Consider the following 56,004-nt stretch of genomic DNA (forward strand, 5'->3'; position numbering starts at 1 on the left):
TCGCAGCCGTAAGCGTCGTCTTGCCGTGGTCAACATGCCCAATCGTGCCGATGTTGCAATGCGGTTTTGTTCGTTCAAACTTTTCCTTAGCCATAGTTCAGAGGCCTCGTGTTCTGGGGCCACTCGCGACCCGAATTGACATCGCGCGCTCGTTACGAAAACTGGACGGAAAAATCAAGCATCAGTTGGTCGTTTTGGCCTCTTCAGCAACACTTTCCTGCGTTTCTTCAGGTAGACGCACCGCCGCGCCATCGGGCGCGGTCTCCGGCGCACCTTCCAGCGCATTGTTTGCGACAAGATCCGAAACATCATCTGTTTCCGGATCGACCGTGTTTGACGCAACATCTTCTGAAGCCACATCATCCGTATTAAGCCATTCAGGATGCGTAAGAAGCCAGCGTTGGATTGATGCAGCAGCGTTTCGCGACAAGTTGCGCATCTGGATTTCTTTACGCTGTGTCAGCCCTGAGCCAACGACTGTGCGCCCAGACAAGCTTTCAAGAACGGTAATCTGATGTGGCTGATCGGTCAGTTTGGTTTGTGTGGCGTCGTCCCAGACATTTACCCCTAAAATAAGCACCGATTTTGGGGAGAAGAGGATCGGCACACCGGGAACAGCCAGAACATAGGCGTCAACGCTGGCACCGATATGGATCATCCGCTCACCTTCATACCGGCCAAACCGGTCAGAAATTGCGCTGGTCAACGCAGCTTTCCATTCGTCCGGGTCTGCTTCGCGTGACAGCGGCCCAAGCTGTGCGTTGTCTGCGACGACAATATTGTGGCCAAGCCGGAATTGTCCCATCGGTTCAAGTGGGCCGTCAATTGGGCCGCCTCCGCTACATGCCGGCAAACCAAAAAAACCAATTAAAACAAGAACGCGACGCGACAGTAACAGCTTACGCATCAGAAACTCCCAAACTCATTATTATATTGCAATAACCTATGACCCATCCCCGTGCAATTGCACCACGTTGCACGGGGCTTCGCTGCTCCTATATGATTTAAAGACAGGAGCGCGTGATGGATCAGACCGCCCTAAAGAATATCCCGGCCCACGTCCCACTGGTTAAAGAACCATGGGGTATCTTGCGCACGCTTCAGGCGGCACGGCGTAACGTGCTTGAAATTTTGCCGGAGATCGCAACTCGTCAGCCAATTGTTTCAGGCAAAACCGGCAAGCGGTGGCATATGGTTATGGACCCTGACACGCTTCGCCATATCCTGAAAGACCGACTTGAAGACTATCCCAAGTCCGATGTGACCAAGAATATCCTGCGCCCAGCAATTGGCGAAAGCCTGTTCGTCGCCGAAGGGACACATTGGCGCTGGCAGCGGCGCACCGCTGCCCCGGTTTTCTCGCATCGAAACATTCAGAATCTGGCACCGATGATGACCACCGCAGCAGAACGTTGCGCTGAACGCACTGAGAAAAGCATCGGGCGAGGCGTAGATTTTTACGAAGAGATGGTAAGGGCCACCTTTGAAGTCATTTCCGATGTAACTTTTTCAGGGGATGAGGGTTTTGACCGCAGTGCAATGCACAACGCAATAAACTCTTACATCGATCAGACAGCAAAGATCTCGTTGCTGGATATTCTGGGCGCACCCAACTGGGTGCCGCGGCCTTCGCGTATCCTTTCATCTGGTTCAATGAAACAGATGAAGAGCGTTGCAGATGAAGTGATTGATAGACGGCGCGAAGCAGCGACCAAAGAAACGCCTGATTTGCTGGATCTTCTACTTGAAGGTGAAGACCCCGAAACTGAACGCAAGATGACAACGGCCGAACTGCGGGATAATCTGCTTACCTTTATCGTTGCTGGCCATGAGACGACTGCGCTTACACTTGCCTGGGCGCTATATCTTTGTGCGTTTGACCCGGAAGTGCAAAACCGTGCGCGGACAGAGGCGCAAGCTGTGCTTGGCAACCGTGCCGCAACAGCGGAAGACTGTGCAAACCTGCCATACATACGCCAGATCGTAGATGAAACACTGCGCCTTTATCCGCCTGCAGCGATGTTGTCTCGCACCGCGCAGAAGCCGGATACTTTGTGTGGCCGTGAAGTCAGGGCGAAAGACACAGTCATTCTTCCGATCTACGCGTTACATCGCAACCATCTGCTGTGGGACAAACCTAATACGTTTAACCCAGACCGCTTTGCTGACCCGAGGGCAATAAACCGCTATGCATATCTGCCTTTCGGTGACGGTCCCCGCGTTTGTATCGGGGCGAGCTTTGCGTTGCAGGAGGCGGTGATTATTCTGGCGACACTGCTCGCAAAGTTCAGGTTCAGCACGATACCCGGAAAAACGCCCAAACCCGTGATGATCCTAACCCTGCGCCCCGAAGGGGGTGTCTGGCTGAAGGTTGAAAAAGCTTAGGGTATCCGTTTTCGACGCAGTTAAAATTAGGGCAATCTAAGCTAACATGGGCCCCAACCCACCTCTTTCCTGCAAAACTATCGGTGTTGGTCAATTAAGATGGGATACCCGTCTGGATCAATCACTGTGAAACTGGCCGGGCCGTCTTTTTCACCTGTTTCCTGTGTTACTTCCAGCCCCGCAGCCTTCAGGCGATCTTTGATTTCGTGAACGTCCGTAAAAGCATCAATGTTTTGAGCCGATTGATCCCACCCGGGATTAAATGTCAGCATCGGACCTTCAAACATACCTTGAAACAACCCGATCAGCGTTTCTCCATTTTTCATAATCAGAAAGTTGTGCTCTTCATCACCAGCGAATTGCGCAAAGCCAAGTTTTTCGTAAAATTCCTTCGAATTTTTAAGATTCTTGATGCCTAAACTTATAGAAAATGCCCCAAGGTTCATGAGCTTACTCCATCAGTGTTAAATCTCTTAGGTCAACCAATAACCCCTGAAACCCAGATCAGGTGAACTTATTGTTCCTTGGGAACCCACGCGGCGCCATACGGCCTGTGCCTGCGCGTTTGCCCGTCCACTCTACCAACGCGGTTTCTGTTCGCGTTCGCCCCGCAGGGTCAAGCCAGCTTAGCCCGTCGGCCAGGGTGAATGTCGTTGCATCCGAAAGCCCGCCATCTTTGTATTTCTGCAGCCGCACACCTTTGCCACGGGTCATTTCCGGCAACTCATCAAGCGGGAAGATCAGCACTTTGCGGTTCTCGCCAACGCAGGCGACACTGTCACCATCTATCGGGCGACAAACTTGTGCGCGAACCTCGTTCCGCACGTTCAACACCTGCTTACCGGTGCGGGTTTGCGCCATGACGTCATCTTCGGGCACGACAAAGCCATCACCCGCACTTGAAGCGACCAAAAGCTTGCGACCGGGTACGTGTATAAACAAATCCACCAGATCGGCGTCGTTTGGCAAATCCACCATCAGGCGCAGTGGTTCACCCATCCCACGGCCTCCGGGCAGGTTGGAGGCTGGAACCGTGTAAAACCGCCCGTTCGTTCCCAGCACAAGCAACCTGTCGGTGGTTTCCGCATGGAAGGCAAACCGTCCTTCGTCACCATCTTTGAACTTCAGTTCGGTCGTTTCCAGCGCGATATGCCCTTTCATCGCACGCACCCAGCCCATTTTTGAGCAGACCACCGTAATCGGCTCCCGCTCAATCATTGCTTCAATAGGAACGTCCTCGACCACGGCGGCTTCAGCAAACTGGGTTCGCCGCGCGCCACCTTCGTAGTCTTTGCCAAACTTCTTTTTCGTCTCGCGTAACTGTTCGCTGATCCGGTTCCATTGCAGGCCCTCGTCTGCCAGCAACTCGGCCAGACCTTCGCGCTCTAGCAGCAATACATCAAGCTCGCGCTTCAGCTCCAGTTCTTCGAGCTTGCGCAAGGACCGCAGCCGCATGTTCAGAATAGCCTCGGCCTGAACATCAGACAGGTCGAACTCAGCAATCATCACCGCTTTTGGTTCATCTTCGTAGCGGATAATTTCGATCACGCGATCCAGATTCAGGAAGGCAACAATGTACCCTTCCAGCACTTCGAGACGGTGGTCGATTTTTTCAAGCCTGTGTTGGCTGCGCCGCTGCAAAACCTCGCGACGATGGTCAAGAAACGCGCGCAACACTTCTTTCAGGCTACAGACCTTTGGGGTTCGCCCGTCGATCAACACGTTCATGTTCAGGCTGAACCGCAGCTCAAGGTCTGACTGACGGAACAGCGTATTCATCAAGACCTCTGGTACGACGTTCTTTGATTTCGGCTCCAGCACCAGCCGAATGTCTTCAGCTGATTCATCACGTACATCGGCCAAAATCGGAATGCGTTTTGACTGGATCAGCTCTGCCAGTTTTTCGATCAGCTTGGATTTTTGCACCTGGTACGGGATTTCAGTAACAATAATCTGCCACTGCCCCCTGCCCAGTTCTTCAATTTCCCACTTTGACCGCAAACGAAACGCGCCGCGACCCGTGCGGTACGTTTCAAGCATGCTTTCACGCGGCTCAACAATCACGCCACCGGTTGGAAAATCTGGCCCCGGAACGTAGTTGATCAGCGTGTCATCCCGTGCGTCTGGCACTTTGATCAGATGCAGGCAGGCGTCACAAAGCTCGGCAATGTTGTGGGGCGGAATGTTTGTTGCCATGCCCACGGCGATACCGCTTGACCCGTTCGCCAGAAGGTTTGGAAAGGACGCTGGCAAAACGATGGGCTCGGTCAGAGTACCATCATAGTTTTCGCGGAAATCAACGGCATTCTCGGACAAACCTTCCAGCAAGGCCTCTGCGGCAGCGGTCATCCGCGCCTCAGTGTATCGACTTGCCGCAGGGTTATCACCGTCGATGTTGCCAAAGTTGCCCTGCCCATCGACGAGCGGATAGCGAACCGCAAAATCCTGCGCCAGCCGGGCCATGGCATCGTAAATCGCGGCATCACCATGCGGATGGTAGTTCCCCATCACATCGCCTGAAATTTTAGCGGATTTTCGGAAGCCGCCATTGCTGGCCAGCTTGAGTTCGCGCATCGCATACAAAATGCGCCTGTGAACCGGCTTCAACCCATCGCGTGCATCAGGCAATGCGCGATGCATGATCGTTGAAAGCGCATAGGTCAGGTAGCGCTCACCGATTGCGCGGCGCAGTGGTTCTGTAACTTCGCCAGGCCCGCTACTTGGGCTGATGTTGGGGTCGTCAGTAATATCTGTCATAGATGATGTGATAAACGTGGCGCTCGCGCAGGTAAAGCGCTGTTGCACCGACAAAGACAACCAACAGCCAAAACACGAAAGTTATTTGTCCTGCTAGGGCAGATGACATATGGCGGTGAAAACACAAACGACAGGCAGAACCATGGCAGAAAAATCGATCCTGATCACCGGCTGTTCCTCTGGCATAGGTTATGATGCTGCCCACACCCTGAAAAAACGCGGCTGGAGGGTTTTTGCAACCTGCAGAGCAAAAGTTGATTGTGACCGCCTGATTTCAGAAGGGCTTGAAAGCTTCGTTCTCGATTACGAGGATGAAGCCACGATTGAGGCTGCGGTTGCGGAAACTTTGGCCCGTACGGGTGGAACGCTTGACGCGTTATTTAACAACGGCGCTTACGCGATACCGGGTGCAGTAGAAGATCTTCCGCGCGCCGCGCTACAAACTATTTTTGAGACAAATCTGTTTGGCTACCACGATCTGACGTGCCGTGTGATACCTGTTATGCGCAAACAGGGGCATGGGCGGATTGTAAACTGTTCTTCGGTATTGGGGTTTGTGGCAATGCAATATCGCGGTGCATACAACGCAACGAAATTCGCGCTTGAAGGTTTGACAGATACCTTGCGCATCGAAATGCGTGATCACCCTATTGACATCATTCTGATCGAACCAGGCCCTATCGCGACCGATTTTCGTAAAAATGCCAGAATTCAGTTTGAAAAGTGGATTGATTGGAAAACCTCCGCTGTTCGTAACGCTTACGAAAAGGAACTCTGCAAGCGACTGAGCAATGAAGCCGGAAAACCTGACCTTTTCGAATTACCGTCATCCGCTGTGACAAAGAAATTGATCCACGCAATGGAATCTCGCCGTCCCCGACCACGATACTACGTAACCGTACCAACCTACATGATGGACATGCTACGACGCGCATTGCCAACCCGTGTGTTGGACTGGTTTCTCGCAAAGGTCTGACCAGCGTGTCGATGAAGGTTCTTAAATCCCCGCAAGAAGGCTTTTGAGACTTTTTCGGTCGCAATTTGTGAGAGGTCGGATTACATGCACTCCAGACCGAAAGGATAAACCATGTTTCAGGATCCATTGTTCATCATAGTTGCGATTGCAATCTTGGTTGTGCTTGTCATTCTGATGATTGGCCTTGGAAGTTTCACCAAAGGTGGCGAATTCAATCGCAAACACGCAAATCGCCTTATGCGATATCGCGTCGCGGCTCAGGCGGTCGCCGTTTTACTAATTCTCGTTTTTATCTATCTGCGTGGAGGGAACTAGCCCGTGGTTGTTCTGAACAAAATTTATACCCGCACGGGGGATACTGGTGAAACAGCGCTCGGAAATGGCAGCCGCGTTGCGAAACATTCTGCCAGAGTTTCGGCCTACGGAACGGTTGATGAAACCAACGCAACTGTTGGTCTGGCGCGCCTTCACGCAACTGGCGAAATGGATCACAAACTGGCTGCGATCCAGAATGATCTTTTTGATCTTGGCGCGGACTTTTGCCGCCCTGAAATGGAAAAAGATTCAGACGCAGAATATGCACCCTTGAGGATCACTGACACACAAGTTGAACGTCTCGAATCAGAGATCGACTCGATGAACAATTTGCTTACACCGCTTCGCAGTTTCATTTTGCCCGGGGGATCGCCTCTTTCAGCTTATCTGCATCTTTGCAGAACAGTTTCACGCCGGGCAGAGAGACTCGCCACCGAACTCGCTTCTGTTGAGTCGCTAAACCCAGCGGCGGTGAAGTACCTAAACCGTCTATCTGATTGGTTTTTTGTCGCAGCCCGCATCGCCAACAATAACGGCGTTGATGATGTTCTCTGGGTGCCAGGCGCGAACCGCTAAGCAATAAAATTACCAAAACCCGACGTCATATTATGCCACTGCGTCGATTTTGGCCTGTTTTCCCAGTGAATGAAACGCTAACAACAGCGCGAGAGCTTGAACGGGTCCGTTTCAGGATCCATTTTTGAGGAGAATAACGCTCATGAAGGTACTCGTGCCTGTCAAGCGCGTGATCGACTATAATGTCAAAGTCCGTGTGAAAGCGGATGGCAGCGGTGTTGATCTCGCGAATGTCAAAATGTCGATGAACCCGTTCGACGAAATAGCAGTTGAAGAAGCTATCCGCCTGCGCGAAGCTGGTAAGGCTGACGAAGTTGTTGCCGTTTCGATTGGTGTTAAACAAGCACAGGAAACGCTGCGAACCGCCCTCGCGATGGGCGCTGATCGCGCAATTCTTGTCGTTGCCGCTGATGACGTGCATACCGACATTGAACCACTCGCAGTTGCTAAAATCCTGAAAGCAATTGTTGAGGAAGAAGCCCCCGGCATTGTTCTCTGCGGCAAGCAGGCGATCGACAATGACATGAACGCAACGGGCCAGATGCTTTCGGCTCTTCTTGGCTGGTCGCAGGCTGCTTTTGCCTCTGATCTAGACATCGACGGTGATCATGCCGTCGTGACTCGCGAAGTTGACGGTGGTTTGCAAACAATCAAAGTTACCCTGCCAACGATTGTGACTGTTGACCTGCGCCTGAACGAGCCACGCTATGCAAGCTTGCCGAACATCATGAAGGCTAAAAAGAAGCCTATGGATGAAAAAACGCCTGCTGATTACGGCGTCGATGTCACGCCACGCCTGGAAATCATTAGCACAGCAGAACCGGAAGCACGCGCTGCTGGCGTTATCGTTGGCTCGGTTGACGAGCTGGTAGAGAAACTCAAAGAAGTGGGGGCTGTATAATGGCTGTTCTTCTTCTCGCAGAAGTCACCGACGGTGAACTGGCGTTCGACGCAACTGCAAAAGCTGTAAACGCTGCAACGAAGCTGGGTGAAGTAACCACGCTTTGTGCAGGCGCCTCGGCTGCCGCAGCTGGTGAAGCCGCGTCCAAAATTGAAGGTGTTTCGAAAGTACTCGTTGCTGAAGATGCATCACTTGGACACCGTCTTGCAGAATCAACTGCCGCGCTGATCGCGTCTTTGGCAGGCGACTACGAGCATATCGTGGCCCCCGCCACGACCGATGCGAAAAACGTACTGCCGCGCGTTGCTGCTTTGCTCGACGTGATGGTGATCTCGGATGTTTCCGGCATAATTGACGGCAACACGTTTGAACGGCCAATCTACGCTGGGAACGCAATTCAGACGGTAAAATCCTCGGATGCGACTAAAGTGGTTTCTATCCGCACATCGACCTTTGATGCTGCGGGTGACGGTGGTTCTGCCCCTGTGGAAACGATCAGTGCTGCGGAAGCGCCTGGTCTTAGCGAATGGGTTGAAGACAAAGTTGCAGCCAGCGACCGCCCAGAACTTACTAGTGCTGGTGTGGTTGTGTCAGGTGGCCGTGGTGTCGGATCTAAAGATGACTTCGCACTGATTGAGGCGTTAGCCGACAAGCTTGGTGCTGCAGTCGGCGCATCGCGCGCTGCTGTTGACTCTGGTTACGCACCGAACGACTGGCAGGTTGGTCAAACCGGTAAGGTTGTTGCTCCGGACCTCTACGTCGCTGTAGGGATTTCAGGTGCCATTCAACACCTTGCCGGCATGAAAGACTCCAAAGTGATCGTCGCGATCAACAAGGACGAAGAAGCGCCCATTTTCCAGGTCGCTGACTTCGGGCTTGTCGCAGACCTGTTTACTGCGCTGCCAGAACTGACCAGTAAACTGGACTAGCCAAACTCTGGCTCACGTAGTTCGAATTTCTTTAAGGGCCCGCTTCCAAGCGGGCCTTTTTTTACCTGAGCCTCTCGAGCGCAGTTGACACTTTACGGGCTGCTTCATGATGCGTGAAAACGCCGAGCATTTGTTCTGCAGCAAGTTGCTCCATCGGTGAAAAAATCATGCCAGCAGTACCGCGTGCTCGCGCGACGGAACTCGGCGTAACAAAAACCACTTCAGATGTCAGAAGCCGAATTTCCTCAATCATGTTTTCGTCAACGAACAGGGGGTCGCGCAAATGGGTTTCTTTGCCCATTTTCGATAGTGGCATGTCGTTTGCGAACCAAAGCACAATTGTCTTTCCACCGATCTTGTTTAAAAGAAGTTTCATTCGGTCCAACCAAGTTGCTTTAAGCTGTGCTTCCACATCTCTGAACCGGTTGGCAGACAGTCTGCGCAGAGTCATCAAAAGGTGCCTTGTGAAGTTGAACTCTGTGAAGTCCACTTCTGGATATGTTGTTTGCAGATGCTGTGAAGCGCGCAAAAACCGATCATTCCGCCTTGGATGAACCGAGTAATATTTGTTCGTCATGTTATGAGCGCCTAACACCTGGATAACAGTTGCGCGGGCGTTTCGACAGGCGTCTATGATAAATGGATCATTTGCATAAACGTCCAGGCCGGCATTCACACACCCGAAATTTACCGCCCGATCACCACCATGTTCTTCCTCGATCAAGGCCGGGTACGGGGACTTTATGAATTTCCCATAGGTCTCTGTACCGCCCAAATACGCCACAAACTCTCCGGTCAGTTTTCGCCGCGGACCGCGAAAAAGAAGCCTCGATCCTTGGTACTGACACGGAAAATAGTTTAACAGGCCTTCGCCCAGATTTTCATAGGCCATATCCACCCACCTCGTTAATTCGACTCACCCGGGTTCAAAATGAGTGGTTGTCATTGCCAAAATCCTAAACGGCGCATTTGTCCCAATCTTTAAAGACAAGACCCCCTTGCGCCTCCTCTGCACTGCGGCATAAGCTTTGGTCGAAAACGAAAGGGGCAATTATGGAAATCAAGTCAGTTGGAATTGTTGGCGCGGGTCAGATGGGCAATGGTATTGCCCATGTATTTTCCCTTGCCGGTTTTGACGTTATCTTGAATGACATTTCTCAAGAAAGCCTCGACAACTCACTTGCGCTGATCGACGTGAATCTAACGCGGCAGGTCAGCCGCGAAAAGATCTCTGCCGAAGAGCGAAGCGGCGCTCTGGCACGAATCAAAACAACATTAAATTTGCCCGACATAGCGCAGACTGATTTGGTGATCGAGGCAGCGACAGAGCGTGAAAGCGTTAAAACCGCCATTTTTGAAGACTTGCTGCCGCATCTGAAGCCTACTACTATTCTGACCTCCAACACCTCGTCGATTTCGATTACACGGCTTGCATCACGCACAGACCGGCCAGAAAAATTTATGGGTTTCCATTTCATGAACCCAGTGCCGATCATGCAATTGGTGGAGTTGATACGCGGCATCGCGACCGATGAAGAAACCTTCAAAACATGTCTTGGCGTTGTGGAGAAGCTTGGTAAAACCTCTGCATCTGCCGAGGATTTCCCAGGTTTCATAGTGAACCGCATTCTTATGCCAATGATCAACGAAGCCGTTTACACGCTTTACGAAGGTGTAGGCTCTGTTGCGTCGATTGACAGTTCGATGAAGCTTGGCGCGAACCACCCGATGGGGCCACTGGAACTCGCGGATTTCATCGGGCTCGACACGTGCCTTGCGATCATGAACGTGCTTCATGACGGGCTGGCTGACACCAAATATCGCCCTTGCCCGTTGCTCACAAAATATGTCGAAGCAGGATGGCTTGGCCGAAAAACAGAACGCGGGTTCTATGACTATCGCGGCGAAACTCCGGTTCCGACGCGCTAAATTCGTGCCCGTGGCTGCAAAGAGCGATCAGAACTGCTTACTGGTTTTTTAGAGAAAGCGTTTTTTCACGCATCCACGCCATGAAACCCCGTGGATTATCCGACCATTTATCAATTTCTTCTCGCTCAATCAACTCTCCGACAACCGGAGACTGCGGCTTGTTCAGCGAGAATACGACCTCGTGTAAAAGCATACCCTGGCGCAATGTATCAGACAGTTTGTTCGCAATCTGAAACCACCGCGAGTTCTGACCGGGAAAATAAATTGGCAGAACTTTTGCATCCGACCTTAAAACCATTTTGGCCGTAAACGGATTCCAGTCTGATTCTTCAGCCGGGCCAAAGAATGTCTTTGACGTCGCAACAGAACCTGATGGAAACAAAATGACCACACCACCCGCCTTCAAATGAGTCATGGCGATATTGCGCATTTCGATGTTCTTACGAATTGCGTCGGGCTCATGCGGAAATGCCACCGGGACCATGTGTTGTTCAATCTCTTCAACACCAGTTAGCAGGTTCCGTGTCAGAATTTTATAGTCCTGACGCACCTTGCCGACGAGGCCAGCAAGAACCATGCCATCCACAAGCCCATGCGGATGGTTGGCTGCAACAACGAGCGGCCCGGTTTTTGGGATACGCGCGATCTGCTCTTCTGGAGTGAGCAAATCAATGCCCATTAATCCAAGGGTATCATCCCAGAATGCTTGTCCCTTCGGAACACCCTTTCTCTCAAACTTTCGCACAAGACGTAGCAAACGAATTTTGCCTGTGGACCATTCCATTGTCTTGATCAGCAGGACTTTCCACGGATTCGTAAAAGTTGTTGAGTAAGACAGGTTTCGTCCATCATAGGGCTGATTAACAGACTCTACGTCGTCTGAAGTTTGCGAATGATCAACCAATGGGCTATTCCGGTTTTGCGTTTGGCACTATTGCGCTTCTTAGAAATCTTCGCCGAAACGGTCGGCCACTAGCGCCTGCAGAGCTTCGGCTAGTTTGTCCGCCTCTGGTCCACTAGTAGCAACCTCAATAGAGGTTCCTTTCGAGGCTGCCAACATCAAAAGGCCCATAATCGAGTCGCCAGAGGCATCCAAACCGTCTTTTGAGACAACTGCCGTCGCGTCACACCCCTCTACGACTTCAACCAGTTTGGCGGCCGCACGAGCGTGCAAACCCTTTTCGTTAATGATGCTAAGCTCTCTGCTTGCCATCTTGCTCAACCCTTTACACGTTCTAACCGTCGCAAAAGTCAATGTACTTACGCCCTGCGGCAAGCGCCAAGGCAACCGCTTCTGCGATCGGTTTGTGGCGACTCTTCGCCAGCTTTACCAACAACGGCAAGTTTGCGCCGTATATGACCTTGCGATCTTCTGGTGCGCAGGCGCGCAGGGACAAATTCGATGGAGAGCCACCAAACATATCTGTCACCACTACAACACCAGATCCCTGGTCCACCTCGTCCGCTGCAACGCAAATCTCGTCCTGTTTTTCTGCGCGGTTGTGATTGTCTTCAATAGCAATCGCACGAACACCGGTTTGTTTGCCGACAACATGTTCGACAGCGGCCAAATACTCCCTGGCCAAACCACCATGCGCGACGATCACTATTCCGATCACGCTTTATCACCCCGGTTCGTTTCGGGCATTTGCAATGCCCGTCTTTCCAATTCCCGGTGTCTTACAGACACCTGCCAGCCAGCTTCACCCAAAGCATACGCCAGTCTTTCAGTTACCATCACCGACCGATGTTGCCCACCGGTGCAGCCAAACCCTATCGAAAGATGTGCTTTGCCTTCGTCTATGTAGGCCGGGAGCAGCATTTGCGCCAAATCGGCGACTTTGTCAAAGAAGGACTGAAAACGAGCGTCTTCTGCAACATAGTGCGCCACTTTTGCATCTTTTCCATTCAACCCGCGCAAGTCTGGTTCCCAATAGGGGTTTCGTAAAAACCGGCAGTCGAAAATCATGTCCACACCGCGCGGTAAGCCGCGCTTGTAGGAAAACGAATGGACAGAAATTGCAAGCCGCTGCCCGGTATCTGGCGCGAACCATTTTTCGACTTCCGCCCGAAGTTCGTGGGGTGTCATCTCTGACGTATCCACCAGGATGTCGGCGCGCGCATGTATCGGTTTTAGTAAATCAATTTCGCGTTTGATGCCTTCCTCGGGCGATTCAGCGGGGGCCAAAGGATGCCGGCGACGCGTTTCTGAATATCGACGCTCCAAAACATCAGGTCGACAGTCGAGATAAAAAACTTCAACCTCTATTCCCGCAGTGTCCGTAAGCCGATCAATCACCTCTATTAACGCGGCGGTACTAAAGTCACGGTTGCGCACATCGATCCCAAGCGCAAGAGGGTGTGAGATTGGCGGACCATCCAGAAGCCGCGGAAGCAAGCTGAGAGGCAGGTTATCGATTGTTTCGTAACCAATATCCTCCAGCACATTAACTGCGGTGGAGCGTCCGGCACCTGATGGGCCGGTGACCAGAACGAGCCGTTGTCCGATTAATACAGGCGCTGTTTGTGTGTCTATCATTGTCAGGCGCTCCGCCCCGCTTTCAGATATTGCAGGATTGCTGCAGGGAAATATGGCGCCTCAGTTTTGTAAATCAACGGCAACCGGACACCCAGAATGCTGCAATCGCGCAATGGCGGCAACCGGTCCTTTTCGACAGGTTCCATATCAACTACGGCCACCAGAACGCTCTGAGTTGCATATTCGATAGAAAGTATCCCGAGGCCACGTGCCTCAATTTGCCCTGCAATAGCGGGCGGGGGGCTCGCAACCAATACCCCTTCCCGTTCTTGAATGAAGGTCTGATCATCGGAGACAAGCATTGCGCCATAAGCCACAAGCTGTAAGGCAAGTTCGGATTTGCCGCTTCCGGATTTGCCGGCAATCAGCAGGCCGCGTCCGCCCAACGTGACAGTTGTTGCATGAAGCGTCGTGTGTGAAGGGCGCAATTCGCCCGGCTTTGGTGACGGCCCGATTATGTGATCGGCCAAACCTCGGGCCCAACTAAATTGAAAGGCCCACCACGAACCGCGCACCCAGCGGCTCCGAGGTGATATCAGCATCTGTGGGACGAATATTTTCGGCCCAAATTACGCCACCATGCGCATCAACGATTTGTTTTGAAATCGCAAGTCCGAGACCGGAATTGTTGCCGAACTGCCCTGGGGGACGCTCGGAATAGAATCTGTTGAAAATCTTGTGCAACGCCTGATCCGGGATGCCAGGGCCAGTGTCTTCAACAACAACCAGGACACGGTTCTCACGACGGCGCGCCCAAACCCTAATTGCGTCGCCTTCTTCGCAAAAAGACATCGCATTCGTGATCAGGTTCACAAAAACCTGTGCCAATCGGGCCTCTAACCCTTGTATGACAATTGGCCCCGAAGGCAGATCCGAAATGAATTCGATCCCCTTGGACGACGCCTCCTGCCCCAGATACTCGGTCAGGTTCTTCAGCATTTTTAGCAAGTTGAAAGATTCTTCTTCTTCTTTCACTAGCTCACTGTCCAATCTGGACGCGTTTGAAATGTCACTTACAAGCCGGTCAAGCCGACGCACATCATGCTCAATAACATCCAGCAGTTTTACGCGATGGTCCTCTTTCTTCGCGACCCTTAACGTACCAACCGCCGAGCGAAGACTGGCCAAAGGGTTTTTGATTTCATGTGCGACGTCTGCTGCGAATTGCTCGTTCGCGTCGATACGATCATAGAGTGCAGCCACCATGCCGCGCAGCGCCCCGGACAGGCGGCCAATCTCGTCTGGTCGGGCCGTCAGATCAGGAATACGGACCCGACCAGGACTCATCTTACGCGCGTCTTTGTCACGTCCGAGTTCCGCAGCGGCAGCCAAGTCGGACAGCGGGTTCGCTATAGTGGACGCCAGCACAAGGCTAAGGCCTATTGAAACGAATATTGCGATTACAAACATCTGCAAGACTTGTTCGCGTTCACGCTTGACCAATTCGTCGATCTCACCTGCTGCGCTTGTAATTGAGACCACACCGACAACGTTGGTTCCCTGCACAATTGGTGTTGCCACAGAAAAAATAGTGCCGCCGTCTTTTTGACGGCCCGTCTTGATCTGAGCACCAATACTCACGGTATCCGCAACAAGTGCACGCGCCTGTCCTTCAATGTTGGGTTCTGGTCGAGCTGTATCTGCAGGCGTCAATACCGATGACACACCACGCCACGTCATATCAAGAAAATCGGTGATTAACGTACTGCTATCGTCCACTTGCAAATTGTCCAATGCAGGTGTTTCATTTCGCGGCTCACCCACTGTTGTCGCCACAAGAACCCCGGAAGGATTAAACACAAAAATTTCGACACCAGACGCCAGATCTATCCCGCGAAGCGTTTCTGCCGGATCCAGCAAATCATCCGAGACCAGATCAACGGGCGCATCTTCTGACAATTGCGCCTCAAATACATCTGCAATCAGTTCTGCTTCAGCAACTAAGCCGTTTTCCCGCTGCAGTACCAAACTGTCACGAAACGGGTTCAAAAACATTACGCCGGCGACCAGTAAAATGAGGGCCAGCAAATTGAACGTGATGATTTTGCGCGCCAAAGGAGACCGGTTCAGAGAAAGGAAACCGCGCCGCTCCCTGCTGGCGCGCATCTCGCTATCAACCGAACTGTCCATGCCAACCCAGTCCTCGCCCAGAACGACATCGCCTTTCTGTCCGGATTTTGGGTTGGATAAATCTATCTTAGAGGCCAGTGTCATTCTTCGTTGTATCTATAGCCAATGCCATAAAGGGTTTCGATTGCTGAAAACTCATCATCAACGGTTCGCATCTTTTTACGCAGTCGTTTGATGTGGCTGTCGATAGTCCGGTCATCAACATAAACCTGATCGTCATAGGCAACATCCATCAACTGATCACGGCTTTTGACGAAACCGGGGCGCTGCGCAAGGGATTGAAGAAGTAAAAACTCCGTCACAGTGAGCGAAACCTCACCACCCTTCCAACTGACCGAATGGCGCAATGGATCCATTGTTAGATCGCCGCGCTGAATAATCTTCTGATCTTCTTCAACAGCAACTTCATCATTGGCGATTGCTTCTTGTCGACGCAATAAGGCGCGAATACGCTCTACCAGCAAACGCTGTGAAAACGGCTTTTTCACATAATCGTCTGCGCCCATTCTGAGGCCAAGAACTTCATCAATCTCATCGTCTTTGGAGGTTAGAAAGATTACGGGCATAGCTGACTTTTGCCGCAATCTCTGAAGCAAATCCATGCCGTCCATACGCGGCATTTTTATATCTAACACGGCCATATCCGGCAGACGCTTATTAAATGCGTCTAACGCAGTTTGCCCATCGTTATATGTTTCTACTTCGAAACCTTCAGCCTCAAGTGTCATTGAGACGGAGGTCAGGATGTTTCTATCATCATCCACCAGCGCGATTTTCGACATGGGTGGTATCCTTATACTGCTCTGTTTGTCTATTTTTTGACATATTCTCCTGCTTCTGGCCTTTAGAATCAACAACTAACTGCGAATCACTTGTTTTGACCCCACCTATTTCACCTGAAAAAAGGTAACCAATGGCTAATATGTCTCACTAGGCACTATGATGGTTGCGCTAACCGATGTATGGTTGCGCTAATCTTCTGTTGGTTGCGCTAACTGTTCGAATGCGTCCTGTTCATTCCAAGAAACGTCATGTTAAGAGACGCTTATCAGACTAAGAGCGTCTGATCGGTGCAAAAGTGGCCCTTTGCGCCGGATTTGAACAGCAGTGATGCGCCGTCTGTGAGGCGGCCACGGGAGTGTTTAGATGACAGGACGGGTAAACCCCGCACACCGACTGGATGATCAGGGTATCAAAGGTCTGGGCAATGTCTACTACAACCTAATGGAGCCTGCCCTAGTCGAGGCAGCGCTGAAGCGCGGTGAAGGCACGCTTGGCAACGGTGGCACATTTCTTGTGACCACTGGCAAGCATACCGGGCGCTCACCCAAAGACAAATTTGTGGTTCGCACTGAAAGTGTCGAAGACACAATCTGGTGGGAAAACAATGCACCAATGGCACCCGATGCCTTTGATGTGCTTCAAAAAGACATTCTCGCCCATATGAAGGGTGGCGATTACTTCGTCCAAGACCTTTATGGCGGCGCTGATCCTGCGCATCGTTTAGACGTGCGGATGGTAACCGAGTTGGCCTGGCATGGTTTGTTTATTCGTCACTTGCTGCGCCGTCCGGACCGTGAAGAACTCGATACTTTTGTGCCAGAGTTCACCATCATCAATTGCCCTAGCTTCAAAGCTGATCCAAAACGTCATGGTTGTCGTTCGGAAACCGTGGTTGCGCTGAACTTCGACAAAAAGCTTATTCTGATCGGCGGAACCGAATACGCAGGCGAGAATAAAAAATCAGTTTTCAGCCTGTTAAACTACATCTTACCGGGCAAAGGCATTATGGCGATGCATTGCTCGGCAAACCATGCACCGGGCAATCCTGTTGATACCGCTATTTTCTTTGGGCTTTCAGGCACGGGCAAAACGACCCTTTCGGCAGATCCTTCGCGTGTATTGATCGGCGATGACGAACATGGCTGGTCAAACCGTGGCACCTTCAATTTTGAGGGCGGTTGCTATGCCAAGACGATCAACCTGTCGGCTGAAGCCGAGCCTGAAATCTACGCAACGACGCAAAAATTCGCCACGGTCATCGAAAATATGATCTATGACGAAGAAACCAAAGAACTTGATTTTTCAGACGATAGCCTGACCGCGAATATGCGCTGTGCATACCCTCTGAACTACATTTCGAACGCTTCGAAAAGCTCGCTCGGTGGACATCCAAAAAATATCATCATGCTGACTTGTGATGCTTTTGGTGTTCTGCCTCCGATCGCGCGTCTTACACCTGCACAGGCGATGTATCATTTCCTTTCAGGCTTTACGTCCAAGGTTGCTGGGACCGAACGTGGTGTTACGGAGCCTGAGCCGACATTCTCAACCTGCTTTGGTGCGCCATTCATGCCGCGCCGGCCGGAGGTTTATGGCAATTTGCTGCGTGAGAAAATCGCGAAGCATGGCGCGACGTGCTGGCTGGTTAATACTGGCTGGACAGGTGGTGCATATGGCACAGGCAGCCGGATGCCAATCAAAGCAACGCGTGCGCTGCTGACGGCGGCTCTTGACGGCACACTCGCAGAAGCCAAGTTCCGCAAAGATTCAAACTTTGGTTTTGAGGTTCCTGTTTCTATGCCTGGTGTTGCTGACATTCTGCTTGACCCGCGTCGCACATGGGACAACCCGGAATCTTATGACCGGCAGGCCAAGAAACTGGTCAATATGTTTGCTGAAAACTTTTCCCAGTACGAAGATTACATCGATGATGACGTGAAAGCCGTCGCTATCGGGTAGATTTCCCAAACTAAACGTATCAGAAACGGCCGCCCGTTACCGGGCGGCCGTTTTCGTTTCCCCTGGTGCTTCGAATACGCTTCGCAGCTAGCTCATAATTCCGCGCCGGATCAGGTTTAGCCCAGCAATAACAAGCACAAACAAAGTAGCACGTCGAAATTTCTCCTGATCAAGCCGATCCTGAACCTGAAAACCAAACCACAAACCTATGAACGCCGGAATCAGCATCGTCGTGGATAGTGGAACCGTTTCAACCGAAACAATCCCCGTACGTATATGCGCCAACATTAATGCTATTGCCCCAAGTCCGTAAATCACCCCCTGCACACGCACCTGTTCGCGCTTCGGCGCGTCTATCGCTGTCAGATAGGCAACTGTGGGTGGCCCCCAAACACCTGACAAGCCTCCGACAAAGCCAGCAACCGCGCCTACAATGGGTTCTGCCCTATCCCGCTGATCTGGCCGCAAATGTAGCCGCCAACCGATAAGTTGGGAAAACGCAAAAAGACTGATTGGAATTCCGATCAGCAGAAACAAAACCTGAGATGACAAAAACAAAACAAGCTGTGCGCTCAGCACGAGAAAGACAAACCCGACCAGCAAGAACTTTCGATACAGAATGATCGACTCCCAAGCCGCGCGCCATCCCTCGCGCAGCGCTTGCGCAGCATTGGTTAAAACCGTCGGGACAATCAAAATCGCAAGAGCTGCTTCAACCGAAAGAAACGATCCAATGCCGGAAATCATTATCGTCGGCATCCCAAAGCCGACAGCCCCTTTTACAAAGGCAGCTGCAAAGGTTACGCCGGCTGCCATTCCGATCGTCAACCAACTGAGCTCCGCAAATAGCTGACCCAAGAAATACTCCCGCCTTTTCTATGCTATACAATGGTTCACGCGGCGCCGCACCGTTTTTGGAAAGTCATTTTTATTCAAAATACATGGCAATCACGCATTTAAGTTGCGCTGCAGGTGCAAAAAGATTATTCCCGGCTTACCGCGATAAAGGAGCCCGGATATGCCCCATGATGGACAGGATATGAGCGACCCAGAGACAAATGGACCGGTTCTCTCCGACCTCCTGAAACTGACAAAACAGGCTATTTCCCCAGCAAATGAACTGTTTGAGACCTCCAAGACGGCTTTGCGCAACCTTGTTAGCGAAGATGGCCGTATCTCCGGCAAATTGATCGAAGAGCACCAGCATGCTGCACATGCATTGTCATGGATCGCAACATACGTCGAATCACTGACACAGATGCAAGCCTGGGCAGAACGGCTAAACACAGATGGTAAGTTCGGCGAGATGGAGCAGTTGATCCTGCAAATCGCTTTTGGCGAATACCTTTCGCAGCTTAAGGGCGGCATTCCGATGAGTCAGGGCGAAATTGCGCGCCTGCAGGATATCGGCCTGACAGGTGGAATTTTACAGGCGCCTGCTATCGCCACTCTCGCTCAATCGGGCAATTCGGCAGCGGCGCGCAGCCGGCTTGTTACGCTGATGCAAGACAATCATGGTCACGCGACCTTCGGCGCCTCTGGCCTGGATGACGAACTTGAAATGATACGCGAACAGTTTCGCCGCTTTGCCGATGAACGCGTCAGCCCAAATGCACATGACTGGCATCTGAACGACGAGCTGATCCCGATGGAGATCATTGAGGAACTGGCTGAAATGGGCGTCTTTGGCCTGACGATTCCGGAAAACCTTGGTGGTTTCGGTCTTTCCAAAGCGTCTATGGTTGTCGTCTCGGAAGAACTTTCCCGTGGCTACATTGGCGTTGGTTCGCTCGGCACCCGGAGCGAAATTGCAGCTGAACTGATCCTTTGTGGTGGAACAGACGAGCAGAAATCACACTGGCTGCCAAAAATTGCCAGTGCCGAAATTCTGCCAACTGCCGTCTTCACTGAACCGAACACAGGTTCCGATCTTGGCAGCCTGCGCACACGCGCCGTTCGGGAAGGTGACGAATACACCGTAACCGGCAACAAGACATGGATCACCCATGCAGCACGGACCCATGTGATGACCTTGCTTGCCCGCACAGACTCAAACACGACAGACTACAAAGGTCTGTCGATGTTCCTTGCAGAAAAAACGCCGGGAACCGATGCAGAGCCATTTCCAACCCCCGGCATGACCGGCGGTGAGATTGACGTGCTCGGCTACCGTGGCATGAAAGAGTATGAGCTTGGGTTCGACGGCTTCAAGGTAAAGGCAGAAAACCTGCTTGGGGGTGTTGAAGGCCAAGGCTTCAAACAGCTTATGCAAACATTCGAATCCGCTCGTATTCAGACAGCAGCGCGTGCCATAGGCGTTGCACAAAACGCGCTTGAAGTCGGGATGCAATACGCGATCGACCGCAACCAATTTGGCAAATCACTGATCAACTTCCCACGTGTTGCTGGCAAGCTTGCGATGATGGCTGTTGAAATCATGGTTGCGCGGCAATTGACCTATCATTCCGCCTGGCAGAAAGACCATGACAAACGTTGTGACCTTGAAGCCGGGATGGCCAAGCTACTCGGCGCACGTGTTGCGTGGGCGGCGGCGGACAATGCATTGCAAATTCACGGTGGAAACGGTTTCGCGCTGGAGTACCAGATCAGCCGTATTTTGTGTGACGCGCGCATCCTCAACATCTTCGAAGGGGCGGCAGAAATTCAGGCGCAGGTGATTGCGCGGCGCCTGCTCGGGTAAACTTAGCAGCACGGCCTTCCGCACGAATGCCGCACCCAGTTTTCAGACGAATTGGTCTATGCACAATTTGCGCTTAGGTTTACTGTGAAAATGTTTCTGACATAAACAGGCAGACACCTTATGCGTGCTTTTATCCTGATGATCCCTCTGTTGCTATTTGACGCTTGCCAAGAGGATGAATCCATTTCTGGCTACGTTAGCTCCGAATCCACGTGGGTACTTTCCGAACTTGATGGCGCACCCTTTTCCTCAAGTGCCACAATATCCTTTCCCGAACCAGGGCGGGTAGAAGGGCAAGCACCCTGCAATCGGTACTTCGGAAATCAGCAGGCACCTTACCCGTGGATCGCCCTTTCCGAGATTGGCGCCACCAAAATGGCCTGTTCCGATTTACCTGCAGAAGCCGAATTTCTAAAAGCGCTTGAGGAAATGACATTGGTCGAGGTTTCTGGCGAAACGCTGATTATGTCAAATGACGCAGGACGCGAAATGGTTTTTAGGCTGGCTCAACCCTGACGCGCCAGAAGATCAACAAGGCGCTGTCGTGCAGCTGGCAGTGGCTTGTTCCCAAGCGAGGGCGCAACCCAGTTTCCAAGGAAAAAACCCGTCGTGCGAAGCCCTTGGGTTATATCCGCATCTGTCACTGGCCCCTGGCCCAGCAAACACATAGGCAATGGCAACAGCTTGCTGGCCCATTCGCCCGCACCGTCACGGCTGACTGCACGCCCGGTTTTTGGCGAAACATATGCCAGATCTTCACGCGTTCCTGTCACGGCGCACCGGGTTAAGTCGAGACCAAACCCCAATTCTTCAAGAAGGTTTGTTTCCCAACGCAGGTAGGCTAGCGGCCAGGCATCCGTCCGCTCGAGCAAATCCAACAGGGTTACCGACCTTTGGTAGAGTCCTATATGTGCCTCGCGTTCCGGCAGTACAAAACCGAGAAGCGCACAGATTGCATTCAGACCTGCCAGCGCAAGGCGGTCCGCCATAACACCTGCACGGCTTCGCAAAGGTTCAACCGTATAGCTGCCCAGATGATCTTCCAAACGGGCACGCCACGTCACATCAAGCTGTGCTCCAGGTTGCAGAACAGGCGCGATTTTGCGGCTGGTGCCACCTCGCACCACGCCTGCATGCCGGCCATGTTCTGCCGTAAATACTTCAATGATTGCAGAGGTTTCCCCGTGTCGTCGGACACTAAGCAATACCCCCTCGTCGCGCCAATCCATATTAGGGAGAGTACCTTTGTCTCACACCTATGCAAGCCGTTTCAGGCGTGCCTCAAGCCTTGAGCCCCGGTTCATCCAAGAGGTGACGCCCCTGGCGGTCTTCGACTTCCACGACCCAGAGATCAGGGTCAAAGGAACGTTGCTTGGTTATCGCGAGGTCAACCTCTTGCTCAACGCCTTGGGAAAGAACCATCCATGCGCGTTCACCTGTCATCAAGTCAAATGAGCGTTGATAGACAACCGCACAACCGTCCAGCGTGTTCAGTTTGATCAGCACCGCCCCGGCCGTCACATCACCCTTGGATGTTACAAATGCCGGTATATCCGTCAATGCAAGCCTGCGCAGATAGGCGTGCACCCAAAACTCTGCGGTCAGGCGCGTCATGAATTCCCGTCTTTGAAATCGAGGCCCATTTCCGAGTAACGTTCGGATTCTTCAAGCCAATTTGGGCGTACTTTCACTTGAAGGAACAGATGCACCCTACGCCCCAGAAACTCTTCCAGTTCTTCACGTGCAGCTTTACCAACCGCTTTGATCGTTTCGCCCTTGTTACCAAGTACAATGCCTTTATGTCCGTCACGTGCCACGTAGATCAACTGGTCAATCCGGGCAGAGCCATCTTCGCGTTCTTCCCAGTTTTCGGTTTCAACGGTCAGTTGGTAAGGCAGTTCCTGATGAAGGCGCAGTGTCAGTTTCTCGCGTGTCATTTCCGCCGCGATCATGCGCATTGGTAAATCAGCAATCTGATCTTCTGGGTAAAGCCATGGACCTTCTGGCAAACGCTCGGCAAGCCAGTCCCGCAAATCATCGACTCCATGACCCTTTTCAGCAGAGATCATAAAGGTGTCTTCAAACGGATAGGCGTCATTCATCTTTTCAGTCAGTGCCAACAAGGCCTCAGATTTCACCCGATCAATCTTGTTGATAGCAAGCGCTACTCTCTGTCTGTCGTTCTGCCGTTCTCTCAGCTTTTCTAGAATCGCTTGGACACCCTCGGTCATACCGCGATTAGCCTCGATAAGCAGCACCACGATATCCGCATCCGCAGCACCGCCCCAGGCTGCCGCAACCATTGCACGGTCTAGCCGGCGGCGTGGAGGGAACATGCCCGGTGTATCCACGAACACGATCTGAGAGTCTCCTTCAATCGCCACCCCACGAATACGCGCACGCGTGGTTTGCACTTTATGCGTCACTATCGAAACTTTTGCCCCAACCATCCGGTTAAGCAGCGTCGATTTACCCGCATTGGGTTCGCCGATAAGGGCGACAAAGCCCGCACGCGTTTTGGTCATGATTTGCCTTCCAATCGCGCTAAAAGCGCCTGTGCCGCCATTTGTTCGGCCTGTCTTTTCGATCCGGCGGTCGCTGTTTCTGACTCGCCGCTTGCCAGTTGAACCTTGATCGTGAAAACCGGTGCGTGGTCGGGGCCTTCGCGGCGTAATTCATCATAGGTTGGCGGCGTCTGTTTCCGGGCCTGCGCCCATTCCTGCAATGCCGTTTTGGCATCACGTGCATCTGCTTTTACAGTGCTGACACGCTTTCCCCAAATCTGAAGAACCGTGTTGCGGGCTGGCTCAAAGCCGCCATCAAGATATATCGCCGCAATCACCGCTTCCATCGCATCGGCAAGCAATGCCTCTTTGCGTCGCCCACCTGACAACATTTCTGAGCGACCAAGTTTAAGCACGGTGCCAAGGTCAACCTGACGTGCAACATCGGCCAGTGCTTCTTTGCGCACGAGTGCGTTAAAACGCGGTGCAAGCTGACCTTCACTAGCAGATCTGTCAGCAAAAAGCAGCGCCTCTGCCATTACGAGTCCAAGCACCCGGTCGCCAAGAAATTCCAAGCGCTGGTTGTCATCCCTCGTCTCCGAAGACATCGAAGAATGCGTCACCGCGCGAACCAACAACTCTGGCTCGGAAAACTGGTAGCCAATCCGGCCTTCAAAGGCCTTTAATTCCGTCGAAAGCTTCACTCTATCGCCTTGAAAAAACGGTCACTGCGCCACGTCCAAAAGTAAAATAAGGACCGACCAGCAGATGAAAACATGACGCGGTCAGCACGGCCAATAAGGTTTTCGAACGGAACAAAACCAACACCGCCAACCGTCGGTGAGACCCGGCTATCAGTAGAGTTATCCCGGTTGTCTCCCATAAAGAAGAAATGACCCTCCGGCACCGTAAAGACGGGCGTGTTGTCGGTCCGAGAGTCACTAACATTCAGAATGTTATGCGTTAATCCGCCAGGCAGAGTTTCGGCGGTACGTTCTTTCACACACACCTCACCGCGACGGACTGGCTGGTTCTGGCAAATGGGAAAACCGCGGTTTGGGCCCTGAGGTTCGAATATCTCTTCAAATTGCCCTGCCGGTTCCAGTTGGACCGGGGTTCCATTCAGTTTCAGCACCCCATCCGTGACCTGAATTTTGTCGCCTGGCAAACCGATCAGCCGTTTAATGAAATCCTGACCATTGACCGGGTGGTGAAACACCACGACATCACCCCGCTCTGGGTCACCTCCAAAAATACGACCGGAAAAAGGGCAGGCGGAAAAAGGGCAGGAATACTGAGAATACCCATAGGCCATTTTGTTCACGAACAGAAAATCACCTATCAGCAAAGTATCTTTCATAGACCCTGATGGAATCCAGAATGGCTGAAAAAACAATGTGCGAAACAAGCCCGCAATTAGCAGCGCGTAGACCACTGTTTTGATGGTCTCAAGCAAGCCATCGCCTTTTTTTGCCTCAGTGGTCATGTATTCGCGTCCTGTATGTTGATTTTTGTCCTTGCGCTACATGAGGTGCCGACAGCGGGGAGTCAAGTTTACGCATTGCTCGGCGAAACTGGCAGCGCCTCTATGACCACAAATGCCTGTGCCCAGGGATGATCGTCAGTGAGTGTTACATGAATTGTCGCTTGATGTCCTGCCGGTGTCATTTCCGCCAGTCGTTCAGCCGCCCAGCCCGTAACATGCATCACGGGCTGACCCGACTTCAGATTGGAAACTGACATGTCGCGCCAGGCAATTCCCATCGCGAGCCCTGTTCCAAGCGCTTTGGAACAGGCTTCCTTTGCGGCCCAGCGCTTGGCGTAGGTGCCAGCTGTGTCTTTGCGCCGCTCTGCTTTTTGCTGCTCTATCTCTGTGAAAACGCGGTTCTTGAACCTGTCACCAAAACGGTCCAGCGTACCTTGTATCCGTTCGATATTTGCCAGATCGGTACCAATACCAAGGATCATGGTATCAAAACTCCAGAACGGCAGTGCCAAGCTTGTCACCAGCTTCCACCAATTGATGCGCTGCAACTGCATCGTCCAATCTGCCAGCAGCTACGGGTGCGTGCAATAGGGCACTTTTCTCCAGCCACTTAGTTATCTGTGCTTCACCTTTGCGTCTCACTTCGGGATCCAGAAGATAAACTATCAGCATTCTCAGCACAGAATTCTTGAACATGAATGGGTAAAAATCGAGAACAGGCCGCATGACACTTGCGGACGCATAGGTTGCAATGACACCCCTTTGCTTCAGAATGGCAAGTGAAGTGGCCTGGTTCGCGCCAAAATCCACGTCGACGATACGATCAACGCCAACTCCGTCAGTTAAGCTCATCACGGCTTCGGCAACATCATTTTCGCGGTAGTTGATCCATTCATCAGCTGTAGAATGCGCGGCTTTTTCCAGTGAGGAGACGGTGGTGATGACGCGCGCGCCTCCTAGCTTCGCCATCTGGCAGGCGTAGCGTCCAACTGTACCTGCACCGCCTGTCACGAGAACAGTTTTACCCTCGACCGATCCGTCTGCGAAGACCGAGTACCAGGCGGTCATTGCGGGTATGCCTAAGCAGGCGCCTTCAGCAAAGCTGGTTGTTTTAGGTAGGTAAACAGCATGATCTGCCGGGATGGAGATAAGTTCTGCGGCTGTGCCATAGGCGCGCTTCCATTGTCCGTTCCAAATCCAGACACGTTGACCAATCCGGTCGGTGTCAACACCCGCGCCGACGGCTTCGATAACGCCAGCACCATCAGAATGAGGAACAACTTTGGGAAATTCCATAATGGCGCCGGGACGCGCACCAGCCCGAAGTTTAACGTCAGAGGGGTTTACACCAGAGGCGTGTAAGCGCACCAAAACTTCGCCAGTATTTGGGGTTGGGTCAGGTAAGCTACCGATCGTGAGAACGCCTTTAGCCGCGCCAAATTTTTCGTACCAGACAGCTTTCATAATGCTCCCGCTCTGCTCAATCTTGCGCCCGTGCTTCATCCATCAGGCGTCGCATTTCCAACACCGCTGGCGTCAGACCACGAAAGATAGCTTCGCCAATCAGGAAATGCCCGATGTTAAGCTCCATAACCTCCGGAAAAGCCGCGACAGGCTTTACAGTGTCATATGTAATCCCGTGTCCCACATGCACCTCTAGCCCAAGCGAGTGGGCAAAACTGGACATGTCGCGCAGTTTCTCAAGCTCTTTGTCCCTTTCGTCAAAACGACCTTCAACATGCGCGTCACAGTAAGCCCCGGCGTGAAGTTCTATCACCTCTGCACCTATGCGATTAGCCGCTTCAATTTGCGCTGGCTCAGCTGCAATAAAGATAGAAACGCGGCTGCCTGCCTCGCGCAATGGGGCGATGAAATGCGCCAGCCTGTTTTCCTCGCGTGCAACTTCAAGGCCACCTTCGGTTGTCCGCTCTTCGCGCTTTTCCGGAACGATGCAGACCGCATGAGGTTTATGACGCAATGCAATAGCCTGCATTTCATCCGTTGCCGCCATTTCGAAGTTAAGTGGAACTGACAGAATTTCCATCAGCCCTTCGATATCTGCATCTGAAATATGACGCCGATCTTCACGCAGATGCGCGGTAATACCATCTGCCCCAGCTTCTTCTGCAATGCGGGCCGCCCTTAGCGGATCCGGGTAGTCCCCGCCGCGTGCATTTCGCACGGTCGCCACGTGATCAATATTTACCCCAAGCCGCAGCTTGCCTAAAGGCGTGACACTCATCAGTAATATCCTTTGTTGTCTTTCAGAACAGACGCTACCGCTTCGACCTAGTTTCGTCAGCCTTCTTCAATGCTTTTTTACGCAACTCTTCGAGTTTTTTCTTCAACCTGCCTTTTCGGCGGTTCTTATATACAGTTATGACCGGGACAGACAGGTAGTAAGCAATTGTTCCGGCAATGACCCCCGGCGCCAAGCCACCGACCAAGTAAGGCAAGTATACTTCGGAATAGAACTCGCTCAGGTTTGACCAATCAGCACCTTTGTCCGTGAACAACGCAAAAAAATTGTCCTTAAAATCAGCGCCCGCTGCGATAAATTTTGCGACAAGCGTTGCGTTTGCTGATTCTTCAAAAGTTGTTCCCAACATGAAATGGCCAAGGCTAAGACTAAGCGCGCCAATAATTGGGAAGGTGACGGGATTGCCGAAAAATGTTGCCAGCAAAGCGGCAAAGATATTTCCCCTCATAAGCTTGGCTACAATAACCGCCCAAAAGAAATGGAACCCGAAGAAAGGCGTAAAACAAACCGCAACACCCGCAAAAATGCCACGCGCGATCCTGTCAGGCGGGTCAGGCAAACGGTGCATACGGTGTTTGACATATCTGTACGCACGCGCCCATCCGCCTCGCGGATAGAAAAAGTCGGTCACAATCTGCCAGATTGGCCGTTTGTCGCGTCGCTTAAAGACCAACAGTTATGTCCTTTTGTGGGTCTGTGTTTCAGGGCTTACGGTTCGGGTCTCGGTATCGCTCCAGAGAAGCGACATCACTGTCAGCCTCAAGAGCCGTCATGACAGTATGCAGGTGCTCCGCATCCCTCAAGTCAACATCAATCAAAAGCCTGTAAAAGTCCGGCTTGCGGTCCGCAAAATGTAAATCGGAGATATTGGCCTTCTGCTCACCAATCAATGTGCAAATTCGTCCCAGTATGCCCGCATCATTGCTGATCGTGATACTAAGTGTGACAGAGTGCACAGCCGGGTGGCGACCACTGTGCCAGTGCAGATCGACCCATCGGCCCGGTTGCTCTTCAAAATCCGAAAGAACCGGGCAGTCGATTGCGTGCACCACAACACCTTGCCCACGATATGCAATTCCGACGATACGCTCGCCAGGAACCGGTTGGCAGCATTCCGCCCGCGTGAAAGACTGACCTTGGGACAGTCCAACAACTGCGCGGCTCGCATCAATCTCGTCGCCGCTTGTTGAGGCTAGTTCAGGGTAAAGAATTTCAACCACGTCGCGCGCTGTCAGTTCGGCGCTGCCAAGCCTTGCGAGAACCTCTGCGGCATCTACCAAACCAAGATGCTTTGCCACAATCCCAAGCGCTTTGTCTGTGGACTTCTTTCCGATATGCTCAAATGCCACGCGGGCCAGCTCGCGGCCAAGCTTGATGAAACGATCCCGGTCTTCCTCGCGCAAAGACTTGCGGATCGCCGCTTTTGCCTTACCTGTCGCAACGATATCAATCCATGTGGCCTGCGGGCGTTGACCTTCGGCTGTCATAATCTCAACCGATTGCCCGTTCTTAACCCTGGTCCACAAAGGAACGCGGATTCCATCGACCTTCGCGCCAACGCAGCTTTCGCCAATTCGAGTGTGGATTGCATAGGCAAAATCAAGCGGTGTCGCGCCGCGTGGAAGTTTCACAACTTCGCCCTTCGGTGTGAAACAGAACACCTGGTCTGAGTACATCTCCATTTTGACGTGTTCCAAAAACTCGTCGTGGTCTTCAGCCGATTCAAATCGCTCCGTCAAACCCGCGATCCATTTCGCGGGGTCGACGGCAAACGGATTTTCAGATTGAACCCCATCACGATAGGACCAATGCGCAGCAACGCCGGCTTCCGCAACATCATTCATCTGCCCGGTGCGGATCTGCACTTCGACACGTTTACCATCGCGACCCGAAACAGTTGTGTGGATAGAACGATATCCGTTTGATTTAGGTTGGCTGATATAGTCTTTGAATCTTCCCGGAACAGACCGCCAACGCTGATGAATCGCACCTAGCACACGATAACAATCTGCTTCGTTCTCGGTTATCACGCGGAAACCGTAAATATCCGATAGCCGTGAAAACCCCTGGTCTTTCTCCTGCATCTTGCGCCAGATCGAATAGGGTTTTTTCGCACGGCCAAAAACTTCGGCTTTAATCGTTTGCTTTTCCAACTCGTGACGAATGTCATTGGTGATCTTCAGAATGACATCGCCGCTTTCTTTCTGCAGCGTTATGAACCGGCGCATGATCGATTTACGGCCATCCGGATTGAGGACAGAAAAGGCAAGATCTTCCAGTTCGTCGCGCATCCACTGCATACCCATGCGGCCAGCAAGTGGTGCAAAAATATCCATGGTTTCGCGGGCCTTTTGCGCCTGCTTTTCCACACGCATGGATTTAATGGTGCGCATATTATGAAGCCGGTCAGCAAGCTTCACGAGGATGACTCGCATGTCTTTGGACATAGCCATGAACAGCTTGCGAAAATTCTCGGCCTGTTTCGTTTCCGACGACGAAAGCTGCAAGTTGGTCAGTTTGGTAACGCCATCGACGAGCTCAGCAATTTCCGTGCCGAACTTTTCCGCCACTTCGCTGTAGGTGGATTTAGTGTCTTCAATGGTATCGTGCAGCAGCGCAGTAATTATCGTTGCGTCATCAAGCTGCTGCTCCGTTAAAATGGCAGCAACAGCAACGGGATGCGTGAAGTACGGTTCTCCCGAATGACGAAACTGACCCTCATGCATTGCCTCGCCATAGGCAAAGGCATCGCGGATCAGTTGCTGATTTGTTTTCGGATTGTAATTGCGGACCAGTTGGATCAGGTCGTCGACAGTGATCATCCGGTCCGCACCTTTAGTCTGGGCTGTTTCTGCCCTTACTGTTGCCCCTGTGCTTCCATCAAAGCGCGTAGCAATTTTTCTTCTGACATATCGTTATCGGCTGGCTTGTCAGCCTCAGCACCCATAAGAAGCGCCATTGCGTCTTCTTCTGGTTCATCAACTTCGATCTGAGTCTGGTTGCTTTCAATAAGACGCTCACGCAGTTCTTCCGCGGACTGAGTCTCGTCAGCAATTTCCCGCAGGGAAACAACAGGATTTTTGTCGTTGTCACGCGGCACAGTCAATGCTGCACCTGCCGCGATTTCGCGGGCGCGGTGCGAAGCAAGCATTACAAGCTCGAACCGGTTTGGAACTTTATCTACGCAGTCTTCAACCGTAACGCGGGCCATCGGCGACTCCAATTCATATCGGATGGTTAGAAACCGACTATTTATGCTTATCCCACACGCTTGACAACCCCGATTCCCCAAGGATTACAGCGGAACAACACCCATTTTTGCGGATGAGGGCAATTCTTCCAGCATCTCTCGTACTGTTTGCCCTAAAACCGGGTGTTTCCAGTCAGGTGCGATATCAGCCAACGGAAGTAAAACAAACGCCCGATCCTGCATTCTGGGATGCGGAAGTACAAGCTGGTCTGGGGCCCTGAGTTTTTGATGCTCCACCTCTAAGGCGCGCCAGCATTCATAGGTCGCCACGTCCGGCAGAACCTGATCTCCATATGACAATAAATCAAGATCAAGTGAGCGCACCCCCCAGCGTTGGATTCTTTCGCGCCCAAAGTCGGCTTCAATTTTGTGCAGATGTGCCAAAAGTTGCGTCGGGGGCAGAGTTGTCGACAGAGTTACCGCTGCATTAACATAGTCAGGGCCGGCACCCGCCGGAAAACAAGGAGTTTTATAAAATTTGCTGGTCTTACGAATTATGACATCATTCATTTCAAGCTCTGCCAAAGCGCGCTTCACCCGCTCTAAAAGCAGGCGAATATCTGCCAAATCATTCGCACCTATCGCAACATGTGACAAAGTTTCGTGATTAAGTTGATCCAAGGGTTGCGACATTCCAGAATTTCCCTAGGTTACGACAGGTTTCGTCTATTTTTAGTATACACTCGCTTACCCACTCACTCACTCACTCACTCACGTAACGCAAGACGAATACCTTACGATTGGAAGGGAATTTTATGTTTTACAAGGACGAACGGCTCGCGCTGTTCATTGATGGCTCGAATCTTTACGCGGCTGCAAAGTCTCTCGGGTTCGACATTGACTATAAACTTCTGCGGCAAGAATTTATGCGCCGTGGCAAACTACTCCGCGCATTTTACTATACGGCTCTGCTAGAGAATGACGAGTATTCACCTATTCGTCCGTTGGTCGACTGGCTGCATTACAACGGTTTCTCCATGGTTACAAAACCTGCCAAGGAATACACCGACGCGATGGGGCGCCGTAAAGTTAAGGGCAATATGGACATCGAACTTGCCGTCGATGCAATGGAACTGGCGCCTTACGTAGACCACATGGTCTTGTTTTCCGGCGACGGCGATTTCCGACCATTGATTGAGAGCTTGCAACGCAAAGGTGTGCGCGTATCTATCGTATCCACAATCAGATCAAATCCACCAATGATCTCGGACGAACTGCGTCGCCAGGCCGATAATTTCATCGAACTTCAGGAACTGAAGGACGTGATTGGCCGCCCTCCCCGCGAGCCCTATGGCGATGATGATCTCGCTTCCAGCGAAGACTAAGTGAATTTGACCAGGGCGAGTTTCGCCCCGGTCGCCTAATCCAACGCACTTTTTGTGATTTGATTGTGTCGCTCGATTATCTGATCCGGCCAGCGGCTTTTGATGAAGGCCAGAACCGCTAGAATTTCTTCGTCGGACAAAATCTCACTGTATCCCTGCATATCGCTTTTGTATGTACCACCGACCATAGCGGCGGTTCCGAACTTTGTTATCTGAAACAGAATCGGATCAGGATGGTGCCACGTATGACCGGTTTCGTCGTGGGGCGGGGCTGGCAGCCGTCCATTCGCCAGCGGTCTGCGCCAGTCCCCAGCGCCTTCCAATTCTTCACCATGACAGGAAGCACATTGCGCCGAATATATCTCGGCACCTCGTGCGACTTCGGTCGTTTCCCAATACGGAATAAGCCCATCTTGCGCTTTTAAAGGTTGCCAAAACGTCGCTGCACCTACAGCCACTATCGCAGTCACGAGGAATCCCAATGCGTATTTTTGTTTCATAGAGCGTTTCGCAATCTGTCGGTATTCAGCTTCGACACCTCGCTACAACTTCCAGCAAGCGGAAGGTCAAGCGGCAAAACCGGAAATTTCGTGCTCGGGTGAACTCCACCGTGGACCTCACCCCATTTGTCACGTTAGACCACTCTAAACGAACGAACAGGTTTTAGTATGCCCAAGCCACCGCTCACTCTTTATCTGGCCGCACCGCGCGGGTTTTGTGCCGGAGTTGTGCGTGCCATAAAAGTCGTAGAGCTTGCACTCGAAAAATGGGGCGCACCCGTCTACGTGCGCCATGAAATTGTGCACAACAAATTTGTCGTTGACGGGCTGCGTGCAAAAGGTGCGGTTTTTGTCGAAGAGCTTGACGATTGTCCAACTGATCGGCCTGTCATCTTTTCCGCCCACGGTGTACCCAAAGCGGTGCCAAGGGCAGCCGAAAAGCGCGAAATGATTTTTGTGGACGCCACCTGCCCACTGGTCAGCAAAGTGCATATCGAGGCTGAACGGCATTTCGCGAATGGTCTTCAAATGGTGATGATAGGTCATGAAGGGCACCCGGAAACCGTTGGCACAATGGGACAATTGCCAGAAGGTGAAGTTCTGCTTGTTGAAACTGCGGAAGATGTAGCGTCACTTGTTGTTCGCGAACCCGAACAATTGGCCTACATCACCCAAACAACGCTTTCAATTGATGATACTGCCGGAATTGTCGATGCACTGAAGGCACGTTTCCCAACCATCATTGGTCCCCATAAAGAAGACATTTGCTATGCCACAACAAACCGGCAGTACGCAGTAAAAGAAATGGCACCCAAGTCAGACGCCATTCTGGTGATAGGCGCTCCCAATTCGTCCAATTCCAAACGCCTTGTCGAAGTGGGCGCCGCCGCAGGTTGCACCTATTCGCAACTGGTTCAGCGTGCCCGTGACATTGATTGGCGGGCGCTCGACGGCATTCGCACTATTGGTCTAACCGCAGGGGCCTCTGCACCAGAAGTACTTGTGGATGAGGTGATTGATGCCTTCCGGGAAAGATATGAGGTTACTGTGGAATTGATAAAAACGGCTGAAGAAAACGTTGAATTCAAAGTCCCTCGCATAATGCGCGAAGCAACATGAGCAAAGATAGTGAAACAATCGCTGTCTATGACAGCCGCGCTGCAGACTATGCCGCAATGACCCCGTCTGGCGCGGAAAACATGCAACTCAATCGGTTCATCGCAGCATTGAACAAGGGCGATAATGTGCTTGATCTGGGCTGCGGCCCCGGTGCTGCTGCTGCCAGAATGCGCGACGCAGGACTATCCGTTATTGCAATGGATGCCTCGCCTGCCATGGTTAAACTCGCAAAAGAGCAATTCGACCTTACTGTAAAACAAGCCACTTTCGACGAGATCGAGGGGTTACACATCTACGATGGTATCTGGGCCAGCTTCAGCCTGCTGCACGCCAAGAAATCCGATTTTCCGCGTTATCTGTCGGCGCTACATCGCAGCCTTCGTCCAAATGGACATTTTTACATCGGCATGAAGCTTGGCACTGGGGAGCACCGTGATGATATTGGCCGTTTTTACGCCTATTACAGTGAAGATGAGCTAACTTCACATCTTGAAAAAGCTGGTTTTAAGACCGAAGACCGAAGTCTCAGTAGCGGTGTTGGGCTTGACGGTAAAGATGCGCCCTGGATCATGATCTCCGCCCATGCCTGATCTTTTTGCCTACACTGACGGAGCCTGCTCTGGCAATCCAGGACCCGGTGGGTGGGGTGCGTTGTTGATCGCACGTGAGGGTGAGACAATTCTGAAAACCCGCGAACTCAAAGGTGGTGAAGCCGACACCACTAATAACAGAATGGAGCTATTGGCTGCGATTCATGCACTCGAAGCTCTCGGTCGCCCCTCAACGCTGACCATCGTTACGGATAGCGCATACGTAAGAAATGGCGTGACCAGCTGGATTCATGGTTGGAAGAAAAACGGTTGGCGGACCTCGAACAAAAAGCCTGTCAAAAATGTTGAGCTTTGGCAAAGGCTGGAAGAAGCGACAATGCGTCATAAAGTGACTTGGGAATGGGTCAAAGGCCATGCAGGGCATCCGGAAAACGAACGTGCTGATGAATTGGCCCGCGCAGGGATGGAACCCTTTAAGCCCAAAAAAAAGAAAGACGGTTAAAATTCGTTACTTTGGCCAGTACCGCTGCCACAACCAGATCAGAGCCATCGCACCCAGTACCGCGCCAACAAACCCTGCGGCCCATCCCATAACCGCGAGTGAAGTGCGCAGCAACACGCCACCGACTAACGCCCCCAGAACGCCAACCGAAACGGTTGTAATGACATCTGCTTCAATTTTCATCAACCGTGTAGCCAGAAACCCGGCTGCGGCACCAACAATGAACAATGCAATAAATCCCATGCCACTGAATATGGGTGAATTCGAACAAATGTGAAGCCCATTCCACGCAAAGCACTTAAAGAAATGCGCCGCAGGTGTTCAATACGAATAGTTAGCTAAGCCTGGCTGGCAAATCGAAACCGCGAAGAAACTCTTCTGCTTCCATTGCGCGTTTGCCTTGCCTCTGTGCTTTCAGCACCTCGACAGCGCCTTTACCACAAGCGATCCGCAATCCACCCAGCACTTCGCCCGGCGCACCCATACCAGCAACCAAACGGCTTTGAAGCAGCTTCACCCGCTCCCCCGCAACATCACACCATGCCCCCGGAAACGGTGAAAGGCCGCGTATTTTACGGTCAACTTCTTCCGAGGACGCTGTCCAATCAATCCGCGCCTCTGCTTTTTCAATCTTCTCTGCGTAGCTCACGCCGCTGGGCGGTTGTGGTGCCCGAGGCAATTCTTCCAATCGTTCCAACGCGTCACATATCAGGCGTGCGCCCATTTCAGACAAGCGGTCAAGTAGCATCCCGGCGGTCTCTTCTTTGCCAATTAGCGTCGCCTCACGCAAAACCACATCTCCCGTGTCCAGCCCTGCATCCATCTGCATGATGCAAACACCCGTTTCTATATCTCCAGCCATGATTGCGCGATGTATTGGGGCAGCACCCCGCCAACGCGGCAGCAGCGACGCGTGAATGTTCAGGCACCCCTGAACAGGCGCGTCTAGTATTGCCTGCGGCAGGATCAGCCCATAAGCCACAACAACAGCAACATCTGCGTCAAGTGCTGCGAACTCTGCCTGCTCTTCTGCCCCTTTCAAACTAACCGGACACCGAACTTGAAGACCAAGTTCTTCGGCCTTGGCCTGTACCGGAGACGGGCGTTTCCTCTTACCACGGCCAGCCGGGCGCGGTGGCTGTGAATAAACGCAAACAACCTCGTGTCCCGCTGAAACCAATGCTTCTAATACAGGCACAGAAAACTCAGGCGTTCCCATGAAAACCACTTTCATGAGCGTTTCCTTAGCTTCTCTGCCTTCTTCAACAGCATGTTGCGTTTCACTAGCGAAAGCCGGTCAAAATACATTTTGCCTTCCAGATGATCGATCTGATGCTGAACGGAAGTTGCCCAGACACCTACAAAGTCCCTGCGCTCAACAACGCCGTCTTCATTCAGAAACCGAACTGTCACCGCGCGCGGCCGTTCCACTTTTGCCGAAACGCCGGGCAGGTTCGGACTTCCTTCTTCATGCTCGCGAGGCGCAACAGAGCTATGAAGTATCACCGGGTTCGCCATTTTTACGACTTGTCCGCGTTCGTTAGAGCAATCGACAACAGCCAACCGCTTCATCATACCAATCTGCGGCGCTGCAAGTCCGAGACCCGGCATCGCCTCCATCGTGTCAACCATGTCAGCCCAGATTGCACGTATGTCGTCGGTAATTTTCTCAACCCGTGCGGCTGCCGTTTTCAACCGCTTGTCAGGCCAGGGAACAAAGGGACGAACGCTCATTCACGCGCCCGTTCACGTTTTACCTTGACCATTCTGCGTGTAATCATCTGGCGCTTCAGCGGTTTAAGGTAATCGATAAACAGCTTACCGTCTAAATGGTCAATCTCGTGTTGAACGCATGTGGCCCACAGTTTATCGAATGTTGCTTCATGCTGAGCCCCCTCGATGTCCGTCCACTGAACAGTCACTTCTGCGGGCCTTTCGACCTCGGCGTATTGTTCCGGGATAGACAGGCAGCCTTCCTCATAGACGTTCTTTTCCTCAGATTCCCAGACGACCTTTGGATTGAACAGCACCATCGGTTGGGGCGCAGCGCCTTCTTCTTTAACACAGTCAAGCACGATCAGACGTTTCAGTACGCCAACCTGCGGCGCGGCAAGACCAACACCCGGCGCATCATACATGGTATCAAGCATATCGCTCGCGAGCTTTTTAAGCTCGTCGTTCACGACGTCGACAGAACGCGACACCTTCTTAAGGCGCGGCTCTGGATAAATCAGGATCGGTCTAACAGTCATAAGTGTGATTTAGGATAACATCGGCCTGCGTGCAACGCCTCTTGCGCTTGGCGCTTAAGTGACTAGCTTGTCGTCGATTCTACAGGAGGCACACATGAGCTTTGACGAAATCATCGACCGGCGCGGTCACCTGTCCGGTAAATGGGACATGATGGAAAAAATCTATGGCGTCGCTGCGGATGAAGGTTTGGCAATGTGGGTCGCCGATATGGATTTCAAATCGGCTGACCCAATCCAGAAAGCCGTTCGTGATATGCTTGATCACGGTGTCTACGGCTATATCGGCGATTACCGCCCTTACAAAGCGGCTATTAGTTGGTGGATGCTGAACCGTCACGGATGGCGCGTTGAGCCAGAGTGGGTTTTCACCACGCACGGTCTTATCAATGGTGTCGGCCTTACGCTTGAGACCTTCACAAACCCCGGCGATGGCATCGTTTTGTTTACACCCGTCTATCACGCCTTTGCCCGCATTATTAAATCTGCTGGGCGTAAAGTCGTAGAGTGCCCATTGGTGCTGAATAACGATAAATATGAAATGGATTTTACAACTTACGATGCTCAGATGACGGGCAACGAAAAAATGGTCATTCTATGCTCGCCCCACAATCCGGGCGGGCGGGTCTGGACTGAGCGTGAATTGCGTGATCTTGCAGATTTTTGCAAGCGGCACGACCTTTTGCTTGTTTCCGATGAAATTCATCATGATCTGGTGTTTAACGGTGCAAAACACATTCCAATGCCTCTTGCTGCACCGGATATCATCGATCGGCTGATCATGCTAACCGCGCCGTCTAAGACTTTTAATATTGCCGGCACGCACACGGGCAATGTCATTATTCAGGATGAAACACTGCGCGCGCGCTTTGCTGCTACAATGGCCGCAATGGGCATTTCTCCCAACAATTTTGGTGTTGCCATGACGACCGCCGCCTATTCAGCAGAAGGGGCTGTTTGGGCGGACGCGTTAGTCGAGTACCTTGATGGTAACCGCAAACTTTTTGACAAAGGCATCAATGCAATCCCCGGCTTGAAATCAATGCCGATGGAAGCGACCTACCTGTCATGGGTTGATTTTTCTGGTACTGGAATGACCCGCGAAGAGTACAAATCCCGCGTAAACAAAACAGCAAAAATCGCGGTGAATTATGGATCTACCTTCGGCAAGGGTGGCGAAAACTATCTCAGGTTCAATATTGGAACGCCACGCGCGCTAATCAAAGAAGCTGTTGATAGAATGCAAAAGGCCTTCGGGGACCTTCAATAAAATCAATAACTTGTGCTTCTACTGACCCAGTAGCGCAATTGGCGCGTTTTCTGCACGCTCAAAATCCAGCGGCGCTTTGTCCAGAGCGAGCGTACTGCGCTTGAAATCATAAATCATCTGACCGTCTTCTTCTTCAGAAGCGACGATCAGACATTGGTACAGGTGCCTTGAGCCATCGAAAACGTCAACCAAACCCCGAAGATGTGGTGCATTTTCAGCATCCAGGGCAAAACCTGTTTCCCAAAACCGCAGTATCGGAAAAATCTCGTCATCTGTATGAACACGCAAACGGCTTTTGCGCATCAAATCACGCTTGCGGGCCGCTTCCAGCCCTTCGCGCACTTCCTTTGGTAAAAAATCAGTCATAGCAAACATCCCACTCCCCGAATCACATTTTCGGCATGAGATTACATCAGGTCAAGTTAACCTTTTGCGACCATTGCATTTTTTACTAAGTGTTGTGATCCTCCACCAAACCCACACCAATGACAGGCCGCAAAACATGCGGTTTTTCGGGATCATAAAGCGCTGAATCTTTGAATTCTTGCCCGGCTGCCAAAGCAGGCCCAACCATGATCAAAGCCGTGCGCGTAATCTTTTCCGCGCGGACTTTTTTGCGTATGTCGCTCAGTGTTCCACGAATTAGCATCTGGTCTGGCCAACCGACACGATAGCCAACAACTACAGGGCATTCAGCCCCATAGTAAGGCACCAGAACACGTTCAATTTCCCGCATATTCCTTACAGCAAGGTGGATCGCCAGTGTCGCTCCGGTCTTGGCGAAATTTTCCAGCGTTTCCCCTTTTGGCATTGAGGTAGACTGCATGGACATCCGGGTCAGCACGATAGATTGCGCAATCTCGGGGATTGTCAGTTCTTGCTTCATTTCCGCAGCCATCGCTGCATAGGCAGGCACGCCTGGAATGACTGCGTAGTCGATACAATCCGCCTTCAATCGCCTTATTTGTTCAGCGATCGCTCCATAAAGCGACGGGTCCCCCGAATGCACACGCGCAACATCTTCGCCGCGCTGGTGGGCCGCCAGTATCTCAGCATGCGTATCATCGAGCGTCATAACCGCCGTGTCCAAAACACGCGCACCCTCCGGCGCACATGCAACAACCTCTGGCGGAACCAGAGACCCTGCATAAAGACAAACCGGGCATTCCCCGATCACACGCTGCGCTTTCAGTGTCAAAAGCTCCGGATCACCCGGACCTGCACCAATAAAGTAAACCGTCATATCAATCTCCTGAGAACCATCAGAAGCGGGCTCGCCTCAACACACGCACAAATGAATGGCGTGTGGGCGCAGCCCAAGCTGTTTGGTTCAAGCCCCCTTGGCCAAATCACCATCAATTTTCCGCGCATAGCCACGCGGTGTGTACATACGCGGACCTTCACCCAACGCCGCAAGTTTTGTATGACTGGACCCCACCAAAACGACTGTCAGCATATCGACCTCATCAACTTCCAGTTCATCAAGGCGTCGATACCGCACATATTCTTCTGGCCGTCCAAGCGAACTTGCCAGCATTACAGGCGTGTCAGCAGGGCGATGCTGCAGCAGAATGTCCCGGGCTTCAGCCAGCAAAGTGCGCCGCCGCATCGACACGGGGTTATAAAAGGCGATGACAAAATCTCCCTCCGCCGCCGCCTTCAGGCGCTTCACAATATCTTCGCGTGGCGTCAGCAAGTCGCTCAGCGAAATCGCGCAGAAATCATGGCCCAGCGGCGCTCCAGCCCTTGCTGCTGCACCTTGCAGTGCCGAAACCCCCGGCGTTGAAATTACTTCAACCCGACGCGCGGCATCGGTCACACCCATCGCTTCAGGTCCGCGATCAAGCAGCTCAAAAACCAGCGCACCCATCGCGTAAATACCGGCATCCCCTGAACAGATAAGCGCAACATTTTTGCCTTTGCCTGCCTGTTCCAGCGCATATCTGCAGCGGTCTTCTTCACCACCCAGCGGGAAATCAGACCTTTCCTTGCCATAGGCCAGCGGCCCCAACAAATCGATGTAAAGCCCATAGCCAACCAGTTCTTCAGCCTCAGCAACCAAATGGCTTGCTTCTGGTGTTCGCCAACTATGTTGGCCCGGACCAATCCCGATAATCGACAAACGGCCACGCGCACGCCCCGGCAGATCAACAATTGGATCTTCTGATCGCGCAACAGCGCAGGTTACATTCGCCGTTTTCCGTTTTGCGATGGTCAACTCAGACCCTGCACCAGCCGCCGCAAGGGCCGCACCTTCACTTACGCCGTGACAGCCAACTTCGGCAAATACTACGTTTGACGGTGTTTTCAGGCGACCTGCCTCTGCCTCCAGCTGCGCTGCGGTGAACAAGCGCAACGGAACGCCAAGCCGCCGTGCGGCTTCAATTATTGCTGGCTCGTCACCCTTCAAATCTATGGAGTTGACCGATGCAATCGCACCCTCTGCAATTCCTGCATCTGCCAAACTCTCTGTTACCAGCGACCAAAGCTCTTCCGGGTCCGCGTTGCGCGCACACCCGAGGCCCAACGCATAACGCTGCGGGTGATAAACCAACTGCTTTTCTGACCCCTCAGCCAGTGCTTCGCTTACCAGTAATTCAACAGTACCGGCTTGGTCTGAGGCCAGATCAAAAATCTGCTCACCCGAAAGTTTCGCACCTGCTCCGCCAAGCAAAGCAGCCATTACCGCCTTTGCGTCCGAAGGGTTTGCGAGCCGGTACCCCAATGGTGGCTCATCAAGTGCAACGCCCATCGCAACATCGCCAGCAGTCGTAACGGCTGTAACAGCATCCAAGGCAGTCGCGATCTCGCTTGCCAAACGGTTGGCCCCACGATGCCCACCCAGCAAGGGGACAACGACGGAACCGTCGTCTGACACCGCGACCACGGGTGGCTCAACAGTCTTGTCAGCCAGCAAAGGCGCCACCGCCCGGATCAGTATGCCAGCAGCACAAACCCCGATAATCGGCGTTCCACTGGCAAACAAAGTCCGGGTATGCTCAAGCGCGTCAGGGAAATAGGCGTCCGCCACGTCAACACGCCCTTCGCGCCCGTGCACTGACGCGCCCAGCGCGCCAGCAACGGAATGTGCCGTTTTCTCTCCAGAACGAGAAAGGCATAAAACAACGGGTTTCAAAGCCATGGGTCGGCCCCTTTTGTAACAAGTATCATTGAAAAATATGGCGCGGGCGCGGGGGCATCGGCCAAGGGCATACGCCGCTCATTACCCAGCGTCGCGCGTTCAACATAAGACGCGCGTTCCAGCAAACCGAGCCGCTCAAGGATTGCGCGTATCTTACCCAGGTGCCGCCCGACCTTCATGATGACCACGCTGTCGGACGACACTATCCGCTCTTCCATTTCCGCTGCAGCGAGCGGCCCAGGGATCACGGTCAGAACCTCGTTGCGTGCCGCAAGGGGCATTCCAATTGCACCTGCACAGGCAGTCATAGACGTAACCCCCGGTACAATTTCGACCTGATAGTCAGTTGCCAGCCTCGCAAACAGATACATGAAAGAACCGTAGAAGAATGGGTCGCCTTCACAAAGGCAGACAACATCTTCACCCTTTTGCAGTTCCGCGGCAATCGCCGCTGCACCTTTGTCATAGGCCGCTTGCGCTGGCGCGCGCTCGACAGTCATCGGTACATCCATGACAATCTCGCGCGCAGTGTTAGGAATAAACTCTGATGCAATTGACCGCGCCAAACTTTCGCCACCAGCCAATGCGGGATAGGCCAGAACACCCGCGCCGGAAATCAAGCGATGCGCCTTCATCGTCAAAAGCTCCGGGTCGCCCGGCCCCAGACCCACACCATAAAGTGTTCCGCTCATCTTTTTACGAGGCTCCATTGTGTCACTGGCATAAGCGGGCGCCAGCCGGTGCGCGGCCCGACGGGCTCTGCCCGATGGACCTGCAGTTTTACCAATTGCCCACCGTAAGTCTTGTGCAGATTTATAAGCACCGCTTCGCTTTCAAGCGTCACTGCATTCGCGACGAGCCGGCCAAGTGGACGCAGAGACGCCCACGCGGTCTCGAACGTTTCAATACTTAGACCACCGCCTATGAAAATAGCATCCGGCGGGTCTAGTCCTTCCAGAGCTTCCGGAACCTGACCATCGATCAGTTCCAGTTTGGGTGTACCAAGTGCCAATGCATTAGCAGCCGCCATCGCCCGCCGGTCTGCGCGAGGTTCAATACCGATGGCACGCGCATAGCGCGCCGCGCGCATCCATTCGACAGCAACCGACCCGCAGCCTGTTCCGATATCCCAAAGCAAAGCACCCCGCATCGGCATCAGCTTGGCCAATGTCGCGGCACGCACCTCCTGCTTCGTCATCGTCCCGTCATGCTGAAACAGATCGTCTGCCAAACCCGGAACTCGCGGTAATAGCGCTGCATCAGGTGCCGCGATGCATTCAACAGCCAGCGTATTGAATGCAGGAACGATGTGATCCCAGCTCTCAGCGATTCCATCGAACCGCTTTTCATTTTCGCCGCCCATCGCGGCCAAGACAGTCATTTCGGACTGCCCAAACCCACGCTCGGTCAAAAACTTGGCGATCTGTCCCGGTGTCTCTGCACCAGTCGTTAAAATCAGCAGCCGCTGGTCAGGCTGGATGAAGGCAATCATTTGCTCAACAGGTCGCCCATGAACCGTCAGCGTTTCAAGATCCGCCATCGACCAGCCCATGCGTGCTGCCGCCAATTGAAACGCACCAACCTGCGGATAATACGTGATCTCTGCCGGGTCAATCGCCCGCCCGATCCTTGCGCCAACCGAGTACCAAAGCGGATCCCCTGTTGCCAGCACAACAACACGCTTGCCTTTGTAGCTGCCAAGCAAGTCAACCAGCGCATCAAAAGGCGAAGGCCACGCGACGCGCTCTGCACTCACGATCTCGGACAGTTCATGATGCCTGTCGCCACCAACAATCACTTCGGCGGCTTCAACGACGGCACGCGTCGCTGGTGTCAGGCCATCCAGCCCGTCCTCGCCGATCCCAACAATGTGCAACCATGATTTCATTGTGCTTCCTCCGGCAAGCCGACAGCAAGCGCGTTTACGGCTGCCGAAGCGATGGCCGATCCACCACGCCGTCCACGCAATGCAACAAATTCACACCCTCGGGAATTTGTGGCAAGTTCAGCTTTGCTTTCGGCGGCACCGACGAAACCAACAGGAAACCCCAGGATCACTGCCGGTTTTGGCGCACCCGAATCCAATAATTCGAGCAAATGAAACAAAGCAGTGGGGGCGTTTCCGATTGCCACAACCGCCCCTTCCAACTGATCGGCCCAAAGTTCAACAGCGGCAGCAGAGCGTGTGTTACCAATTGATTTTGCGCGTTCTGGCACTGTCGCGTCATTCAGCGTCACGATAACCCGGTTGTTGTTAGGCAGATAACGACGGATGATTCCGGCACCGACCATTTCGCAATCACAAAGAATCGGCGCCCCAGCCTTAAGCGCCGCATGCCCGGCCACATATGCCTCCGTAGAGAAAGCAAGCCTGTCCGCCACTTCGACCATTCCACAAGCATGGATCAGCCGTATCGCCAATGCTTCCATCCCCGGCCCAAAGCGTTCCAAGCGCGCTTCTTTCCGGACTGTTGCAAAGCTTTGCGCATAGATCGCGCCGGGGTCTTTTTCATATGGTCTCATGCGATGCCTTTGCCGCAAGCGCCAATCAAACTGATGACGCAAAGCCCCTTGGGGCTTTTCCTTTTGAAAACGCTATCCTTTGGTGCGCGCGCTTTCCGGGCCATGCGGGTGTTTTGCGTGTGGGTAAACTGCATGCTGATGATCATGATGGTGGTGGTGGTGGCCGTCCTCGTGCACATGGTCATGATCGTGATGATGGTGGTGATGCTCCATCTCCAACCTACATTCCCCGGTACAAAAAGTGTCGCACAATTTACAATCTGCCACGTTTGAGCCGGGCGCGTTCGCACCTTGCCCTTCAACATGGTGATGATGGCTTTCCTGAACTGCGCCAACTTCAGCTTCAAAGCCCAATACCTGCGTTCTATATTTGCAGGTACCGCATGTAGGCGGCACAACGTCACCCAATTGCTCTGTGACCCGTTCCGCAAAGGTCGCAAGCACATCGGGATGGTCATTCAGATAGCCTGCCTTGACGAACTCAATGTCCGGATGCGCGGCTGCGACCTTGTCGGTGAACCCATAAATCCGGTCGATCAGAATGCCGGTAAAAAGAAAATACGGAAATACGACGACGCGCTTGTATCCAAGCTTTACGACGTGGTTCAGGCAAGGCTCAACCAGCGGAAAGGTAACGCCGGAATAGCCAACTTCGCACCAGCCAAACCCCATGCCTTCCTGCAACATGCGTGCGATCTTTGAAACATTTCCGTTTGCATCCGGGTCACTTGCACCGCGCCCGATCACAACCAAACAAGTTTCCTCAAGGGGGACATCGCCCTGCGTATCATTGGCTGAGTCCACCGCTTCCTGAATGCGCGCGCCTGCGGCAGCGATCATTTTTGGATCAACGCCCAGTTCGCGCCCGTAGGTCAGATCAACGCCGTGTTTCTTCGCATAGGTGTTCAACACTGTAGGAATGTCATTCTTGGCGTGCATCGCGGCAAACAGCATTCCGGGTACTGCCAGAATACGGTCGCATCCTTTTTCGCGCAGACGATCAAGCCCGTCGCGAATAACTGGATTAGCGAACTCCAGATAGCCATAGTCGGTTTCCCAGCCCTCTGGCAGCAGTGCTGGCAGCTTTTCTGCAAGAACGGCAAACTCATCAACCGCCGCGTGGCTGCGCGAACCATGGCCGCAAATCATCACACCAATTTTGGACATTTCAGGCTTCCTGTAATTCTTCGGCCTCGGCCTCGTCTTCAGCTTCTTCATTGTCTTTTGTTTTTGTCTGATCCTTGCCTTTCAGCTTAGCCCAGAGCCCCAAAGCAATCGCCAACCCGATAGCAGCGGCACCAAGCCAATGATCATGACCCAGCGCTTCCGCCATGTGGCCCGGATGCGCCAATGCAGGCGCTGCGGGAAGAATTGCAACAGTGGTCAGTAAAGATTTCATTACATGCGTCCTTTTCTCAATCCTCCCGGACAGGCCAAAGCGGCAGACACGCATGTCTCCGACGATGCTGCTTGTGATTCCCAGCTTGGGTCAATCACGCACAGCCAACCTCTCTGGCCCAACGGGCTTCGTCTGAAATTTGTATACGTTGGGGATCAGACCTTCGCAAACGGATTCGCGGCGCACAGGCGGATAAAACCGACAAGCACATCTAAACGAACTAAAGAGCCCGATACACGAAAACTCTGGTCAGCAGATCTTCTTCGCCATTCGTGTACGGGCAAAATGCTTCTGATTTTTCAACAAATTCCCACGTGCCCGCAGCATCAATTGCATCCATTACGTCAGGAAAACCCTGCTCGACCCAGGTATTTTCAACCACATTGAATATGAATGGCGATCCCGGTTTTGTCAGACGCAACAATTCAAAAAGAGAGCTCGGCGGCGCATGTCCAACCCCAAATGATCCAACACAGATCACCCCGGAAAAAATATTGTCAGCAAAGCTCAGTTCTTCACCAAGAACTTGGCGTTTTACGGCTTCATAAGCCCCCGTCCTGAGCGCTTCTGCCAACATAGCCTCAGAGATGTCGATGCCTGTGATCTGATCGTATCCCAGGATTTGAAGACACGACCCAACCTGACCTGTACCCGCGCCTGCGTCCAAAATTGGACCTGAACCCAAAGGTATATGGCGTGCTGCGAACCCGGCAGCAATCCCTGGCAAACGAAACCCTTTCGCAGCCGTATCGGCGTCATAATCCGAGGCCCACTTATCATACAACCCCTCCGCCCCGCCGGATTTCGCCGTATCGTATACGTCGCTTATAATGTCTTTTTCGTCAGCCATATCATCCCCTGAGCAATGTTCGAGTGTGCGTAGCTTCGCAAATATCAAGCTCATGTGCAAAGACGCAGGTGTCTTGCGCTAAAGTACAGGTTTTCCAGCCGTTCACTGACCCTTACCTTCAGCGCAACAAAGGAACGGAGACCCAATGGGACAGCTCGTAGAAGGCAAATGGCAGGATGTCTGGTATGACACCAAATCGACTGGTGGAAAATTTGTGCGCTCTAATGCAGGGTTTCGCAATTGGATCACGCCGGATGGCACGCCCGGACCATCAGGTGACGGCGGATTTCCAGCTGAAAGTGGCCGTTACCACCTCTATGTCTCTTACGCCTGCCCCTGGGCGCATCGGACCCTGATTTTCAGAGCTCTGAAAGGCTTGAGCGATCACATCAGTGTTTCAGCAGTACATCCCGATATGCTGTCTGACGGCTGGACGTTTGAAGCGGATTCCCACGGAGCGACTGGTGATGCGCTCTATGGTCTGCCTTTCTTGCGTGATATTTACACCAAAGCTATGCCGGATGTGTCCGGCCGTGTAACAGTGCCTGTTCTTTGGGATAAACAACAGCAAACCATCGTCTCTAATGAATCTTCTGAAATCATCAGAATGTTCAATTCTGCCTTTGATGGCTTGACTGGAAACACAGACGACTATTGGCCGATTAATCAACGAGAGGCGATTGAAAATATAAACGCCCGGATCTACGGCGAAATTAACAACGGCGTTTACAAAGCGGGGTTTGCGACCTCTCAGGCGGCTTATGACTCTGCAGTCAGCACTCTTTTCGACGCGCTCGACTGGTTAGAAGAACATCTTTCGAATAACCGCTACCTGCTCGGGAAATCATTGACCGAGGCGGACTGGCGTTTGTTCACAACCTTGGTGCGCTTTGATCCGGTCTATCATTTGCATTTCAAATGCAATCGCAGACGGATCATCGATTATCCGAATATCTGGGGCTACACGCGTGAACTGTTCCAGCACCCCGGTGTTGCCGAAACTGTGAACTTTGAACATATCGTGCGCCACTATCATTACAGCCACGATACCATCAATCCAAACCGGATCATCCCGATCAATCCGATCCTTGATTTTCGCACGCCACACGGTAGGGGTTAGCAAGAAATTTGCAGAAGCATTCTATGTGACCATGTCGCCTCGAGACACGCCGTCGTGTACTTTTATCCTTCAGCTTGGCCTTGCACTTGCGAGCCGAATCCGATTGATGAAACCGGAACACTGAGCGCGCGAGGCTTACTATGACGACCTGGATTACAATCTGTGATACGTGCAAACGTGAAGATTGGGATGCCGCCAGCGGCGATCTGACAGATGGCGAGGTTCTGGCCGAACTCATCGAGAACCGTGCGGATGGTGATGTGAAAACACGTCGCGTGTCTTGTCTTATGGGATGCACTCGAAGCTGTAACGTCGCAATTCAAGGTGCTGGTAAGCTCAATTACACGTTGGGTGAATTCACACCAAACGACACGTCCGCCGACGCGATTGTCGAATACGCGCGACTGCACGCCGAAAGCGAAACAGGACAAGTGCCTTATCGTCAATGGCCTCAGGGTGTGAAAGGCCATTTCATCACCCGCCACCCCCCACTGCCTGACGATGAATGACCGAGACCCGAGATCACGGCGGCGGCCTTGATGCCGCAATCGCGCGTTATGGCGGCACCCGCGCCGAATGGCTGGATTTGTCGACAGGGATTAACCCTGTACCGTACCCGATACCCGACTTACCTGCAGACGCCTGGACGGCTCTGCCAGACCGCACGGCGGCTGGTTCCCTGATCGCGGCCGCCCGGAAACTCTGGAATGTACCGGGCAAAGCAGATGTTCTGCCTACCCATGGGGCATCTGCCGCTATTGCGCGCATCCCGTCTTTCGCGACGGCGGGAACTGTTGCCATACCGGGGCCGACTTACAACGAACACGCGGCGGCGTTTCGTTCGTTTGGCTGGCGTGTTTCGGACACAGTTGACCAAACCTCAGATGCAACCGTCGTGGTGCACCCAAACAACCCGGATGGGCGATGGTGGAACGAGTCTGATCTAAACGCACCACTTACAGTTATAGACGAAAGCTTTTGTGACATCGCGCCCAGACGAAGTCTGATCCACCTCGCCGAAAACCCCGGAACACTTGTGTTGAAAAGCTTTGGTAAATTTTGGGGACTCGCTGGCTTGCGTCTGGGGTTCGTTATTGGCGACCCTGACCATGTTGCTCGTTTGAGAGACGGGCTTGGCCCCTGGTCCGTTTCCGGCCCGGCCCTTTCCATAGGTGCAAAAGCTTTGGACGATACTGAATGGGCAGCCAATGCCCGTGATCGTTTGAACGCAGACGCAGCGCGGCTCGACAGCATGATGATGGCCAAGGGTGCCGATTTACTTGGCGGGACTCCGCTGTTTCGTCTCTACAACGTTGACGGCGCGGCACAATGGCAAGATCATCTTGCAAAGAGTTTTGTTTTGACACGGGTTTTCCCCTATAGCCGCACATGGTTGCGCCTTGGGTTGCCCGCACCCGACCGCTGGTCACAATTAGAGGCCGCCTTATGAATACCGCCCTAATCCTCGCCCTGGCGCTTTGCCTTGATGCGGCATTTGGCGAACCTCGATGGCTTTGGTCTAAGTTTCCGCATCCTGCAGTTTTGATGGGGCGTGTCATCGGCTGGGCGGACAAGCGTTTTAACGCAGGTGCCGCGAGAAAACGGAACGGAACACTGTTTTGCATTGGGCTTAGCGTAGGTGCCTTTTCTATCGGAGCATTTCTCGCGGATTTCTTCCTTGGCGACCTTGTTTCGCTTCTGTTGGCAGCAACCCTGCTCGCGCAGAAAAGCCTCGCGCAGCATGTGCAGGCCGTTGGCGACGCATTGCGCCTTTCGCTAGGTGATGGCCGCCGCGCTGTGGCGCAGATTGTGGGGCGTGATACCGCAGAGATGGACGAAACGGCAGTTACCCGTGGTGCGATTGAAAGCGCCGCAGAAAACTTTTCTGACGGTGTCGTCGCGCCTGCGTTCTGGTTTCTCGTCGCAGGTTTGCCCGGCCTATTGGTTTACAAAGTTATCAACACTGCAGATTCTATGATCGGGTACAGGAACGAACGTTACGAGGATTTTGGCTGGGCCTCTGCGCGCCTTGATGATCTGCTGAACTGGATTCCCGCACGCCTGACTGCGGTACTTATTGCGGCAACCTATCTGCGTCCTGACGCTTGGCATACCATCCGGCGCGATGCCGGGCTACACCGGTCGCCAAATGCTGGCTGGCCCGAAGCAGCGATGGCGGTCGTTTTGAACGTCTCACTTTCTGGTCCACGCAGTTACGATGGCGAGATCCGCGACTTCCCTTATGTTTACCCAGAGGGTCGAAGAACCGCCGGACCTACGGATATTGACGCAGCAACGTCCGCCCTTTGGCGGGTCTGGGTGGGTTTATTAGGTTTGGTGCTCCTGATTGCACTGTTTTGATACAGTTGCCTTGGGCAAAATACCTGCCTAACCTCAACGCATCAAATTTGGAGTTTTTTATGCGTTTGTCTGTTTTTGCTGCTGCCCTTTTCTTATCACTACCATCCGTTGCGCTCGCTTCTGTTCCTTGCGGAGGAAGCTTCGGCAGTTTCATTTCCAATATGAAGACCGAAGCTGTGTCACGCGGCCATTCACGCGCGAATGTTGATCGCTTCTTTTCAAATGCGCGGCGCGATCCTGCCGTGATCCGAGCGGACAACGCACAGGGGGTCTTCAAAAAAACCTTTATTGATTTTTCTCGCGCCGTGATCAGCCAGAACCGTATGACCAACGGTCGCCGAAACGCCGAACGGTATGACACCGTCTTTGACCGGGTCGAACGTGAATATGGTGTTTCGCGTGGGGTGTTACTGGCGTTCTGGGCGCTGGAAACAGACTATGGCGCGGTGCAGGGCGATTTTAACACCCTGAATTCCTTGCTGACCTTATCGCATGATTGCCGCCGCCCCGATCTGTTTCGCCCGCAGGTCTTTGCCGCGCTGGAGTTATACGAGCGTGATGATTTTGACCCTGTGAATACAAAAGGTGCCTGGGCCGGCGAAATTGGCATGGTCCAGATGCTGCCCAAAGACATTCTGGAAAACGGTGTTGATGGCGACGGTGATGGACGTGTGAGTCTTAAAACCTCGCCTGCTGACGCGCTGTTGTCAGGTGCACGCATGCTGCGCGGCCTTGGCTGGCGCGCGAATGAGCCTTGGCTGCAGGAAATCACCGTACCATCCAATCTCGACTGGTCACAAACGGGGTTGAACCATGAGCGTTCAGTTCGCGAATGGGCGCGCATGGGTGTTGCGGCACGCAGTGGAGGGTTAGGTTCAGCGAACCTCAACGCATCCGTGCTGCTCCCTATGGGGCGTAACGGGCCAGCTTTCCTCGCCTATCCAAATTTCAGCGTCTATTTCGAATGGAACAAGAGCTTTGTCTATGTGACAACAGCCGCCTATTTCGCAACACGGCTTGAAGGCGCGCCGGTCTATGATGCGCGCACCCCAAGCCCCGCACTTTCCGATGCGCAGATGCGTAACCTGCAAAGCAAGCTCGCAGCGCGTGGCCGTGACGTTGGCGCGATAGACGGAATTTTGGGTGCAAAAACCCGGGCCGCGGTGCAAGCTGAACAAGTGAGACTTGGCCTGCCGGCCGACGCATGGCCGACGACAGAGTTGTTAAACCGTCTTTGACAATCGTACAAAAAGGTCTTTGAGATGCGAGACTTGCTGAGGATGCTCAAGGTCACTGCAATCCATGCATCCGGCCCCGATTATGACAAAGATGATGCTTCCATCTACACCTCAGATGGAACGCCCGACGATGATTTTATTTCCCAAGATGACGTTGGTGATGAATTTTTATGGTTTGGCTGGCTTCAACAACAAGAAGGCCTCGTCACACCACTGGGCTGGAAGCTAAAAGCCCACGATAACCTGATAGCAGAATGGAGGGGAGATCAGTTTTGGATCAACCTAAATGATGAGCAGCATCGCTTTCCTCTTAGCTGTGACGCACATAAAACCTACATCACCATTTCGTCCATCGCGTATCTTCTTAGGGAAAGATATGACTTCTGGCTTGTGAAGTATCTTATGGGTGCTGATACGCACGCCTTATTGATAACGACCAAAACGGAAACTGAAGAGCTTGCTTCAAACCATTCCCGTGCAATGTCCAGGTGGTTCATACCCCTCCAACTAGGGCATGACTACTTTAGCGGCATTGATGTTCCCTATCTCGATCACGAGAACCATAATCCGCTGTTTGAGAAACAACGTGACGCGATTGCACCGGTAATCGTAAAAATTCACGAAGAAATCGCAAACAAAGGTGCCCGGGTGCGCGAAGTGCACAAACAGAGAGAACTCTGGTTAAATGAGCTGCTCCATGATGTGAAAGCGCCAAATGTCAGCGTGGAAGAAATTTCCAGGATGAGCGCGGAACTTGGGCAAAAAATCACCCAGACTGACAAGGAATACGCAGACATTTTTGCCCGGTTGCGTGAAGAGATCGCACAAATTATCGAAAACTCAGAGAGAAGATAAACTCGCTCTAAGTCCAAGCCAGATACTGGTGATGAAATTCGATTGGAGTTTTCGGGCTTGCTAGGCCGAAGAACGATTTTTTTAAATCGACTCTGATTGTGAGATTTTGATAGTACCGCAAGTTCCACACAAAAACCAACTCAATACAGATACGTCCCATCAGAATCGGCGCCCCGAAAGGCGCCGTTCTTGTAACTCTTTAAACCAGCTTAAGCTTTAGCAAAAACCGTTGTCAGGGCGTTGTCGATTGCCTGTGTGATCTCATCAATATCGTCCTTTGTCGCGATCAGCGCCGGGCTGAGGCACAGGGTATTATTCAACCCGTTCAGTGACCTGTTGGTCATACCAATGATCACACCCTGTTGCATACAATTGGCAACGACAGCAGCAGCCATAGATTCATGCACAGGCTCGCGTGTGTCGCGATCTGCAACCAGTTCGGCACCACAGAACAGGCCCTTGCCGCGAACCTGGCCAATTGCTGTGTGCTTGCCTTCCAACTCACCAAGACGGCCCATCAGGTATTCACCCATGTTGTTGACATTGTCGAGCAAGTTTTCGTCCTCGATAATCCGCATGTTTTCGATAGCGGCAGCTGGGCCGGCGGTACACCCGCCGAAGGTAGAGATATCGCGGAAATAGCTCATGTGATCATCTGGTGTGTCCTTGAACATTTCGAACACTTTTTCTGTCGTCACGGTACAGGCGATTGCTGCGTAACCAGAAGCTACACCTTTTGCCATCGTCACAAAGTCAGGCTTGATGCCGTAGTGCTGATAGCCAAACCACTTGCCGGTCCGGCCAACACCGCAGACAACTTCGTCGATATGAAGAAGGATATTGTATTGTTCGCAGATCTCCTGAACACGCTCCCAATAACCTTCGGGTGGCGTGATGACGCCGCCGCCAGCAGTGACCGGCTCAAGCACAATAGCACCAACAGTGTCCGGGCCTTCGCGCAAGATAACCTCTTCAATCGCGTTGGCTGCACGGATACCATAATCTGATACCTCGCCCCATTGACTGCGATACTCGAGGCAATGTGGAACTTCGACAAAACCGGGCGTGAACGGGCCGTATTGCGCCGCGCGCTCTGGCTGACCACACGAGCTTAGCGCGGTGATGGTTGTGCCGTGATAGTCGCGGTCACGAAACAGGATTTTGTGCTTTTTGCCACCGTATTTATTGTGGCTGATCTGACGAACCATTTTGTAGACTTTTTCGTTCGCTTCAGAACCAGAGTTAGCATAGTAAACGCGGGTCATGCCCGGCATTTTGTCGATCAAAGCCTTGGCAAATGTCGACCCGGGGATAGACCCGGCAGAGCCAGCAAAATAGTTCAGTTTGATCAACTGGTCGCGCACCGCATTTGCGATGCTTTCGCGTCCGTAACCAACGTTAACGGTCCAGACACCGCCGGACACCGCATCAAGGTGTTCTTTACCTGTTGCATCCCAAACGCGCATCCCCTTGCCCTCGACGATGATTGTCGGGTCAACGGTTTCGTATTTTTTGTGCTGGCTCAGGTGATGCCAGATATGGGCACGATCATTTTCGATCACATCCGAGAGGTCATTGGCGTGGGGCATATTGTCCATTTGACGTATCCATAGATGAGGCCAATCCAAGTTCAGGATCGGGAATGTTTGACGGAATTCAGACGCAAATCGTTCGCGAATCTCAGGCAAGAGAGGCGCATGGTCTGATCATAGTCCATTATCAGCAGCAAACTGGACCAATTTCATCATCCAGACAAATAATAATATAAGTCCAGATTGAACGCTAGATGACTAAGCAACCAGCGTTTCCGCCTTCTTCAAATCGACGCTTACAAGCTGACTAACACCTTGTTCTGACATGGTAACTCCGAACAATCTGTCCATACGCGCCATTGTAACAGCATGGTGCGTAATAATCAGAAATCGCGTATCCGTACGCCGAGTCATTTCATCCAGCAAATCGCAAAACCGCGTAACATTCGCGTCATCCAGCGGGGCGTCCACCTCGTCCAGAACACAAATAGGTGCTGGATTCGCCAGGAACACCGCGAAGATCAACGCCAGTGCTGTCAGTGTTTGCTCGCCGCCAGACAAGAGCGACAAGGTGCTTAATTTTTTGCCCGGGGGCTGGCACATAATTTCTAGCCCGGCTTCCAGCGGGTCATCGGATTCAACCAAAACAAGCTTCGCCTCACCGCCCCCGAACAGGTGCTTGAACAGCATCGAGAAGTTACTGTTCACCTGCTCAAAAGCCGTCAAAAGACGTTCGCGGCCTTCACGGTTAAGGTTCGCGATGCCAGAGCGTAGTGCTTTGATTGCCTCTTCAAGGTCAATCTTTTCCGTCAGCAAGGTGTCATGTTCTTCCTGAATTTCTTTGGCGTCTTCTTCGGCACGCAAATTGACCGCGCCCAAGGCATCACGTTGGCGCTTCAAACGGTTAACATCCGCTTCGATTGCCTCCGAAGAGGTTATTTTGTCCGGGTCAGTACCCAGAGCTTCCAAGAGCTGCCCCGGCGTTGTCTCTTGCTCCTCCGCAATGCGTTCTTCTGCGTAAGACACGGTTTCACGTGCGGCCTCGGCGCGGGCTTCAGCGCGGGCCCGCATCTCTCTGGCCTCGCTTGCCGCGCGCTCTGATTCACGTTCCGCTTCGACCGCTGCGCGCAATGCGTTTTCTCCTTCGGCCAATGTGTCAGTGGCATCTTTGCGGCGTTGTTCCGCTACATCAATTGCATCGGTCAGTTCAGACCGCTTTGCCGCAATCTCCTGTGGCGCTTCAGAAGCCGCTTTCAACTCCACCTCGGACTCGGCACGGCGGGTTTCAAGTTCGCCAATGCGTTTCTCGGCGGTTTGCAACCGGTGCCGCCAGCCGCTGACCTCTTTCGTGATTTCCTGGCTGCGCTTCACGCGTGCTTCGCCTTCGCGGCGCAGTTCATCTTGCTCTGATCGCCTTGCCATCATCGTCATACGCGCGGCCTCAACAGTCATTTTGACGTCTTCAACTTCTGCGCGGGCGGTTTCCAGATCACCCAATTCTGTAACGGCCTTTTCGGCCTCACCCACAGATTTGCGTGCGATCATCGCTTCTTCTTCATAACGCGTGACTGCGAGGCCTAACGATTCAAGCTTGCCCTGGGAAATGCTTTGGTCTGCTTCGGCGCGCGAAAGGGCGCGGTTTGCTTCTGTCACTGCGCGATCAGCATCGCGGCGGGCTTCACGAGCCTGCTGGTCAGCGTGTGTCAGCGCGACGAGTTCTTGTGTCAAATGCTCATGCGCACGGCTTGCCCCCTCTGCACGCGCGCTTACTTCTTCCAGATCGCGTTTCAATTCGACCAAACGATTGAGCTGTTGCAGGCGCAATGCGGCAGCACTTGGGGCATCTTCTGCACCGGCACGAAACCCATCCCAGCGCCAGAGGTCCCCCTCAATGCTGACCAATCGTTGACCTGGTTTCAGTTCGCCCTGAAGACGTCGGCCATCCGCCGCATCAACAAGCCCGACCTGCCCCATCCGACGCGCAAGAACCTCGGGAACGCTAACATGGTTGGTCAGCGCTTTCACGCCCTCGGGTAAGGTCTGTGCCTGATTGTAGGCAGGTAAAACCGCCCACCCTGACGCGGCCTCTGGCCCAACTTCTGGTGCACGCAGATCATCCGCCAGTGATGCGCCCAGTGCCTTTTCATAACCCGACTCAACCCGCATAGAATCAAGCACCTGCCCGCCTTCGGCTGTATCCCGTTCAACAAGCTTGGCCAGTGCAGAAACCTCTGCCCGAAGAGCGTTGGCCTCACCTTCGGCCTCGGACCGTTCTGCCCTTGCATCCGCTTCACGCGCCTGCGCCTCAGACCGGGCGTCGTCTGCGTTTACCAGCGCCAGTTCTGCAGCTTCAGAGGCGTCGGCAGCCTGTTTCTGCGCGGTTTCGGCACGGGCATAATCTTGTGTCGCTGCAGCCAGCGCAGTTTTTGCACCGGATACGGCTCCTCGAGCGCGTTCTGCCTCATTTTCGTTTTTGGTCAGCGTTGTTTTATAATCTTCCAGCAAGCGATGCGCGGACTGATGTCGTGCTGCGAGTCGCGCCACATCTTCGGTCATTTGGCCAAGCGCACCTTCGCGTTCCTGCAAAATCCTTGCTGCATTGCTTGCCTCATCAGTGGCGGCCACAAGTCTCGCTTCGTGCCCTTCACCTGATTTTGCAAGTTGAGCTTGTTCCCAGTCGAGACGCTCTATTGTTTCGCCCGCATCTTTGTTGAGACCGGTCTCACGCTCTATATCATGCGTAAGTTGTTCAATTCTTGCTTTAAGGGTTTCAATGGTTTGTAAAGCGCGCGCTTCCTGATCGCTGAGTGTATCGCGCTGAACCTGAAGTCGCTGCAAAACAGCGGCGGCAATTGCCTCTTCTTCGCGCAACGGAGGCAGTGTTTCCTCTGCCGAAGCACGGGTCTTTGCCGCTTGCCTCGCTGCCCCTTCTGCCTGTGCGGCTGCCTTGGTGCGTTCAGTCAGATCTTCGTCGGCCCGCAAGCGTTGATCTTCGGCTTCTTTCCACCGACGATACAAAAGCAATCCTTCTGCGTTCCGCAGTTCGTCACCGATGGTGCGATAGCGCGCTGCTTGCCGTGCCTGCCTT

62 protein-coding genes (1 of these 62 only partly in view) are annotated in these 56,004 nt (G+C 52.8%); 21 read left to right on the forward strand and 41 right to left on the reverse strand.

The window, feature by feature from the left end:
* Both MWU63_RS09575 and MWU63_RS09580 read right to left on the reverse strand, forming a co-directional pair.
* Positions 1-94: GTP-binding protein (locus tag MWU63_RS09575; RefSeq protein WP_132095103.1), on the reverse strand; the 94-nt coding region annotated here is incomplete at its 3' end.
* A gap of 87 nt (positions 95-181) precedes the next feature.
* The gene (locus MWU63_RS09580; RefSeq protein WP_213887189.1) at positions 182-907 is read right to left on the reverse strand and encodes a hypothetical protein; all 726 of its coding nucleotides are present in this window, start codon (positions 905-907) and stop codon (positions 182-184) included.
* A 116-nt stretch (positions 908-1,023) separates the two neighbouring features.
* Between MWU63_RS09580 and MWU63_RS09585 the strand changes: the two genes are divergently transcribed.
* Positions 1,024-2,385 carry a cytochrome P450 gene (locus tag MWU63_RS09585; protein WP_213887188.1) on the forward strand — a complete coding sequence of 454 codons (1,362 nt, stop codon included), beginning with the start codon at positions 1,024-1,026 and terminating at the stop codon, positions 2,383-2,385.
* A 77-nt stretch (positions 2,386-2,462) separates the two neighbouring features.
* On the opposite strand, the gene MWU63_RS09590 is transcribed toward MWU63_RS09585, so the two are convergent.
* Together MWU63_RS09590 and parC are read right to left on the reverse strand one after the other, a co-directional pair.
* Entirely contained in the window at positions 2,463-2,831 is a 369-nt protein-coding gene (locus MWU63_RS09590; protein WP_213887187.1) for a VOC family protein, read from the reverse strand.
* Between the two features lie 58 nt (positions 2,832-2,889).
* Complete coding sequence (parC, locus tag MWU63_RS09595; protein WP_213887186.1) at positions 2,890-5,142, reverse strand: DNA topoisomerase IV subunit A; 2,253 nt, start codon at positions 5,140-5,142, stop codon at positions 2,890-2,892.
* A gap of 142 nt (positions 5,143-5,284) precedes the next feature.
* On the opposite strand from parC, the gene MWU63_RS09600 reads away from it, so the two are divergent.
* From MWU63_RS09600 to MWU63_RS09620, 5 genes are all read left to right on the forward strand, one after another.
* Positions 5,285-6,118: an SDR family NAD(P)-dependent oxidoreductase gene (locus MWU63_RS09600; protein WP_213887185.1), complete on the forward strand. Its 834-nt coding sequence runs from the start codon at positions 5,285-5,287 to the stop codon at positions 6,116-6,118.
* Between the two features lie 111 nt (positions 6,119-6,229).
* Positions 6,230-6,433 carry a twin transmembrane helix small protein gene (locus MWU63_RS09605; RefSeq protein ID WP_213887184.1) on the forward strand — a complete coding sequence of 68 codons (204 nt, stop codon included), beginning with the start codon at positions 6,230-6,232 and terminating at the stop codon, positions 6,431-6,433.
* Between the two features lie 3 nt (positions 6,434-6,436).
* On the forward strand, positions 6,437-7,009 hold the full coding sequence (locus MWU63_RS09610; protein WP_213887183.1) for a cob(I)yrinic acid a,c-diamide adenosyltransferase: 573 nt from the start codon (positions 6,437-6,439) through the stop codon (positions 7,007-7,009).
* A 142-nt stretch (positions 7,010-7,151) separates the two neighbouring features.
* Positions 7,152-7,910 carry an electron transfer flavoprotein subunit beta/FixA family protein gene (locus MWU63_RS09615; RefSeq protein WP_213887182.1) on the forward strand — a complete coding sequence of 253 codons (759 nt, stop codon included), beginning with the start codon at positions 7,152-7,154 and terminating at the stop codon, positions 7,908-7,910.
* On the forward strand, positions 7,910-8,839 hold the full coding sequence (locus MWU63_RS09620; protein ID WP_247077727.1) for an FAD-binding protein: 930 nt from the start codon (positions 7,910-7,912) through the stop codon (positions 8,837-8,839). The genes MWU63_RS09615 and MWU63_RS09620 overlap by 1 nt, the downstream gene beginning before the upstream one ends.
* Before the next feature lie 61 nt (positions 8,840-8,900).
* On the opposite strand, the gene MWU63_RS09625 is transcribed toward MWU63_RS09620, so the two are convergent.
* Positions 8,901-9,731 carry a DUF6473 family protein gene (locus tag MWU63_RS09625; RefSeq protein ID WP_213887180.1) on the reverse strand — a complete coding sequence of 277 codons (831 nt, stop codon included), beginning with the start codon at positions 9,729-9,731 and terminating at the stop codon, positions 8,901-8,903.
* Positions 9,732-9,892: 161 nt separating this feature from the next.
* Between MWU63_RS09625 and MWU63_RS09630 the strand changes: the two genes are divergently transcribed.
* Complete coding sequence (locus tag MWU63_RS09630) at positions 9,893-10,768, forward strand: 3-hydroxybutyryl-CoA dehydrogenase (RefSeq protein ID WP_213887179.1); 876 nt, start codon at positions 9,893-9,895, stop codon at positions 10,766-10,768.
* A gap of 37 nt (positions 10,769-10,805) precedes the next feature.
* Here the strand turns inward: MWU63_RS09630 and MWU63_RS09635 are convergent, their stop codons facing one another.
* Genes MWU63_RS09635 through MWU63_RS09665 form a run of 7 tightly spaced genes read right to left on the reverse strand, consistent with a single transcriptional unit; the run spans position 10,806 to position 16,219 of the window.
* A complete protein-coding gene (locus MWU63_RS09635; RefSeq protein ID WP_213887178.1) occupies positions 10,806-11,672 on the reverse strand; it encodes a lysophospholipid acyltransferase family protein in 867 nt (288 codons plus the stop codon).
* Between the two features lie 39 nt (positions 11,673-11,711).
* Entirely contained in the window at positions 11,712-11,981 is a 270-nt protein-coding gene (locus MWU63_RS09640; RefSeq protein WP_213887177.1) for an HPr family phosphocarrier protein, read from the reverse strand.
* A 22-nt stretch (positions 11,982-12,003) separates the two neighbouring features.
* The gene (locus MWU63_RS09645) at positions 12,004-12,387 is read right to left on the reverse strand and encodes a PTS fructose transporter subunit IIA (protein ID WP_213887176.1); all 384 of its coding nucleotides are present in this window, start codon (positions 12,385-12,387) and stop codon (positions 12,004-12,006) included.
* Positions 12,384-13,307: an RNase adapter RapZ gene (gene rapZ / locus MWU63_RS09650; protein WP_213887175.1), complete on the reverse strand. Its 924-nt coding sequence runs from the start codon at positions 13,305-13,307 to the stop codon at positions 12,384-12,386. Before rapZ ends, MWU63_RS09645 begins: the two co-directional genes overlap by 4 nt.
* A 2-nt stretch (positions 13,308-13,309) precedes the next feature.
* The gene (locus MWU63_RS09655; protein ID WP_246531554.1) at positions 13,310-13,777 is read right to left on the reverse strand and encodes an HPr kinase/phosphatase C-terminal domain-containing protein; all 468 of its coding nucleotides are present in this window, start codon (positions 13,775-13,777) and stop codon (positions 13,310-13,312) included.
* A 13-nt stretch (positions 13,778-13,790) separates the two neighbouring features.
* Positions 13,791-15,521 carry a sensor histidine kinase gene (locus tag MWU63_RS09660; protein WP_213887173.1) on the reverse strand — a complete coding sequence of 577 codons (1,731 nt, stop codon included), beginning with the start codon at positions 15,519-15,521 and terminating at the stop codon, positions 13,791-13,793.
* Positions 15,518-16,219 carry a response regulator transcription factor gene (locus tag MWU63_RS09665; RefSeq protein ID WP_213887172.1) on the reverse strand — a complete coding sequence of 234 codons (702 nt, stop codon included), beginning with the start codon at positions 16,217-16,219 and terminating at the stop codon, positions 15,518-15,520. Before MWU63_RS09665 ends, MWU63_RS09660 begins: the two co-directional genes overlap by 4 nt.
* 364 nt (positions 16,220-16,583) lie before the next feature.
* On the opposite strand from MWU63_RS09665, the gene MWU63_RS09670 reads away from it, so the two are divergent.
* Positions 16,584-18,179: a phosphoenolpyruvate carboxykinase gene (locus tag MWU63_RS09670; protein WP_213887171.1), complete on the forward strand. Its 1,596-nt coding sequence runs from the start codon at positions 16,584-16,586 to the stop codon at positions 18,177-18,179.
* An 87-nt stretch (positions 18,180-18,266) separates the two neighbouring features.
* Here the strand turns inward: MWU63_RS09670 and MWU63_RS09675 are convergent, their stop codons facing one another.
* On the reverse strand, positions 18,267-19,037 hold the full coding sequence (locus MWU63_RS09675; protein ID WP_246531553.1) for a sulfite exporter TauE/SafE family protein: 771 nt from the start codon (positions 19,035-19,037) through the stop codon (positions 18,267-18,269).
* A gap of 160 nt (positions 19,038-19,197) precedes the next feature.
* Between MWU63_RS09675 and MWU63_RS09680 the strand changes: the two genes are divergently transcribed.
* Together MWU63_RS09680 and MWU63_RS09685 are read left to right on the forward strand one after the other, a co-directional pair.
* Positions 19,198-20,880 carry an acyl-CoA dehydrogenase family protein gene (locus tag MWU63_RS09680; RefSeq protein ID WP_213887170.1) on the forward strand — a complete coding sequence of 561 codons (1,683 nt, stop codon included), beginning with the start codon at positions 19,198-19,200 and terminating at the stop codon, positions 20,878-20,880.
* Positions 20,881-21,000: 120 nt separating this feature from the next.
* On the forward strand, positions 21,001-21,396 hold the full coding sequence (locus MWU63_RS09685; protein ID WP_213887169.1) for an META domain-containing protein: 396 nt from the start codon (positions 21,001-21,003) through the stop codon (positions 21,394-21,396).
* On the opposite strand, the gene recO is transcribed toward MWU63_RS09685, so the two are convergent.
* The 12 genes from recO to folK all read right to left on the reverse strand — a co-directional run bounded on the left by recO (position 21,387) and on the right by folK (position 31,013).
* Positions 21,387-22,109 carry a DNA repair protein RecO gene (gene recO, locus MWU63_RS09690; protein WP_213887168.1) on the reverse strand — a complete coding sequence of 241 codons (723 nt, stop codon included), beginning with the start codon at positions 22,107-22,109 and terminating at the stop codon, positions 21,387-21,389. The genes MWU63_RS09685 and recO overlap by 10 nt on opposite strands.
* A gap of 52 nt (positions 22,110-22,161) precedes the next feature.
* Positions 22,162-22,494: a DUF1491 family protein gene (locus tag MWU63_RS09695; RefSeq protein ID WP_213887167.1), complete on the reverse strand. Its 333-nt coding sequence runs from the start codon at positions 22,492-22,494 to the stop codon at positions 22,162-22,164.
* On the reverse strand, positions 22,491-23,405 hold the full coding sequence (gene era / locus MWU63_RS09700; RefSeq protein WP_213887166.1) for a GTPase Era: 915 nt from the start codon (positions 23,403-23,405) through the stop codon (positions 22,491-22,493). The genes MWU63_RS09695 and era overlap by 4 nt, the downstream gene beginning before the upstream one ends.
* Positions 23,402-24,088 (reverse strand): ribonuclease III, encoded by a 687-nt coding sequence (gene rnc, locus MWU63_RS09705; RefSeq protein WP_213887165.1) that lies wholly within the window; start codon positions 24,086-24,088, stop codon positions 23,402-23,404. Before rnc ends, era begins: the two co-directional genes overlap by 4 nt.
* Complete coding sequence (lepB, locus tag MWU63_RS09710) at positions 24,085-24,870, reverse strand: signal peptidase I (RefSeq protein ID WP_213887164.1); 786 nt, start codon at positions 24,868-24,870, stop codon at positions 24,085-24,087. Before lepB ends, rnc begins: the two co-directional genes overlap by 4 nt.
* Before the next feature lie 68 nt (positions 24,871-24,938).
* On the reverse strand, positions 24,939-25,352 hold the full coding sequence (gene acpS / locus MWU63_RS09715) for a holo-ACP synthase (RefSeq protein WP_213887743.1): 414 nt from the start codon (positions 25,350-25,352) through the stop codon (positions 24,939-24,941).
* A 4-nt stretch (positions 25,353-25,356) separates the two neighbouring features.
* Complete coding sequence (locus MWU63_RS09720) at positions 25,357-26,334, reverse strand: NADPH:quinone reductase (protein WP_247077729.1); 978 nt, start codon at positions 26,332-26,334, stop codon at positions 25,357-25,359.
* 16 nt (positions 26,335-26,350) lie between these two features.
* The gene (locus MWU63_RS09725; RefSeq protein WP_213887162.1) at positions 26,351-27,112 is read right to left on the reverse strand and encodes a pyridoxine 5'-phosphate synthase; all 762 of its coding nucleotides are present in this window, start codon (positions 27,110-27,112) and stop codon (positions 26,351-26,353) included.
* A 34-nt stretch (positions 27,113-27,146) separates the two neighbouring features.
* Entirely contained in the window at positions 27,147-27,803 is a 657-nt protein-coding gene (locus MWU63_RS09730; RefSeq protein ID WP_213887161.1) for a DUF2062 domain-containing protein, read from the reverse strand.
* 28 nt (positions 27,804-27,831) lie between these two features.
* Positions 27,832-29,952 carry a bifunctional (p)ppGpp synthetase/guanosine-3',5'-bis(diphosphate) 3'-pyrophosphohydrolase gene (locus MWU63_RS09735; RefSeq protein ID WP_213887160.1) on the reverse strand — a complete coding sequence of 707 codons (2,121 nt, stop codon included), beginning with the start codon at positions 29,950-29,952 and terminating at the stop codon, positions 27,832-27,834.
* A gap of 35 nt (positions 29,953-29,987) precedes the next feature.
* Positions 29,988-30,341: a DNA-directed RNA polymerase subunit omega gene (gene rpoZ, locus MWU63_RS09740; protein WP_213887159.1), complete on the reverse strand. Its 354-nt coding sequence runs from the start codon at positions 30,339-30,341 to the stop codon at positions 29,988-29,990.
* Positions 30,342-30,425: 84 nt separating this feature from the next.
* Positions 30,426-31,013, reverse strand: a complete 588-nt coding sequence (folK, locus tag MWU63_RS09745) for a 2-amino-4-hydroxy-6-hydroxymethyldihydropteridine diphosphokinase (protein ID WP_213887158.1) — start codon at positions 31,011-31,013, stop codon at positions 30,426-30,428.
* A 122-nt stretch (positions 31,014-31,135) separates the two neighbouring features.
* Here folK and MWU63_RS09750 point away from each other — a divergent pair, with 122 nt between their 5' ends.
* Positions 31,136-31,705, forward strand: a complete 570-nt coding sequence (locus MWU63_RS09750) for an NYN domain-containing protein (protein ID WP_213887157.1) — start codon at positions 31,136-31,138, stop codon at positions 31,703-31,705.
* Between the two features lie 35 nt (positions 31,706-31,740).
* Here the strand turns inward: MWU63_RS09750 and MWU63_RS09755 are convergent, their stop codons facing one another.
* Positions 31,741-32,205: a cytochrome c gene (locus tag MWU63_RS09755; protein WP_213887156.1), complete on the reverse strand. Its 465-nt coding sequence runs from the start codon at positions 32,203-32,205 to the stop codon at positions 31,741-31,743.
* Between the two features lie 168 nt (positions 32,206-32,373).
* Between MWU63_RS09755 and ispH the strand changes: the two genes are divergently transcribed.
* The 3 genes from ispH to rnhA are packed head-to-tail and all read left to right on the forward strand — an operon-like array spanning position 32,374 to position 34,377.
* Positions 32,374-33,324, forward strand: a complete 951-nt coding sequence (ispH, locus tag MWU63_RS09760) for a 4-hydroxy-3-methylbut-2-enyl diphosphate reductase (protein WP_213887155.1) — start codon at positions 32,374-32,376, stop codon at positions 33,322-33,324.
* Positions 33,321-33,914, forward strand: a complete 594-nt coding sequence (locus MWU63_RS09765) for a methyltransferase domain-containing protein (RefSeq protein WP_213887154.1) — start codon at positions 33,321-33,323, stop codon at positions 33,912-33,914. The genes ispH and MWU63_RS09765 overlap by 4 nt, the downstream gene beginning before the upstream one ends.
* A complete protein-coding gene (gene rnhA / locus MWU63_RS09770; RefSeq protein WP_213887153.1) occupies positions 33,907-34,377 on the forward strand; it encodes a ribonuclease HI in 471 nt (156 codons plus the stop codon). Before MWU63_RS09765 ends, rnhA begins: the two co-directional genes overlap by 8 nt.
* Before the next feature lie 6 nt (positions 34,378-34,383).
* Here the strand turns inward: rnhA and MWU63_RS09775 are convergent, their stop codons facing one another.
* From MWU63_RS09775 to def (MWU63_RS09790), 4 genes are all read right to left on the reverse strand, one after another.
* Positions 34,384-34,620, reverse strand: coding sequence for a GlsB/YeaQ/YmgE family stress response membrane protein (locus MWU63_RS09775; RefSeq protein WP_213887152.1), 237 nt, complete (start codon positions 34,618-34,620; stop codon positions 34,384-34,386).
* 91 nt (positions 34,621-34,711) lie between these two features.
* On the reverse strand, positions 34,712-35,611 hold the full coding sequence (gene fmt, locus MWU63_RS09780; protein WP_213887151.1) for a methionyl-tRNA formyltransferase: 900 nt from the start codon (positions 35,609-35,611) through the stop codon (positions 34,712-34,714).
* Positions 35,608-36,111, reverse strand: coding sequence for a peptide deformylase (gene def, locus MWU63_RS09785; protein ID WP_213887150.1), 504 nt, complete (start codon positions 36,109-36,111; stop codon positions 35,608-35,610). Before def (MWU63_RS09785) ends, fmt begins: the two co-directional genes overlap by 4 nt.
* Positions 36,108-36,629, reverse strand: a complete 522-nt coding sequence (gene def / locus MWU63_RS09790; protein ID WP_213887149.1) for a peptide deformylase — start codon at positions 36,627-36,629, stop codon at positions 36,108-36,110. The genes def (MWU63_RS09785) and def (MWU63_RS09790) overlap by 4 nt, the downstream gene beginning before the upstream one ends.
* Positions 36,630-36,723: 94 nt before the next feature.
* On the opposite strand from def (MWU63_RS09790), the gene MWU63_RS09795 reads away from it, so the two are divergent.
* A complete protein-coding gene (locus MWU63_RS09795) occupies positions 36,724-37,896 on the forward strand; it encodes a MalY/PatB family protein (protein WP_213887148.1) in 1,173 nt (390 codons plus the stop codon).
* An 18-nt stretch (positions 37,897-37,914) separates the two neighbouring features.
* Here MWU63_RS09795 and MWU63_RS09800 read toward each other — a convergent pair whose 3' ends face one another.
* The 9 genes from MWU63_RS09800 to MWU63_RS09840 form a co-directional block, all read right to left on the reverse strand.
* Entirely contained in the window at positions 37,915-38,262 is a 348-nt protein-coding gene (locus MWU63_RS09800; RefSeq protein ID WP_213887147.1) for a hypothetical protein, read from the reverse strand.
* 85 nt (positions 38,263-38,347) lie between these two features.
* Entirely contained in the window at positions 38,348-39,139 is a 792-nt protein-coding gene (cobM, locus tag MWU63_RS09805; RefSeq protein ID WP_213887146.1) for a precorrin-4 C(11)-methyltransferase, read from the reverse strand.
* Positions 39,140-39,226: 87 nt separating this feature from the next.
* A complete protein-coding gene (gene cobJ / locus MWU63_RS09810; RefSeq protein WP_213887145.1) occupies positions 39,227-41,038 on the reverse strand; it encodes a precorrin-3B C(17)-methyltransferase in 1,812 nt (603 codons plus the stop codon).
* A complete protein-coding gene (gene cobI / locus MWU63_RS09815; RefSeq protein WP_213887144.1) occupies positions 41,029-41,730 on the reverse strand; it encodes a precorrin-2 C(20)-methyltransferase in 702 nt (233 codons plus the stop codon). Before cobI ends, cobJ begins: the two co-directional genes overlap by 10 nt.
* Entirely contained in the window at positions 41,727-42,926 is a 1,200-nt protein-coding gene (gene cbiE / locus MWU63_RS09820) for a precorrin-6y C5,15-methyltransferase (decarboxylating) subunit CbiE (protein ID WP_247077734.1), read from the reverse strand. The genes cobI and cbiE overlap by 4 nt, the downstream gene beginning before the upstream one ends.
* The gene (locus MWU63_RS09825; protein ID WP_213887142.1) at positions 42,923-43,561 is read right to left on the reverse strand and encodes a precorrin-8X methylmutase; all 639 of its coding nucleotides are present in this window, start codon (positions 43,559-43,561) and stop codon (positions 42,923-42,925) included. Before MWU63_RS09825 ends, cbiE begins: the two co-directional genes overlap by 4 nt.
* A 72-nt stretch (positions 43,562-43,633) precedes the next feature.
* A complete protein-coding gene (locus tag MWU63_RS09830; protein ID WP_247077737.1) occupies positions 43,634-44,728 on the reverse strand; it encodes a sirohydrochlorin chelatase in 1,095 nt (364 codons plus the stop codon).
* 1 nt (position 44,729) lies between these two features.
* Positions 44,730-44,960 carry a DUF6732 family protein gene (locus tag MWU63_RS09835; protein ID WP_213887140.1) on the reverse strand — a complete coding sequence of 77 codons (231 nt, stop codon included), beginning with the start codon at positions 44,958-44,960 and terminating at the stop codon, positions 44,730-44,732.
* 220 nt (positions 44,961-45,180) lie between these two features.
* Positions 45,181-45,810, reverse strand: a complete 630-nt coding sequence (locus MWU63_RS09840) for a class I SAM-dependent methyltransferase (protein ID WP_213887139.1) — start codon at positions 45,808-45,810, stop codon at positions 45,181-45,183.
* A gap of 145 nt (positions 45,811-45,955) precedes the next feature.
* Between MWU63_RS09840 and MWU63_RS09845 the strand changes: the two genes are divergently transcribed.
* From MWU63_RS09845 to MWU63_RS09870, 6 genes are all read left to right on the forward strand, one after another.
* Positions 45,956-46,930: a glutathione S-transferase family protein gene (locus tag MWU63_RS09845; protein WP_213887138.1), complete on the forward strand. Its 975-nt coding sequence runs from the start codon at positions 45,956-45,958 to the stop codon at positions 46,928-46,930.
* Positions 46,931-47,070: 140 nt separating this feature from the next.
* On the forward strand, positions 47,071-47,439 hold the full coding sequence (locus MWU63_RS09850) for a DUF1636 domain-containing protein (protein ID WP_213887137.1): 369 nt from the start codon (positions 47,071-47,073) through the stop codon (positions 47,437-47,439).
* Positions 47,436-48,380 (forward strand): threonine-phosphate decarboxylase, encoded by a 945-nt coding sequence (locus MWU63_RS09855; RefSeq protein ID WP_213887136.1) that lies wholly within the window; start codon positions 47,436-47,438, stop codon positions 48,378-48,380. The genes MWU63_RS09850 and MWU63_RS09855 overlap by 4 nt, the downstream gene beginning before the upstream one ends.
* Complete coding sequence (gene cbiB / locus MWU63_RS09860; RefSeq protein ID WP_213887135.1) at positions 48,377-49,291, forward strand: adenosylcobinamide-phosphate synthase CbiB; 915 nt, start codon at positions 48,377-48,379, stop codon at positions 49,289-49,291. The genes MWU63_RS09855 and cbiB overlap by 4 nt, the downstream gene beginning before the upstream one ends.
* Before the next feature lie 59 nt (positions 49,292-49,350).
* Positions 49,351-50,529: a lytic murein transglycosylase gene (locus MWU63_RS09865; RefSeq protein WP_213887134.1), complete on the forward strand. Its 1,179-nt coding sequence runs from the start codon at positions 49,351-49,353 to the stop codon at positions 50,527-50,529.
* 24 nt (positions 50,530-50,553) lie between these two features.
* Positions 50,554-51,384: a hypothetical protein gene (locus MWU63_RS09870; RefSeq protein WP_247077740.1), complete on the forward strand. Its 831-nt coding sequence runs from the start codon at positions 50,554-50,556 to the stop codon at positions 51,382-51,384.
* Positions 51,385-51,593: 209 nt separating this feature from the next.
* On the opposite strand, the gene MWU63_RS09875 is transcribed toward MWU63_RS09870, so the two are convergent.
* Both MWU63_RS09875 and smc read right to left on the reverse strand, forming a co-directional pair.
* The gene (locus tag MWU63_RS09875; RefSeq protein ID WP_213887132.1) at positions 51,594-52,982 is read right to left on the reverse strand and encodes an aminotransferase class III-fold pyridoxal phosphate-dependent enzyme; all 1,389 of its coding nucleotides are present in this window, start codon (positions 52,980-52,982) and stop codon (positions 51,594-51,596) included.
* Between the two features lie 192 nt (positions 52,983-53,174).
* Positions 53,175-56,004, reverse strand: partial view of a chromosome segregation protein SMC gene (smc, locus tag MWU63_RS09880; RefSeq protein WP_247077742.1) — the 3' portion only. It continues 626 nt past the right edge of the window; 2,830 of the gene's 3,456 nt are visible here — the last part of the coding sequence; its start codon lies beyond the right edge, outside the window; it ends in the stop codon at positions 53,175-53,177.

Source organism: Pseudohalocynthiibacter sp. F2068 (assembly GCF_023015645.1).
GTDB classification, from domain to species: domain Bacteria; phylum Pseudomonadota; class Alphaproteobacteria; order Rhodobacterales; family Rhodobacteraceae; genus Pseudohalocynthiibacter; species Pseudohalocynthiibacter aestuariivivens.

Bases quoted from the DNA above. Each gene is read 5' to 3' on its own strand.
- MWU63_RS09580 (WP_213887189.1), bottom strand. From the start codon at position 907: ATGCGTAAGCTGTTACTGTCGCGTCGCGTTCTTGTTTTAATTGGTTTT.
- MWU63_RS09585 (WP_213887188.1), top strand. From the start codon at position 1,024: ATGGATCAGACCGCCCTAAAGAATATCCCGGCCCACGTCCCACTGGTT.
- MWU63_RS09590 (WP_213887187.1), bottom strand. From the start codon at position 2,831: ATGAACCTTGGGGCATTTTCTATAAGTTTAGGCATCAAGAATCTTAAA.
- parC (WP_213887186.1), bottom strand. From the start codon at position 5,142: ATGACAGATATTACTGACGACCCCAACATCAGCCCAAGTAGCGGGCCT.
- MWU63_RS09600 (WP_213887185.1), top strand. From the start codon at position 5,285: ATGGCAGAAAAATCGATCCTGATCACCGGCTGTTCCTCTGGCATAGGT.
- MWU63_RS09605 (WP_213887184.1), top strand. From the start codon at position 6,230: ATGTTTCAGGATCCATTGTTCATCATAGTTGCGATTGCAATCTTGGTT.
- MWU63_RS09615 (WP_213887182.1), top strand. From the start codon at position 7,152: ATGAAGGTACTCGTGCCTGTCAAGCGCGTGATCGACTATAATGTCAAA.
- MWU63_RS09620 (WP_247077727.1), top strand. From the start codon at position 7,910: ATGGCTGTTCTTCTTCTCGCAGAAGTCACCGACGGTGAACTGGCGTTC.
- MWU63_RS09625 (WP_213887180.1), bottom strand. From the start codon at position 9,731: ATGGCCTATGAAAATCTGGGCGAAGGCCTGTTAAACTATTTTCCGTGT.
- MWU63_RS09630 (WP_213887179.1), top strand. From the start codon at position 9,893: ATGGAAATCAAGTCAGTTGGAATTGTTGGCGCGGGTCAGATGGGCAAT.
- MWU63_RS09640 (WP_213887177.1), bottom strand. From the start codon at position 11,981: ATGGCAAGCAGAGAGCTTAGCATCATTAACGAAAAGGGTTTGCACGCT.
- rapZ (WP_213887175.1), bottom strand. From the start codon at position 13,307: ATGATAGACACACAAACAGCGCCTGTATTAATCGGACAACGGCTCGTT.
- MWU63_RS09660 (WP_213887173.1), bottom strand. From the start codon at position 15,521: ATGACACTGGCCTCTAAGATAGATTTATCCAACCCAAAATCCGGACAG.
- MWU63_RS09665 (WP_213887172.1), bottom strand. From the start codon at position 16,219: ATGTCGAAAATCGCGCTGGTGGATGATGATAGAAACATCCTGACCTCC.
- MWU63_RS09670 (WP_213887171.1), top strand. From the start codon at position 16,584: ATGACAGGACGGGTAAACCCCGCACACCGACTGGATGATCAGGGTATC.
- MWU63_RS09680 (WP_213887170.1), top strand. From the start codon at position 19,198: ATGCCCCATGATGGACAGGATATGAGCGACCCAGAGACAAATGGACCG.
- MWU63_RS09685 (WP_213887169.1), top strand. From the start codon at position 21,001: ATGCGTGCTTTTATCCTGATGATCCCTCTGTTGCTATTTGACGCTTGC.
- recO (WP_213887168.1), bottom strand. From the start codon at position 22,109: ATGGATTGGCGCGACGAGGGGGTATTGCTTAGTGTCCGACGACACGGG.
- MWU63_RS09695 (WP_213887167.1), bottom strand. From the start codon at position 22,494: ATGACGCGCCTGACCGCAGAGTTTTGGGTGCACGCCTATCTGCGCAGG.
- era (WP_213887166.1), bottom strand. From the start codon at position 23,405: ATGACCAAAACGCGTGCGGGCTTTGTCGCCCTTATCGGCGAACCCAAT.
- lepB (WP_213887164.1), bottom strand. From the start codon at position 24,870: ATGACCACTGAGGCAAAAAAAGGCGATGGCTTGCTTGAGACCATCAAA.
- acpS (WP_213887743.1), bottom strand. From the start codon at position 25,352: ATGATCCTTGGTATTGGTACCGATCTGGCAAATATCGAACGGATACAA.
- MWU63_RS09720 (WP_247077729.1), bottom strand. From the start codon at position 26,334: ATGAAAGCTGTCTGGTACGAAAAATTTGGCGCGGCTAAAGGCGTTCTC.
- MWU63_RS09725 (WP_213887162.1), bottom strand. From the start codon at position 27,112: ATGAGTGTCACGCCTTTAGGCAAGCTGCGGCTTGGGGTAAATATTGAT.
- MWU63_RS09735 (WP_213887160.1), bottom strand. From the start codon at position 29,952: ATGATCACTGTCGACGACCTGATCCAACTGGTCCGCAATTACAATCCG.
- rpoZ (WP_213887159.1), bottom strand. From the start codon at position 30,341: ATGGCCCGCGTTACGGTTGAAGACTGCGTAGATAAAGTTCCAAACCGG.
- folK (WP_213887158.1), bottom strand. From the start codon at position 31,013: ATGTCGCAACCCTTGGATCAACTTAATCACGAAACTTTGTCACATGTT.
- MWU63_RS09750 (WP_213887157.1), top strand. From the start codon at position 31,136: ATGTTTTACAAGGACGAACGGCTCGCGCTGTTCATTGATGGCTCGAAT.
- MWU63_RS09755 (WP_213887156.1), bottom strand. From the start codon at position 32,205: ATGAAACAAAAATACGCATTGGGATTCCTCGTGACTGCGATAGTGGCT.
- ispH (WP_213887155.1), top strand. From the start codon at position 32,374: ATGCCCAAGCCACCGCTCACTCTTTATCTGGCCGCACCGCGCGGGTTT.
- MWU63_RS09765 (WP_213887154.1), top strand. From the start codon at position 33,321: ATGAGCAAAGATAGTGAAACAATCGCTGTCTATGACAGCCGCGCTGCA.
- rnhA (WP_213887153.1), top strand. From the start codon at position 33,907: ATGCCTGATCTTTTTGCCTACACTGACGGAGCCTGCTCTGGCAATCCA.
- MWU63_RS09775 (WP_213887152.1), bottom strand. From the start codon at position 34,620: ATGGGATTTATTGCATTGTTCATTGTTGGTGCCGCAGCCGGGTTTCTG.
- fmt (WP_213887151.1), bottom strand. From the start codon at position 35,611: ATGAAAGTGGTTTTCATGGGAACGCCTGAGTTTTCTGTGCCTGTATTA.
- def (WP_213887150.1), bottom strand. From the start codon at position 36,111: ATGAGCGTTCGTCCCTTTGTTCCCTGGCCTGACAAGCGGTTGAAAACG.
- def (WP_213887149.1), bottom strand. From the start codon at position 36,629: ATGACTGTTAGACCGATCCTGATTTATCCAGAGCCGCGCCTTAAGAAG.
- MWU63_RS09795 (WP_213887148.1), top strand. From the start codon at position 36,724: ATGAGCTTTGACGAAATCATCGACCGGCGCGGTCACCTGTCCGGTAAA.
- MWU63_RS09800 (WP_213887147.1), bottom strand. From the start codon at position 38,262: ATGACTGATTTTTTACCAAAGGAAGTGCGCGAAGGGCTGGAAGCGGCC.
- cobM (WP_213887146.1), bottom strand. From the start codon at position 39,139: ATGACGGTTTACTTTATTGGTGCAGGTCCGGGTGATCCGGAGCTTTTG.
- cobJ (WP_213887145.1), bottom strand. From the start codon at position 41,038: ATGGCTTTGAAACCCGTTGTTTTATGCCTTTCTCGTTCTGGAGAGAAA.
- cobI (WP_213887144.1), bottom strand. From the start codon at position 41,730: ATGAGCGGAACACTTTATGGTGTGGGTCTGGGGCCGGGCGACCCGGAG.
- cbiE (WP_247077734.1), bottom strand. From the start codon at position 42,926: ATGAAATCATGGTTGCACATTGTTGGGATCGGCGAGGACGGGCTGGAT.
- MWU63_RS09825 (WP_213887142.1), bottom strand. From the start codon at position 43,561: ATGAGACCATATGAAAAAGACCCCGGCGCGATCTATGCGCAAAGCTTT.
- MWU63_RS09830 (WP_247077737.1), bottom strand. From the start codon at position 44,728: ATGTCCAAAATTGGTGTGATGATTTGCGGCCATGGTTCGCGCAGCCAC.
- MWU63_RS09835 (WP_213887140.1), bottom strand. From the start codon at position 44,960: ATGAAATCTTTACTGACCACTGTTGCAATTCTTCCCGCAGCGCCTGCA.
- MWU63_RS09840 (WP_213887139.1), bottom strand. From the start codon at position 45,810: ATGGCTGACGAAAAAGACATTATAAGCGACGTATACGATACGGCGAAA.
- MWU63_RS09845 (WP_213887138.1), top strand. From the start codon at position 45,956: ATGGGACAGCTCGTAGAAGGCAAATGGCAGGATGTCTGGTATGACACC.
- MWU63_RS09850 (WP_213887137.1), top strand. From the start codon at position 47,071: ATGACGACCTGGATTACAATCTGTGATACGTGCAAACGTGAAGATTGG.
- MWU63_RS09855 (WP_213887136.1), top strand. From the start codon at position 47,436: ATGACCGAGACCCGAGATCACGGCGGCGGCCTTGATGCCGCAATCGCG.
- cbiB (WP_213887135.1), top strand. From the start codon at position 48,377: ATGAATACCGCCCTAATCCTCGCCCTGGCGCTTTGCCTTGATGCGGCA.
- MWU63_RS09865 (WP_213887134.1), top strand. From the start codon at position 49,351: ATGCGTTTGTCTGTTTTTGCTGCTGCCCTTTTCTTATCACTACCATCC.
- MWU63_RS09870 (WP_247077740.1), top strand. From the start codon at position 50,554: ATGCGAGACTTGCTGAGGATGCTCAAGGTCACTGCAATCCATGCATCC.
- MWU63_RS09875 (WP_213887132.1), bottom strand. From the start codon at position 52,982: ATGGACAATATGCCCCACGCCAATGACCTCTCGGATGTGATCGAAAAT.